General features: G+C 46.9%; 47 protein-coding genes and 1 pseudogene. 27 read left to right on the top strand and 21 right to left on the bottom strand.

Features of this window, described 5'->3' with window-relative positions:
• Window positions 1-189 precede the first annotated feature (189 nt).
• A pseudogene (locus tag COW20_10295) lies at window positions 190-1,710 on the top strand (leucyl aminopeptidase).
• A 45-nt stretch (window positions 1,711-1,755) separates the two neighbouring features.
• Here the strand turns inward: COW20_10295 and COW20_10300 are convergent.
• Window positions 1,756-2,307 (bottom strand): hypothetical protein, encoded by a 552-nt coding sequence (locus COW20_10300; GenBank protein PIW48153.1) that lies wholly within the window; start codon window positions 2,305-2,307, stop codon window positions 1,756-1,758.
• A 173-nt stretch (window positions 2,308-2,480) separates the two neighbouring features.
• Between COW20_10300 and COW20_10305 the strand changes: the two genes are divergently transcribed.
• Entirely contained in the window at window positions 2,481-3,293 is an 813-nt protein-coding gene (locus COW20_10305) for a phosphorybosylanthranilate isomerase (protein ID PIW48154.1), read from the top strand.
• 73 nt (window positions 3,294-3,366) lie between these two features.
• Here COW20_10305 and COW20_10310 read toward each other — a convergent pair whose 3' ends face one another.
• Together COW20_10310 and COW20_10315 are read right to left on the bottom strand one after the other, a co-directional pair.
• Entirely contained in the window at window positions 3,367-4,107 is a 741-nt protein-coding gene (locus COW20_10310) for a hypothetical protein (protein ID PIW48155.1), read from the bottom strand.
• A 13-nt stretch (window positions 4,108-4,120) separates the two neighbouring features.
• Window positions 4,121-5,473, bottom strand: a complete 1,353-nt coding sequence (locus COW20_10315) for a hypothetical protein (protein ID PIW48156.1) — start codon at window positions 5,471-5,473, stop codon at window positions 4,121-4,123.
• A 202-nt stretch (window positions 5,474-5,675) separates the two neighbouring features.
• Here COW20_10315 and COW20_10320 point away from each other — a divergent pair, with 202 nt between their 5' ends.
• The gene (locus tag COW20_10320) at window positions 5,676-7,202 is read left to right on the top strand and encodes a hypothetical protein (protein PIW48157.1); all 1,527 of its coding nucleotides are present in this window, start codon (window positions 5,676-5,678) and stop codon (window positions 7,200-7,202) included.
• A gap of 158 nt (window positions 7,203-7,360) precedes the next feature.
• On the opposite strand, the gene COW20_10325 is transcribed toward COW20_10320, so the two are convergent.
• From COW20_10325 to COW20_10355, 7 genes are all read right to left on the bottom strand, one after another.
• Window positions 7,361-7,606 (bottom strand): hypothetical protein, encoded by a 246-nt coding sequence (locus COW20_10325; GenBank protein ID PIW48158.1) that lies wholly within the window; start codon window positions 7,604-7,606, stop codon window positions 7,361-7,363.
• A gap of 85 nt (window positions 7,607-7,691) precedes the next feature.
• Entirely contained in the window at window positions 7,692-9,065 is a 1,374-nt protein-coding gene (locus tag COW20_10330; GenBank protein PIW48159.1) for a hypothetical protein, read from the bottom strand.
• Between the two features lie 6 nt (window positions 9,066-9,071).
• Window positions 9,072-9,338, bottom strand: coding sequence for a hypothetical protein (locus tag COW20_10335; protein PIW48160.1), 267 nt, complete (start codon window positions 9,336-9,338; stop codon window positions 9,072-9,074).
• A gap of 302 nt (window positions 9,339-9,640) precedes the next feature.
• Window positions 9,641-10,651, bottom strand: a complete 1,011-nt coding sequence (gene lpxD, locus COW20_10340) for a UDP-3-O-(3-hydroxymyristoyl)glucosamine N-acyltransferase (protein PIW48161.1) — start codon at window positions 10,649-10,651, stop codon at window positions 9,641-9,643.
• 5 nt (window positions 10,652-10,656) lie between these two features.
• Window positions 10,657-11,163 (bottom strand): hypothetical protein, encoded by a 507-nt coding sequence (locus COW20_10345; GenBank protein PIW48162.1) that lies wholly within the window; start codon window positions 11,161-11,163, stop codon window positions 10,657-10,659.
• Window positions 11,164-11,190: 27 nt separating this feature from the next.
• Entirely contained in the window at window positions 11,191-13,188 is a 1,998-nt protein-coding gene (locus tag COW20_10350; GenBank protein PIW48163.1) for a hypothetical protein, read from the bottom strand.
• A 327-nt stretch (window positions 13,189-13,515) separates the two neighbouring features.
• Window positions 13,516-14,868 (bottom strand): chromosomal replication initiator protein DnaA, encoded by a 1,353-nt coding sequence (locus COW20_10355; protein ID PIW48164.1) that lies wholly within the window; start codon window positions 14,866-14,868, stop codon window positions 13,516-13,518.
• Between the two features lie 460 nt (window positions 14,869-15,328).
• Between COW20_10355 and COW20_10360 the strand changes: the two genes are divergently transcribed.
• The 10 genes from COW20_10360 to COW20_10405 all read left to right on the top strand — a co-directional run bounded on the left by COW20_10360 (window position 15,329) and on the right by COW20_10405 (window position 22,784).
• Window positions 15,329-15,463, top strand: coding sequence for a 50S ribosomal protein L34 (locus tag COW20_10360; protein PIW48165.1), 135 nt, complete (start codon window positions 15,329-15,331; stop codon window positions 15,461-15,463).
• A gap of 20 nt (window positions 15,464-15,483) precedes the next feature.
• A complete protein-coding gene (rnpA, locus tag COW20_10365) occupies window positions 15,484-15,861 on the top strand; it encodes a ribonuclease P protein component (GenBank protein PIW48166.1) in 378 nt (125 codons plus the stop codon).
• On the top strand, window positions 15,830-16,069 hold the full coding sequence (locus COW20_10370; protein ID PIW48167.1) for a membrane protein insertion efficiency factor YidD: 240 nt from the start codon (window positions 15,830-15,832) through the stop codon (window positions 16,067-16,069). Before rnpA ends, COW20_10370 begins: the two co-directional genes overlap by 32 nt.
• A gap of 18 nt (window positions 16,070-16,087) precedes the next feature.
• The gene (locus COW20_10375) at window positions 16,088-16,954 is read left to right on the top strand and encodes a hypothetical protein (GenBank protein PIW48168.1); all 867 of its coding nucleotides are present in this window, start codon (window positions 16,088-16,090) and stop codon (window positions 16,952-16,954) included.
• A gap of 24 nt (window positions 16,955-16,978) precedes the next feature.
• Window positions 16,979-17,689: a protein jag gene (locus COW20_10380; GenBank protein PIW48169.1), complete on the top strand. Its 711-nt coding sequence runs from the start codon at window positions 16,979-16,981 to the stop codon at window positions 17,687-17,689.
• A 6-nt stretch (window positions 17,690-17,695) separates the two neighbouring features.
• Window positions 17,696-19,042 carry a tRNA uridine-5-carboxymethylaminomethyl(34) synthesis GTPase MnmE gene (locus tag COW20_10385; GenBank protein PIW48170.1) on the top strand — a complete coding sequence of 449 codons (1,347 nt, stop codon included), beginning with the start codon at window positions 17,696-17,698 and terminating at the stop codon, window positions 19,040-19,042.
• Window positions 19,043-19,133: 91 nt separating this feature from the next.
• Window positions 19,134-19,502: a hypothetical protein gene (locus COW20_10390; protein ID PIW48171.1), complete on the top strand. Its 369-nt coding sequence runs from the start codon at window positions 19,134-19,136 to the stop codon at window positions 19,500-19,502.
• A 41-nt stretch (window positions 19,503-19,543) separates the two neighbouring features.
• Window positions 19,544-20,494, top strand: a complete 951-nt coding sequence (locus COW20_10395; GenBank protein ID PIW48172.1) for a hypothetical protein — start codon at window positions 19,544-19,546, stop codon at window positions 20,492-20,494.
• A 79-nt stretch (window positions 20,495-20,573) separates the two neighbouring features.
• Entirely contained in the window at window positions 20,574-21,446 is an 873-nt protein-coding gene (locus tag COW20_10400; protein PIW48173.1) for a hypothetical protein, read from the top strand.
• Window positions 21,447-21,554: 108 nt separating this feature from the next.
• Window positions 21,555-22,784, top strand: a complete 1,230-nt coding sequence (locus COW20_10405; GenBank protein ID PIW48174.1) for a hypothetical protein — start codon at window positions 21,555-21,557, stop codon at window positions 22,782-22,784.
• A 48-nt stretch (window positions 22,785-22,832) separates the two neighbouring features.
• Here COW20_10405 and COW20_10410 read toward each other — a convergent pair whose 3' ends face one another.
• Together COW20_10410 and COW20_10415 are read right to left on the bottom strand one after the other, a co-directional pair.
• Window positions 22,833-23,585, bottom strand: coding sequence for a hypothetical protein (locus COW20_10410; GenBank protein ID PIW48175.1), 753 nt, complete (start codon window positions 23,583-23,585; stop codon window positions 22,833-22,835).
• Window positions 23,586-23,686: 101 nt separating this feature from the next.
• Entirely contained in the window at window positions 23,687-24,289 is a 603-nt protein-coding gene (locus tag COW20_10415; GenBank protein ID PIW48176.1) for a hypothetical protein, read from the bottom strand.
• Between the two features lie 173 nt (window positions 24,290-24,462).
• Here COW20_10415 and COW20_10420 point away from each other — a divergent pair, with 173 nt between their 5' ends.
• A complete protein-coding gene (locus COW20_10420) occupies window positions 24,463-24,981 on the top strand; it encodes a hypothetical protein (protein ID PIW48177.1) in 519 nt (172 codons plus the stop codon).
• Window positions 24,982-25,015: 34 nt separating this feature from the next.
• Here the strand turns inward: COW20_10420 and COW20_10425 are convergent, their stop codons facing one another.
• Complete coding sequence (locus tag COW20_10425) at window positions 25,016-25,798, bottom strand: hypothetical protein (protein PIW48178.1); 783 nt, start codon at window positions 25,796-25,798, stop codon at window positions 25,016-25,018.
• A gap of 141 nt (window positions 25,799-25,939) precedes the next feature.
• On the opposite strand from COW20_10425, the gene COW20_10430 reads away from it, so the two are divergent.
• The 4 genes from COW20_10430 to COW20_10445 all read left to right on the top strand — a co-directional run bounded on the left by COW20_10430 (window position 25,940) and on the right by COW20_10445 (window position 31,251).
• Complete coding sequence (locus tag COW20_10430) at window positions 25,940-27,415, top strand: hypothetical protein (protein ID PIW48179.1); 1,476 nt, start codon at window positions 25,940-25,942, stop codon at window positions 27,413-27,415.
• Window positions 27,416-27,466: 51 nt separating this feature from the next.
• A complete protein-coding gene (locus tag COW20_10435) occupies window positions 27,467-28,711 on the top strand; it encodes a phosphopantothenoylcysteine decarboxylase (protein PIW48180.1) in 1,245 nt (414 codons plus the stop codon).
• 195 nt (window positions 28,712-28,906) lie between these two features.
• The gene (locus COW20_10440) at window positions 28,907-29,938 is read left to right on the top strand and encodes a hypothetical protein (GenBank protein ID PIW48181.1); all 1,032 of its coding nucleotides are present in this window, start codon (window positions 28,907-28,909) and stop codon (window positions 29,936-29,938) included.
• Complete coding sequence (locus tag COW20_10445; protein ID PIW48182.1) at window positions 29,935-31,251, top strand: hypothetical protein; 1,317 nt, start codon at window positions 29,935-29,937, stop codon at window positions 31,249-31,251. The genes COW20_10440 and COW20_10445 overlap by 4 nt, the downstream gene beginning before the upstream one ends.
• Here the strand turns inward: COW20_10445 and COW20_10450 are convergent.
• The 3 genes from COW20_10450 to allB form a co-directional block, all read right to left on the bottom strand.
• Complete coding sequence (locus COW20_10450; GenBank protein ID PIW48183.1) at window positions 31,234-32,439, bottom strand: hypothetical protein; 1,206 nt, start codon at window positions 32,437-32,439, stop codon at window positions 31,234-31,236. The genes COW20_10445 and COW20_10450 overlap by 18 nt on opposite strands.
• Window positions 32,436-33,902: a hypothetical protein gene (locus COW20_10455; protein PIW48184.1), complete on the bottom strand. Its 1,467-nt coding sequence runs from the start codon at window positions 33,900-33,902 to the stop codon at window positions 32,436-32,438. The genes COW20_10450 and COW20_10455 overlap by 4 nt, the downstream gene beginning before the upstream one ends.
• Window positions 33,903-34,077: 175 nt before the next feature.
• A complete protein-coding gene (gene allB / locus COW20_10460; protein PIW48185.1) occupies window positions 34,078-35,409 on the bottom strand; it encodes an allantoinase AllB in 1,332 nt (443 codons plus the stop codon).
• 241 nt (window positions 35,410-35,650) lie between these two features.
• Here allB and COW20_10465 point away from each other — a divergent pair, with 241 nt between their 5' ends.
• Window positions 35,651-36,190, top strand: a complete 540-nt coding sequence (locus tag COW20_10465; GenBank protein ID PIW48186.1) for a hypothetical protein — start codon at window positions 35,651-35,653, stop codon at window positions 36,188-36,190.
• A gap of 7 nt (window positions 36,191-36,197) precedes the next feature.
• Here the strand turns inward: COW20_10465 and COW20_10470 are convergent, their stop codons facing one another.
• Window positions 36,198-36,818, bottom strand: a complete 621-nt coding sequence (locus COW20_10470; protein PIW48187.1) for a hypothetical protein — start codon at window positions 36,816-36,818, stop codon at window positions 36,198-36,200.
• 190 nt (window positions 36,819-37,008) lie between these two features.
• Between COW20_10470 and COW20_10475 the strand changes: the two genes are divergently transcribed.
• The 4 genes from COW20_10475 to lpdA all read left to right on the top strand — a co-directional run bounded on the left by COW20_10475 (window position 37,009) and on the right by lpdA (window position 43,805).
• Window positions 37,009-37,929, top strand: coding sequence for a hypothetical protein (locus COW20_10475; protein PIW48188.1), 921 nt, complete (start codon window positions 37,009-37,011; stop codon window positions 37,927-37,929).
• A 146-nt stretch (window positions 37,930-38,075) separates the two neighbouring features.
• Window positions 38,076-40,748 (top strand): pyruvate dehydrogenase (acetyl-transferring), homodimeric type, encoded by a 2,673-nt coding sequence (gene aceE / locus COW20_10480; protein PIW48189.1) that lies wholly within the window; start codon window positions 38,076-38,078, stop codon window positions 40,746-40,748.
• A gap of 10 nt (window positions 40,749-40,758) precedes the next feature.
• A complete protein-coding gene (locus COW20_10485; GenBank protein PIW48190.1) occupies window positions 40,759-42,378 on the top strand; it encodes a branched-chain alpha-keto acid dehydrogenase subunit E2 in 1,620 nt (539 codons plus the stop codon).
• Between the two features lie 5 nt (window positions 42,379-42,383).
• Window positions 42,384-43,805 (top strand): dihydrolipoyl dehydrogenase, encoded by a 1,422-nt coding sequence (gene lpdA / locus COW20_10490; protein ID PIW48191.1) that lies wholly within the window; start codon window positions 42,384-42,386, stop codon window positions 43,803-43,805.
• A 165-nt stretch (window positions 43,806-43,970) separates the two neighbouring features.
• Here the strand turns inward: lpdA and COW20_10495 are convergent, their stop codons facing one another.
• Window positions 43,971-45,182 (bottom strand): hypothetical protein, encoded by a 1,212-nt coding sequence (locus COW20_10495; GenBank protein PIW48192.1) that lies wholly within the window; start codon window positions 45,180-45,182, stop codon window positions 43,971-43,973.
• 89 nt (window positions 45,183-45,271) lie between these two features.
• Window positions 45,272-46,375, bottom strand: coding sequence for a 6-phosphofructokinase (locus COW20_10500; protein ID PIW48193.1), 1,104 nt, complete (start codon window positions 46,373-46,375; stop codon window positions 45,272-45,274).
• A 283-nt stretch (window positions 46,376-46,658) separates the two neighbouring features.
• Here COW20_10500 and COW20_10505 point away from each other — a divergent pair, with 283 nt between their 5' ends.
• The 4 genes from COW20_10505 to COW20_10520 all read left to right on the top strand — a co-directional run bounded on the left by COW20_10505 (window position 46,659) and on the right by COW20_10520 (window position 51,724).
• Complete coding sequence (locus COW20_10505; GenBank protein PIW48194.1) at window positions 46,659-47,042, top strand: hypothetical protein; 384 nt, start codon at window positions 46,659-46,661, stop codon at window positions 47,040-47,042.
• Window positions 47,039-47,443, top strand: a complete 405-nt coding sequence (locus COW20_10510) for a response regulator (GenBank protein ID PIW48195.1) — start codon at window positions 47,039-47,041, stop codon at window positions 47,441-47,443. The genes COW20_10505 and COW20_10510 overlap by 4 nt, the downstream gene beginning before the upstream one ends.
• Before the next feature lie 38 nt (window positions 47,444-47,481).
• Window positions 47,482-51,342 (top strand): hypothetical protein, encoded by a 3,861-nt coding sequence (locus tag COW20_10515; GenBank protein PIW48196.1) that lies wholly within the window; start codon window positions 47,482-47,484, stop codon window positions 51,340-51,342.
• An 88-nt stretch (window positions 51,343-51,430) separates the two neighbouring features.
• Entirely contained in the window at window positions 51,431-51,724 is a 294-nt protein-coding gene (locus tag COW20_10520; GenBank protein ID PIW48197.1) for an antibiotic biosynthesis monooxygenase, read from the top strand.
• A gap of 77 nt (window positions 51,725-51,801) precedes the next feature.
• Here the strand turns inward: COW20_10520 and COW20_10525 are convergent, their stop codons facing one another.
• Complete coding sequence (locus COW20_10525) at window positions 51,802-53,388, bottom strand: hypothetical protein (GenBank protein PIW48198.1); 1,587 nt, start codon at window positions 53,386-53,388, stop codon at window positions 51,802-51,804.
• Window positions 53,342-53,962, bottom strand: a complete 621-nt coding sequence (locus COW20_10530; GenBank protein PIW48199.1) for a hypothetical protein — start codon at window positions 53,960-53,962, stop codon at window positions 53,342-53,344. The genes COW20_10525 and COW20_10530 overlap by 47 nt, the downstream gene beginning before the upstream one ends.
• Window positions 53,963-54,162: the final 200 nt, after the last annotated feature.

Below are 54,162 nucleotides of genomic sequence, written 5' to 3' on the forward strand. Positions count from 1 at the left end.
CAACCTCATGTCGATTCTATTGTCAAGGAACAAAGCTTAGGCAAAGCCCAAGCAGTGCCAGCACTGAAGCCTTGCACCATTAATATTTTAACAAGAAAGGAGGCGCAAGGGGTTATTTTTACGACCGGCTCACGCCAGTACGACTATTCCTCTGCCAGCTAAAGTAGGCAGTCCCCTTGTCGTTATTTTATGGAATTACAGGTGGTCGCCAGACCTCTCCAGGAACTGGAAACGGAAATGCTTGTCCTGACCGTATTTGAGGATGAGCTGAACAATCACGATTATTTTCACGCTTTAGACGAGAAATTGGGTGGTAAAATCGCCCGTATTATTGAATCTGGTGAAATTCAAGGAAAATTCCGTGAATTCACAATTATGCACGTTGAGGGCATTGGCCCCAAACGTATTCTGATGATGGGCCTGGGCAAACGCAAGGATTTTTCGTTGGATCGGATCCGTTCTATTGCTGCCAATAGCTCACGTTATGCCCGCCGTATTCATATTAAAGAAATGGCCATTCATGATTTTTCTGCCACGGGTGTGGACGCTTCTGACAGCGCCGAGTCGATCATGGAAGGCGTGCTCTTGGGCATGTACCGTTTTGATAAATACAAAAGCAAAAAGAAAAGCCCCAGCAAACTTTTGGAATCGGTGACGATTGTCGCGGGTTCTGATGCCTCGGTTTCTGCGCTTCAGACGGGGGCTATGAAGGGATCAAACTTGGCTGAGTCCGCTAATTTTGTGCGTGACCTGGTCAATGAGCCCGCTTGTTTTATGACCCCTGCAATTTTTGCGCAGCGTGCTGAAGAAGTCGCCCAAAAGACAGGGGTTGCGATTCAAGTGCTTGATCAGGCAGCGATTGAAGCTGAAGGGATGGGTGCGTTTTTGGCTGTGGCCAAGGGTTCTGATGAACCCCCCAAAATGGTGGTCATGGAATATACCGGCAAACCAGGCGCCAAAAAGATTGGCATTGTCGGCAAAGGCGTCACCTTTGACAGCGGCGGCTATGATATTAAACCTTCAGCTGGCATGCTGCGCATGTATGGCGATATGGCGGGCGCGGCTGCAACCTTGGGCACGATTCAGGCCATTGCGCAACAAAAATTGCCGATCAATGTGGTTGCCGTTATGCCCCTGGCCGAAAATCTGGTCAATGGCAAAGCCTTCAAACCCTCAGATATTTTGACCTCTATGTCAGGAAAAACGATTGAAGTGCTCAATACCGATGCTGAAGGTCGTCTTTTACTCTGTGATGCCCTGACCTATATTCAAAAACACCACCAGCCCGATGTGGTGGTCGATATTGCGACTTTGACCGGTGCGGCGATTATTGCTTTGGGTCGGACGGTTTCAGCTGTTTTGACCAATGAAGACGCCCTGTATCAACGTCTTTTCAAAGCAGGTGAATATTGTGGCGAACGCGTCTGGCAATTGCCCCTGTACGAAGAATTCCGTTCACAGCTGGTCAGTGATGTGGCGGATATTGAAAGCGTCGGCGGACGTTCTGCAGGCACCATTACAGCGGCTGTTTTCTTGAAAGAATTCATCAATGAAGGCCAGCCCTGGATGCATATCGATATTGCAGGCACTTCGATGATGGAAGAAGAAATCGCCCGGTATGTGAAGAACCCTTATTTGCCCAAAGAGGGTGGAACGGGCACCGGCACACGCTTGCTTTATCATTTTGTTGAATCGTTTGTAGAAAGCTGAATTTAAGCTTGTTTTGAAGCGGTCGGCCATTCGGCAGACCGCTTTTTAATTGCCAAAAAGTGAAGGACGGGGCTTGCGGGGTTCGCCAGGCCCCCGAAATACAGCGTGTGTTGCCCATTTGAGCAAGAGAAAAACAGCCGTTCCCACAGCCAGCAATTGCACCACGCTGCCCCCAAAGAAGATCCCAATAAAGACCTTGTTGATAAACAGCAGAATCAGGAAGGTACCCCCGATCAGAATCATCAAACCAGAGAGACGGTCAAAACCTGGCAGATCATTAAAACTGACCTGCTTGCCAATCAGGGCCAGGGTAATGCCCATGATCACCGGAGGGGCAAAATAGACAAGGGCATTGGCATCCAAGAGGTTCTCACGCACGAAAAACAGGCTGTAACCAATCAGAACAGCCGAGAACATGCCGGGGATACAGACCAGATAGGTCAGTAGCGAGTAGATGTATTTCCAGGGGGAAAGGCTGCCGAAACCTTTGCGGTGAAAAATCGGCAAGAACAGGGTAAGCAAGGGTAAAATGGCGAGTGAAGCCCCTACCCAAGTTGGGTTTTGCCCCAGCCATTGAATCAAATCGCGTAAACTCATGGCATGACCTCCAGACTTAGCTTTATCATAACAAATTTAGCTTGAGAATTTTTTTAGATCTGACATTAAATGTGAAAATTACATTAAATAGCTATCGGTTTGGGAGACGCTCTGATTTTTCAGACTTCAATCTGATCTAAAATGGAAAAAGATTTATTTTCAATGAGGTGGCCATGACTGGAATTTTGTCTTTGTTTTCGCGTCCCAAGCCGGTAATTGCCTGTATTCATTTGCAGCCTTTGCCTGGGGCTCCAGCTTATAGGGGCGATATGAAAGCGGTTTATGAAACGGCTTTGCAAGAGGTTGAAATTTTCAAACAGCAGGGCGTGGATGGTCTGATTGTTGAGAATTTTCGGGATGCCCCTTTTTATCCTGAACAATTGCCTGCTGAAACAGTGGCTGCTTTGGCAGCGGTTAGCCGTGAAATTGTCAAAGCCAGTGGTTTGCCTGTGGGGGTCAATGCTTTGCGCAATGACGCGCCTGCGGCTGTTGCGATTGCGACTGCGGCAGAAGCTCATTTTATCCGTGTGAATGTGCATTTGGGGGCTGTTATTGCAGATCAGGGCTTGATTCAGGGCAATGCCCATCTGAGTTTGCGTTTGCGTGCCCAATTGCATTCTCGGGTCATGATTGTCGCCGATGTGGGTGTCAAACATGCTGCTCCCCTGGCTCCCCGTGGCTTGGCGGCTGAGGCCCATGAATTGGCAGAACGGGGCAAGGTCGATGGGCTGATTGTCTCCGGTGCCTTTACAGGGGCTGAAACGGCTCTTTCTGATCTGGCCGTGGTGAAGCAAAATGCGGCTTTGCCGGTTTGGGTTGGCAGTGGTGCCACCCCTGAAAATCTGACTGCTCTTTACCCGCACTGCGATGGCTTGATTGTGGGCAGCACTTTTAAACAGGCAGGGCATGCTGAGAATCCTGTCGACCCTGCGCGAGTAAGCCAGTTTATGCAGCAAATGCAAAGCTTGCGGACTGAGTTCAGCTAAACAGAAAAAAGCAGAGGCGCAAGCTTCTGCTTTTTTTCTTTTAAGTTTCCGAGGCTATTCACGGAGCTTTATTTTAAAGTGCGATCAAGGGTTTGGGATCGGGTTCTTCGAGCAAGCTGTTGCCACGGATATGGGTGATCAGCCAGATCGGCATGACCGCTTTCATACTGCCCGTAGGATTGACAATCTCAATCACTTTTTCAAAGATATTCCAAACCGGCATGGTCAAGGCGCGGCTGCCTTGCTGGCGCATATAATCTTCAAAATTGCTGATTTCCCAGGCACAGGTATGTACCTTGACGGTATCTTCAATTTGCACCAGAGAATTGCCCATGGCCCGGCATTTGGCGGGGCGTACCGGATAAATCCCGCATTTGTCCATAACCAAAAAGGGGCAGGTGGCGTGTTTCAGAGATTGTGCCAGGGTTTGGTAGGTTTCCCGAACCTCTTCTGCGGGAATTTTGCCTTCAATCAGATTTTGCTGCAGGATCAGCGAATCTCGGTACTCGGCGGCGTAAAAACGCGCTCTGCGAATAATTTCATCTTTGATAATCTGGGGAAACTCGTTGATATAGTAGAGAATCAGCTCCCATTCAATCACACTGATATAAGGGGGATGTAAACCTTTGCAGCACATGGCGCAATCGACTTTGCAGCGAATATTGTTATATTTGGCCTTGGTTTCATCCATCAGGAAGTCCATGATTTCATAGACATCTTCCAGACAGGTGATTTGTTTCAGTGTCTGGTAGCCTTCCGTAATGGTGGCTGCCAGGCCTTCCATGCCTTCGGCGGGTGCGATTGGGTTTGCCATGAGATTCCTCCTGCTAGATGCTACGGGCGATAAATTGGCCCGCGCCTTGTTCTCCGGTAAATTTACCATTGTCACAGACAATGCGGCCACGGGACAGGGTCATTTCAGGATACCCCTGAAGTTCCTGCCCTTCATAAAGACAAAAATCACTTTCACTGTGAAGATTGGAACTACTCAGTGTCTTTTTTAAGAGGGGGTTGAAAATGACAAGATCCGCATCTTTGCCCACAGCAATGGAGCCCTTGTGAGACAAGCCAAAAATGCGGGCAGGGTTGGTGGATAAAACAGCGACCAATTGCATCAGGTCGATATGTCGGCTACGCACCCCCTGGTGGTAGAGCATCGGCAAAAGCAATTCCAGATTGGCAAAGCCTGCTGGAATCGAGGCTAAATCTTCGCCTAATTTTTTCTGCTCACGGGTAAAAGGCCAGTGATTGCTGGAGAGGGTCTGAATGGTGCCAGCCTGAATGCCTTTCCAGAGACAGGTTTGATCTGCTTGGCTGCGCAAGGGGGGCAAGACAGTGTAATTCCGTGCGTCTGGTTGCTTATACACATTCTCATTGTGGGTCAGATAATGCAGGTCGGTTCCCGTGTAAATCCGGCTTTGCAGGGGGTGGTGCTGTAGGGCTTGGGTCAGCGATTCACGGGTGCTGAGATGGTTGAGATGCAGGGTACAGGGGGTGCTGTGGGCCAGCATCATCAGTCGATAAACAGCCTCTGCTTCAGATTGGGGAGTACAGAGCTGGGGATAGTGGGTCATCGCCAGCGGATCTTCAAGTGGGTAGCGTTGGCTGGCCTGTTGGAGCAGCGCTTGATTGCCACAATGCACCATCAGCAGGCCACCGGCTTTGCTGATGGTTTCCATCAGTTCGAGCAGGGAGCTGTCCTGATGCACCAGTTCCGCAGCGTGAGAGCATAAAAAAGCTTCAAAAGAGGGGAGTCCTTCATTCAAAACTTGGGGAATTTCGCTCAGGAAATTTTCCTGGGCTTCAGGTAAGCAAAGATGCAGGCTGTAGTCGATGGCGGCTTGTGCATCCAGTAGCTGTCTGCGGTTTTTAATCGCTTCCAGCAGACTTTCATCGGATTTGGGGATGACGGTATCGAAGATTGTGGTCACCCCTCCGCAGGCTGCTGTCTGGGTGCCTTTGAAAAAATTGTCAATGCTGCGGGTATTGCCAAAGGCGGCTTCAAAATGACTTTGGATTTCAATTACGCCTGGCAGGATATATTTGCCTGAAGCATCAATATTTTCCATGCCCGTAATATCGTGGCCAATACTCGCAATTTTACCGTTGCGGATACCGATATCAGCCCTGAACATATCGTTGGCTGTGACTATCGTTCCGTCTTTTATGCTGATATCCATGCGTGGAATTTATGCCTATTGGTTATTGCTTGATTGTAACAGTGTAACAGTCTGTGTTTAAAGCGCAAACATGAAGAGATACAAAAATTAACTATTAATTAAATAAGGGTTAATTTATGGTTAATATTCAGAGCCCAAGGCACCAGTTTTTGGCAGAATAGTCTACATAAAGAGTAAGCCATGATAAAGGGAGTACTATTTTGTGAACGCGCTGACAGAAAAAATCCGGTCCGGTCTCTGCCGTTTTGTCGGTGAGATCCTTCTGGAAGCCGGCCTGGTTTCTGCGCAGGATCTGGCTCAGGCAGTAGAAATTCAAAAAGAAACCCATGAACTCATTGGGCAAATTCTCGTGCGCAATGGGTGTTTGAGTCAGCAGGAACTGGTTGATGTTTTGGAATTGCAACTGAATAACCGTTTGGATCGTTCCCGCCGCCTGCATAAACATTTGGGTGAAATTTTGCTTGAGAATCAAGCCATTAGCCGCTGGCAGTTGGCAAAGGCCCTGCATGAACAGGGCGTACGTGAGGCTAAAATTGGTCAGGTCTTGGTCAATTTAGGCTATACCTCTCGTGGCAAAGTAGAGCAGGCCCTCAGTGATCAGGCCATTGGTGCGATTGCTCAACGCAGTGCCCGACGTGTTTCAATGGGTGAACTTTTGCTGAAAACAGATCGTCTGACTCCCGAGCAATTGCATCTGGCTCTGGAAGAACAGCGTGAAACCCACGATTATTTGGGCAATGTGCTCGTACGCCAGAAGGTGCTGACAGAAGATGAACTCGAAGACGTTTTAACCACGCAACTGTGGATGCAATATGCATCAGGGGGCAGTGGCCACCAAGGCCAGGCCGCTCCTCAACCCGTTCGTAAAAAATTAGGTGAAATTCTGGTGGATACCCACCAGCTCAGCCGTGAACAGTTGGAAACAGCCGTCGAAGAACAACACCGCAGTGGCCTGCGCCGTTTGGGCGATATTCTTGTTGAAAAAGGACTTTTGCCTTTTCAGGAACTGATGCGTGCCCTGCGTCTGCAGAAACGTCTGGCCAATTTGGCGATGAGTTCGGTGCTGGGGGCTACTTTACTTGCCGCCTGCGGCACGCCGACCGTTCCCCTGCAACCCATGATGTATGGGGACGTTACCCCCACCATGATGACCCAATCTGTTTCGACGGCCCAGGTTTTATCCGGCCCGTTCAAGGTTTTACAGGTGGGAGAAGGTCAGCGTATCAAGATTTACCAGAATGGCAGCAAGGTACTTGAAAATGTGCCTTTTTTCCGCCAAGGCAATGACAATACCTGTGGCCAGGCTGTTTTGACCTCGCTCTTGAACTATTGGGGCCTTCAGATGACCTACCAGCAGGTGGTGGATCAGGCCAACCCGAATAATTTGCCCACAACCGATGATGCCATCACCAATTATCTGCGCAAGAAAGGGCTCAAAGCCCAGGATTATCGCAGTGGTCAGTTAGATCATCTGATCTCCCAGATCAATAAAGGGCGCCCCACCCCGGTTTTGCTGGATTTTGGGGGGCTCTCCCAGGAGCACTATGTGCTGGTGGTGGGCTATAACCAGAAAAAAGGCACCTTGGTCATGCACGACAGCCTGGAAGGGCCCTACGTGGAAATGGATATGAATCTTTTTCAGAAGATGTGGGATAACAGCTCAATCCGCCGCGTGCATATCTTTGCCGGTGATAACTACAAACGCCTCTATTTTGACGTTTTTCGTTAAACTTTAAGTTCCTACAGGAACTTTTTACCCCCCCCAACCGCCTTCAGAACAAAGAGGCAGGATGGGGGGAGTTTTTTTTGATAAATGGCAGGTTGCTATTTTTTCAAGCAAAGGTCAATGTGACTTTTCGCTTTGAGTTGGATCATGGACAACTCCCATCAGGTAAATGATTTGGTTACGTTGTCCGATAAAGAAGAAGGGACGGTTGACCTCGATCTTGTAAACATGGTCAGCCAAAAGAGGCGGTAATCATACCTGCTATAGCCCAGTTCAGCCTCTAACTCCGCTTCCAGCATGGTTTCAAATGTTTCTTTGTAGATGTCTTTAACCAGACTGTTAATATCTTCTATTGATTTGATTGCGCCGGATTGAACCAAATCTTTTAATAACTCTTTTCTTTGCATCTTTTTCCTCCGGGGTTCTTTTAATTTTAGCTTCTCTGGAGGTTTTTACGCTACTTATGTTACACTCTCATCAGGGAAAAAAGGCTCAACCCTGGCTGGGATCATTGACAATGCCCATATAGAGAATGGTATTATAATTGCCGTAAATAATATATAAATAAGGCTTGTTGAGAATAAAATTTATTTTGGGACGATTATCCCCAAAATCCTGTCCCGTTGATTTTTCTTTTTCTTTGTTTATCCCATTTTCATTAAAAGAAACTTTGTTTGCATGTAAAATATGAACGGGTGTTTTCGCTAAATTTTTTATCCCTAATTGCTCAATCATTGGTATAAGATCATGGCTTTGTTTTTGATTCCAAATGGGAAGAACTACCTGATTAATATCTTTGAGTTCTTGCGTTTCAATTAACTTTTCCCATTGCTCAACTGAAAAGGTTTGCGCCCAATCTAAAGCTTTTTCTTCTTTGGGTAAAATCGTCATCATGATGCAAGATCTTGTGGCTTGCGTCAAAGTTTGCGTATTGTAAAGTTCAGAATATAAAACTTCTTTTCTGTCATCAATCGAAAGATTATTCGACAAAGAAGGATCGATGCGCATGAATCGCTGTTGTTTTTTTTCTTTTAAGGCCGTTTCAAACAGATCTGTTTTAGATTGACCTGTGTAAAAAGTATAAAGCCAATGAGAACTTAAATAGAATGAATTAAAAAATAGATTTTGTAAATCCAATGTTTGAGGGGGTATTGAAATTAGGTCAATGTTTTGGTTTTGGGTGAGACTCTTGACCCAATCATTGATTTCCTTGAGAGGATTTGAACTGTTTCTCCTGAATTCAGTGGCATATTTTCTTGCAAAAGCTGGAGTGATGCTGGCGTTATTTTCTTGAGAGAAGAAAAGGTTGATAAGTTTTAACTGGTTCCAATCAGTGGGTATGTCCAACGTGAACTCAGACAAATCCAAAGTTAAGGATTGAGAGTGATTTTCTTCATTGCTCATAGCTCTTAAAAATAATGAAAATTCGTATTCTATTTGAAAATCGCTCATGCCTTCAATGTGTAGAGCTTTACCGAGAGATACTTTTGACTCTCCTTCTGCATTTTGATAGAACAGCGTGAGCATGGCTCCTATTGCAAATGGAGAAAAAAGAAGATTCTTATTTGGCTGCATGTCTTTGCTCAAGATATGCAATAAATCAAAGGCCAGCAGGCGATAACCCCGCAGTAACTTGCTTTGATTCAATTCAGTCTGTTCTTGCAAACTCAAAGGAGACAAACTGGGCATTGCTGTGGGGGTGGGCTGAGGGCTTGCACTGGGTGCTCTTTGCACAGAAGTCTGAACAGGAGAAGGTTCAGTCTGTGCTTGTGGCCATTGGCAAGCCTGAGCTGTGAGCAGGAGGAGCCCCATGCTCAAGCATTGTCCGAGGTGTTTATAAGCTTGACGTTTTATAGGTTTATTCATTTTCCCTCACTCAAACCTGAAGATTTCAGAGTTGCCATGAAAGCCGTCGAGGTCGTGGGTGTTGGCCAGGGCCATGAGATAGGTTTGTTCACCGACCTGCATGAAATTCCAGTCAAAGGCTCCTCCTGTGGTATCGATGATCTCACGCAACTGAAACTTAACGCCATCCCAGTGATAAAGACGAGAGGTATTGTCTCCATTGGCCACAATCAGATAATCTTCACCCTTGACTTCAAAATGCTTCCAATGGCGGGCTGAGGCCCAAAAGGACACTCAACCCTATCAACGAAAAGGTTGCAAAAAATAGACATGCGAAAAAACGCCCCTCAAGTGCTGGCCTTTAATGGCTCATGGCAGTGATCCTGTGCTGAGAATAGAATAACACTTCAAAAAAACCTGTCAATATCTGGTTTTTGTCATATTTTTGTCTAAATGTCATAAAAGCTGTTTTTTCAGATTGAATCGAAGGCTCAAAAGAGGGGGCAAAAGCAGATGGGCTATGTGACAAAACAATTAATAAAATTTTACATAAAGATGACGAAAAAGTTTGAAAAATTTTTGAAACGGGGGGTATTTTATTGAGCGTTCAGATTCCGTAATCGCTTGAAGAGTTCGGGTAACCGGCGCAGCAGCGCCTGCTGTTTGAGTTCCTGACGGTGCTCCTGGGCTGGAAAACCTGATATTTTAAGTCCTGCGGGAATATCTTGGGTAATGCCACTCTTGCCTGCGGCAATCACGCCTGAGCCGATTTCAAGATGCCCGGCCACGCCTGTCTGCCCTGCCAGGGTCACAAAATCACCCAGCACGGTCGAGCCGGAGATCCCGACCTGGGCCACCAGCAGGCAATGCCTGCCAATTTGCACATTGTGACCGATCTGAACCAGATTGTCGATTTTGGTGCCTGTGCCAATTCGGGTCTGGCCCACGGTGCCACGGTCGATGCTGACCTGGGCCCCAATTTCGACCCGGTCGCCAATTTCAACCCCGCCGGTTTGGGGAATTTTATGGTGCTGCCCGTCCTTAAAATAAAAGCCATAGCCGTCGGAGCCAATCACGCTGCCACTGTGAATGATGACCTGATCCCCCAGACTGACCTGATCATAGAGCGTGACCTGGGGGTAAAGTCGGCACTGTGCGCCGATACGTACCTGTGAACCCAGGCTGACATGGGCAGAAAGAACCGTGTTTTCACCAATTTCAACGCTATCGCCCAGTACACAATAGGGGCCAATCTGGGCGCTGGGCGCAATTTTACACGCCTTGCCCAGGATGGCTGTGGGATGAATCCCTGGCTGTGGGGGGGCTGGGGCATGAAAAAAGGCCAGCAGACTGGCCAAGGCTTCGCGTACCTCGGGTACGATCAGGCAATATTTATCTTTTAAATCTTCGGTTTTGAGTTCAGGGCTCAAGAGCACCGTTTGTGCGGCAGAAGCCTGTACGGCTTCTGCCCAGCGGGCATCCAGTAAAAAAACCAGATCCTCCCGCAGGGCTTCTTCAGGGGTGCTGATTCGGGCGATTTCCCAGCTGGGATCGCCTGCCAGATCTGCACCTGTTAAACGGGCCAGAACATCAAGACGATGCGGCATGGCGCCTATTTTTTCTTTTTCAGCTCTTCAACCACTTCGTTGGTGATATCCACGCCCCCAAAGAGTACCAATTGCTTGTTGATTACGATTTCGAGCTTGCGTTTTTGAGCCACAGCTTTGACGATATCCTGCACGTCTTTTTCGAGCTGGATTTTCATTTTTTGAATTTCAGCTTTGCGTTTTTCCAGACGGGTTTCTTCTGATTTGACCTGCTCCAGCAATTGGCGTTCGAGTTCCTGTTTTTTGCGCAGAAATTCATCTTCTTTCATGTTTGCACGTGCAGTTTCAAGCTCTTTAAGCTTTTGGTTGCGGGATTCATAGAGCTTTTGTTCTGCGCTTTTGAGATCGGCTTCAGCAGAACGCAGTACTTGCAGAAGAGAACTTTGGCTGAGAATCTGTTGGGTATCAACCACGCCGACCCGTGCGTCTTCAGCACGTACAGCCGGGGTGGCGATCCAGGTGCTGGCAGCGATCAGCAGAGCGGTTGCGAGAATTTTGATTTGCTTCTTCATTTGGAATTATTCCTTGTATTTTTCTTTTTAGAATTTTTGTCCGATGCTAAAGTGTAACTGCCCGGCATCAAACAGGGTACCAAAATTGATTCGTGAAAAATCACGAACCCCATAATCCAGACGCAAGGGACCCATCGGAGTGTTCAATCGAATGCCCAAACCGACCCCATATTTAAACGGGAGTCCTTGATTTGCAGCAATGCGATCTTCAGGAACAGGTAAAAAGTCGCCAAGATCTGTAAAGATCACCCCAGAAACAGGGTTAAAAATTGGAAAACGCAACTCGGCGCTGCCAATAATGAAATGTTTGCCAAAAAGATAACCATTTTCAGGCCAACCGCGAATCACGTTAAAACCGTTTGAATAAAACTGTTCATAAGGTGGGTTTTGCCCCAGATAGGTCCCCCCGCGAACGCCAAGGGCCAGGGTCAGCCAATCGGTGATGCCGATATACGTGCTCAGGTTGCCTGCCAGTTTCAAATAGGCTGAATCCCCCCAGACAGGTTCAAAGGAGAAAAGACCATACCAACCACTTTTGGGGTCGATAATAATATCGCGGGTATCATAGGAGAGGGAGCCCCCCACGCTGAAAAAGACGTCGGTGGCACTGAAGCGGTTGCTGATCGACAAATCCCGGCGGGGATTGCCACTGAGGTCGGTAACGCCGACCTGTTCAGCCCGTACTGAGAGCGAACCGCGCCAGGGAGAGGTCAGATCGCCAAACAAGGGGCGGCCAAAACTCAGGCTGGAGCCGACTCTGCGTTGGATAATGCCGTTGCCGAGATTGAGATTGAACAGCGTTTGCTGGGCGCCAGAGCCAAAGAACAAAGGCACACGTTCTGAGAAAATGCTGGCACCAAAGGAGGTGCGGCCGGGAAACATCCAGGGGTCAAAGAAATCTATCCGGCCCAAAAGGGTACGTTGGGCCTGACCAAAGGTTGCGCCCGTAAAAATACTGAAAACATTGACCCCAAATTGCAGGTCAACGCCCAGACGGCGGCCTTCTCCCATCAGGTTGTCTTTGTTAATGCTGAAAGTACCAATCAAGCCGTCGCGGTTATTGTAACCTGCCCCCAGGTTCACAGAACCTGTTGGTTTTTCTTTGACTTCAACGACCAAAATCCAGTGATTGGGATCTTTTTCGCCTGGTTTGGGCAGCAAGTTCATGCTCTCGAAAAAATTGGTATTAAAAACGCGGCGCAAATCGCCCTGCATGCGGTTGCTGTCAAAAAGCTCACCGGGTTTAAGCGTAATTTCACGCAGAACGACATAGTCTTTGGTTTCTTGGGTGCCTGAAACCTGAATATCTTCAATTACGCCTTCGTTCATGCGCAATTCAAGTACCCCATCGCTCGAAATCAAACCACTGCGATCTTCGACCTTGGCCTGCAGAATTTGCAGACTGGCCAGGGCATAGCCTCTCTGGCGGTAGGCGGCTTCAATCTTTTCTTTGGTTTCGCGGATATCGTTAAAGTTGGCGGTCTTGCCGACTTGATCCTTAAAAACATCCAGGATTTGCTCTTTGCTGAAGACTTGAAGATCATCATTGATGATTTTTATTTCTTTGAGTGTGGGGTTTTCCTGCACCATGACTACCAGTCGGTAGCCGCCTTCCATGGGTTGGCGGGTGGCCGTGACATCGAGAAAATAACCCAGGCCATAGACACGGCGTAAGTCGTTGCGAATCTGTTCGGCACTGACCTCATCGCCCGGCTTGGTAAACATGGAAAGCAGCACGGCATCTTTATAGTCTGTACCCTCAACGGTGACTTCAACAATTTTCATGGTATCGGCTTGAATCGTGGGCTCTTCAACGGCGGGTTGATCGAGAAGTCCGCTGCCTGGGGTTGCTGGCGAATCCAAAATACCACTGCTGCTCGGGGCCGGTGAGGACGACTCACTGGTCGGAGAAGGGCTGGCCTGGGGGTCGCTGGTAGGCGCTTCTGAGGAGGTTTGTGCCAGAGCCTGTGGCATAGCAACCAGCAGAGCTGTCAGTAGTGGGATAAGGAGCCTGAAATCTTGCATAGTAGTTTTGACCTTTGGTGTCTGTCTTCGTTTTTCCGATTCGGAGGATATTTCGTGCTGGAAAGATAAGGAGCTTGTCAGTAGCGCAGTATAGCAAAATTTATCCTGTTTTTAAACGCAAAACAGAGATAATTTAACCAGTGAAAGCGAAAATGGTCTGACAAAATAGATCCTCAGGCCCAGCGGATTGCCGTTTATCCACATCTTATCCACAAGCCCGAAGAAGAATCAAAGGGGGGGTAAATTTTGTTTGAAACCTGATTTGGCGGTCTTTACAAGACTTTTGAAGTCTGACAGAAGATCTCGCTCATGCACAGTTATCCACAGTTATTTAAAGCGATCCATCAGAATTTGTAATTCCTGTTGCAGTTTCTGATCTTCTTTGAGCAGATTTTTGATTTTGTCGCGGCCATGCAGAATGGTGGTGTGGTCGCGGTTGCCAAAAAGTTCACCGATTCGGGGGGTGGAAAGTTCTGTCAGTTCGCAACAGAGGTAAATGGCAACCTGACGGGCTGTATTAATGGCTTTGGAGCGTCCAGGTCCACGCATTTCGGTCAAGGTTACGCGGTAGAATTCGGCAACCACTTCCTGAATTCGTTCGGGGCTGAGTTCCCGTTCGGGGGCTTGGCCCAGTACCGATTGGGCGACAGCGATGGTCGGCAGGGTGTTGGTAAGAGAGGTATAGGCCATGATGCGAAGCAGGGCTCCTTCCAGTTCGCGCACGTTGTTAATATAGACGCGCGCGATATAGTGCAGCACTTCATCGGGTACATCCATGCCATCCATCTCGGCTTTTTTCTTGAGAATGGCGATACGTGTTTCCAGTTCGGGGGGCTGAATATCTGAGATCAGGCCCATTTCAAAACGTGAGCGCAGGCGATCCTCAAGGGTTGAAATCTCACGGGGAGGCCGATCCGAGGTGATTACGATCTGTTTGCCTGCTTCGTAGAGATCATTGAAGGTATGAAAGAACTCTTCCTGGGTACTTTCTTTGTTGCCAATAAACTGAATATCGTCGATCAAGAGCAGATCCGTGGTGCGGTAGCGGTTTTTGAAGGCCATTTGGCTGCCATCTTTGATGGCGTTGATCAATTCGTTGGTAAAACGTTCAGAAGAGATATACATTACGCGCATGTTTTCATGCTTTGCGAGTAAATGATGGCCGATGGCCTGCATCAGATGGGTTTTTCCCAAGCCAACGCCTCCGTGAATAAACAGTGGATTAAAGGCTTTGCCAGGAGCTTCTGCCACGCGCCAGGCTGTGGCGTGGGCAAATTTATTATGCGAACCCACCACGAAGTTATCAAAGGTATAGCGTTCATTGAGATTGCTCTGCTGAAGCTGGCGGTCTTTGGCTGCAAATCTGTTCTCAAGGGTGCCTGAGGGGCGGGAGTGATTGGCGGGAGGAGCTGGCAAATCTGTAGCCATGCTGTCGTTGACCTCAAAAACTACCTCCATTTCCTGGCCGCTGATTTCTTCCAGGATCTCTTTAAACAGCGTGCTGTATTTGCGGCTGAGAAAATTGAGTGTAAAGCCATTGGGCGTTTCGATCACCAACTGATTGTTTTTCAGGTGGGCCGCTCGACTTTGGCGAACAAAGGATTCGTAGGTGGGTTCTGAAATGCGCTCTTTGAGGATGGCAAGTGTTTGCTGCCAGAGTGCATCAAGGTCGTAGGACATGCGTCTTCCTCATTCAAACTAGGGGTTTATTCAGTTGGGTTGCGGTGCGTTAATGTTAGCGGGATCACAGTTGAGAGGGATCATTATAGCACAGGGATCTGGCCAGGATCGGGATCTGAGCCGGTCTTTCTCTTGAATCTATAAAAGTGAATCTATTGTTCGTTTTTAGGCTGAAAGAGGAAGGCTTTGGCTGCAAATTTTTCGAAAAAAACGGGAAGTTATATTGATCAGCACGCAAATATGCTAGACTGATACCCGTATGCTCGAAATCTGGTATCCTCAGGTTTTCACCCAGGCAGCGATTTGGCGCTTTTCTTGTGAATCCATTATTCCGATGAACAGACCCATCGACCGCCTTAAATATTACACGTTTTCGGGCATTTGACACTGGCTGCCCCTTTCTGATTTCAGCCAGTTTATAGTAAAAGCTTAAAGATTTTTTCGGAAGGACAATTGAACTGTGAAGCGTACATTTCAGCCCAATAAACGCAAAAGAAAAAAGACCCATGGTTTCCGCCTCAGAATGAGTAGCGTCGGGGGTCGTCGCGTGCTGAGTGCCCGTCGTCGTAAGGGCAGAAAGCGGCTCTCCGCCTAGTCTGTTCTGGAAGGAACTCTGTGCTTCCACGTGAAGAGCGCCTGTGCCGGCGTGACGATTTTTTACGCCTTCAAAAAAAAGGCAAAATGTTTCGTTCCCGGCTTCTCCGTTTGGTTGTCGCACCGGCACCAGATGAGCAGCGTTTGGCAGGCTTTACTGTCAGCAAGCGGATCAGCAAAAAAGCCACTGAGCGCAATCGGATTAAACGCCGTTTGCGCGCGGCTTATCGCTGTTTTTATCCCCAAGTTGCCAAAGGCGTTTTTTTATTGTTTATCGCACAGGATGCCATCCGTGACGCGGGATTTGAAGAGATCCAGCGCCAGATAGATCGACTTCTGCGTGAGGCAGGATTAACCACGGGGGCCTATGCTGGTACGTCTGTTCGTACGTCTGATTAGAATTTACCAGTGGACAGCTCCCTGGAGACTTCCTGTCTGTCGCTTTTATCCCACCTGCTCCCAATATGCTGTTGAGGCACTTCATTGCCATGGCGCGCTCAAGGGAAGTTGGTTGGCATTAAAACGACTGGGGCGCTGTCATCCTTTCCATCCTGGCGGCTATGACCCGGTCCAGGGTCCTTGTAAAACCTGCCAGTCTGAGATTTAGACGATTTAGGAATATTGAATGAATCCAATTGATTTTCTTGTTGCCAAATTAATGCTGCCGATTGTAGAGATTTGCTACAACGTAACGGGCAGTTATGGCTGGGCAATTGTTCTGCTGACCGTGATTATCAAAATGGTCCTGATGCCTTTAACGGTACAGTCTTACTATTCCATGAAGGCCATGCAGAAAATTCAGCCCAAGCTGAAAAAGATTCAAGAGCGCTACCGCAATAAGCCGGAAGAGCTCAATAAGCAAATGATGCAATTGTACCGTGAGCATAAGGTCAATCCCTTGGGCGGATGTTTGCCCATGTTGATTCAAATGCCTTTTTTGATTGCGCTCTATGCCACTTTGATTGGGCCTAAGTTCAAAGAACTCTTAGGCCATAGTTCCCATACTTCTTTTCTGTTCATGGACAACCTGGCAAAAATCGGGGTTCTGGATAAGGCGACCAATACGCCTTATTTCGACAATCTGTTTATGGTGGCGATGTTCGGTCTGACCACCTGGTTGCAGCAGAAATATATGTCTCCAACGGCCCCTTCAGACGATCCCCAACAGGCCGCGATGCAACGTTCAATGGCAGCTATGCCACTCATTATTACCGCGATGTTCCTGTTTTTCCCGGTTCCATCGGGAGTTTTTGTTTATCTGGTGATTTCCAACCTGATTACGATTGCGCAATATTCCTTCTTAAACCGTCAAAGTGCGGCGCTTGAAGCCAAACTTGTGATGGCCGGTAGCGCGCAGGTACTTCAGGAAAACGAGGCAGATCAGGATGAAGAATCTGATGAAGAGTCTGATGATTCTGAAGTTGCACTTTCTGGTGCCGGTGGAAAATACAAGGTCAAAAAGACCTCTAAGAAAAAGAAAAAACGTAAATAATTTTAATCTATTGAGGTAGATCAGATGCAGTTGGATGCGATTGAAAAAGAGGGTGAAACGGTTGATGAAGCTTTGCAGTATGCACTGGAAGAGCTCGAAACTGATCTTGAATCCGTAGAGTATGAAGTTCTGGATGAGGGTGAGCCAGGTGATGAAGACATGGATCCCAAGCCTGCGGTGGTACGTGTCTGGCTGAAAAATCCTGATGAGGTGGGTTTGGCGCGTGAGTCTCTGCTCAAAATTTTGGCCGCACTCGATCTTGAAGCCCAGCTTGAAGTGGAATACAGCCGTGAAGATCGTTCGATCTTTATCAATATCATCAGCGACGATGCCGGTATTTTAATTGGTCGTCAGGGCTTGACCCTTGATTCTCTCCAGTATCTTTTACAATTGGTTGTAAATTCCAAAGATCTCAATATCATCTTGGATGTGGCCAATTACCGTGAGCGCCATAAGGATTATCTCGTCAAAGTGGCTGAGCAATTGGCCGAACGCGTCTTGCGCCATCGCCGCCGTGTGACCCTGAAACCCATGGATGCCCGTGACCGCAAGATTATTCATGAAGCGGTAAAGCCTTTTCCTGAGCTTTCCTCCTCAAGTGTGGGGGTGGAGCCTAACCGTCGCGTCGTGATTTCATTGAAGCGCGCCGATTACGCTGAGCGGCCTTCCCGTGGGGGCGGCGGCGGGAACCGTTACCGCTATAACCGCCACAGCCGCTATTATCACAATAACTAAGCCTTCATGTTGAACGATACGATTGCGGCGATCTCGACCCCTGTAGGGGTGGGCGCAATTGGGATTGTTCGTCTCAGTGGTGTTGCTGCCCTGGATACTGCCCGTAAAATTTTTGCGGGCGCAGAACCCGTCAGCCACCGCGCCAGTTTGGGCCTGATTCGGGACCCCCAGAGTGGGGAGACCCTCGATCAGGCCCTGTTTTTGTATATGCAGGGGCCCCGTAGCTTTACGGGTGAAGATGTGGTGGAATTGCACTGCCATGGCGGTCTGCATCTTTTGCGTTCAGTTTTGAACCTTTGTCTGGCGGCTGGCGCACGTCCTGCGTCGCCAGGTGAGTTTTCGCAACGGGCTTTTCTCAATGGCAAGCTCGATTTGACCCAGGCTGAAGCGATTATGGACCTGATTCACAGCCGCAGTGACCCAGCTTTGTTTCAGGCCACGCATCAGTTAGAGGGGCAACTTTCGGCCCCTATTCGTGCCTTGCGTGAACAATTGCTGGATATTTTGGCGGCGATTGAAGCCAATATCGATTTTCCGGATGAAGTGGATCCTGTTCCTGAGGCTGAGATCGCAAGCATTGTGACGTTGGCTTTAACGCAGGCAGAAAAATTGTTGGCCACTCATCAGGCAGGCCGAATCTGGAAAGAAGGACTACGTTTGGCTTTGATTGGTCAGCCCAATGTCGGCAAATCGACGCTGCTCAACCGTTTATTGCGCTATGAGCGCGCGATTGTCAGTGAGATTCCTGGCACCACACGGGATACGGTTGAAGACGACTGTTTTCTGGGTGGAATCCCCGTGCGTCTTGTGGATACTGCAGGTTTGCGACAGACCACGGATACCGTTGAAAAAATTGGGATTGAGCGCAGTCTTCAGGCCTTTGAGGAAGCCGATTTGGTTTTATTGGTTTTGGATTCAGCCCGTGGTTTGACCGATTATGAGCAGGAACTGATGCCGCGCCTGGCAGCCAAACAAGGCGTGGTGGTTTGGAATAAAATCGATCAAGTAGAGCAACGGCCTGAACTTGAGAGTGTTTTGGATTGGCCCCAGGCGTGGGTGGCTGCGCTTGAAAACCAGGGAATGGAAAGCTTGGAAGCGCTTTTGCAGGCTGAAATTCTCAAACATCAACCCTTGGAGTTCAGTGTGACAATCAATGAGCGCCATCGGCTGTGCTTGCTGCGTTCGCAGGAGGCCTTGATCAAAGCGCAGGAAACATTGACTGCAGGTTTGCCTTCAGATTTTCTTGCGATTGATCTCAAGGAGGCGACTGTCGCCTTTGGTGAAATGATTGGCGCCTCTGTCAGTGACGAAGTTATTGACAGGGTCTTTCATCGATTTTGTGTAGGAAAATAATCATTTTCCCAGCATTTATGTCTCTGGATGTTGATGCTGACAGACTCTTCAGTTAATATTAATTAAGACTTAAACCGGGTGAGGCGATCAAATGTTACAGGCCATTACCAAAATTTTGAATAACCTGAGATCTGTAGATGGCGTTCAGGCTTGCGTGGTCGTGGATCGCGACGGTCTCTTGATCGCCAAGGAAGAATCTACAGAAATGAATAATGCAGAGGAGTTGGCTTCTCTGTTTGCTCGAGCGATTCACTCCTTTGAACGCAGTACCAAAACGGGCTTGAAAGGAGAGAATATTCAACAGCTGATCATTGAGCGTCAAGGCGATGAGAAGTTGATTATGTCTGTTTCTTCTCTTTTTATTCTGGCTGTTATGGCGCGCAGTAATATTAATTTGGGCTTGTTGCGGATTGAAATGAAAGAGACAATCCGTTTGCTGACCCCCCTGTTGGAATCCTGATCCCTCATTCGCAATCCTCAAGAGCTGGAGATAGATCTCGCATGTCAAAACTCACCAAGGCTGACAAGGAACGCCTCTATAGTATTGGTTCGAAACTGCATCTGACCACAGACTGGAAGCGTAACGCAAAGCAGATTTCAGAACTTTTTTCTGAAAACGTGCCTGAAATTGAGATGGCTACCTACTGGACCCAAACCAATGATGCTCTTTACCTGACCCCTGGAGCTGAAACGGTTTTTTCAGAGTATGTCCAATCTCTGAAGCGTGGAGACGTGGTGCAGAGTGAATCTTTGCAACCGATTACCAGTCTCGAGAATTGTTACAGCATGTCTGTGAAATTGGATTCGCAGATGTTGGGACTGATGTTGGTTCAACTGAAGGATGAAGCTTCGATGCAGATGGCTGAGCAATATATCAATGTGCTTTTGCCTCAGTTTGCCCTGGCCCGCTTTGCCACGGAAATGCAGGAAGAAGTAGAAAAACGCACCAGCACGGATAAAATGACAGGCCTTTGGAAACGCTCCTATTTCAATGAGCGCTTTCGTGAAGAAAGTGAACGTCTCAGCCGCTCGAAAGAAATTGGCGTTGTGGCTGTGATGGGCATGGATGATCTGGCCGCGATGGTGCGGATGCTGCCGATTGAAGAACAGAACCACCTGCTTTCGATGGCAGGTAAAACCCTGCGCAATTTACTCCGTCAAACGGACTGGGTGGTACGTTGGGATAATTATGAAGTACTTTTCTATTTCCCCAATACGCCCCCTGAGGCTGCCGTAGATGTCTTTGGACGTTGCGTGAAGGCTTTGGTACGTATCAACCCGCTTCTGCAGGTTGTCGTGGGCATGTGCAGCACCTCAGAGACCACCTCTGCCCGTGGCTTGATTCAATTGGCGGATAAACGTCTGAATTTGGCACGTAAGGATGGCCGCCACCAACTGATCTGTTTTGCCAGCAAGGCAGCAGGTCTGAAGTTCTGGCAATATAATTCCTAAAATAGGATATTTGATGAAACGGGTTGCCATGAACCGATGGTAACCCGTTTTGTTTTGAAAGGCTGTGTGCTCCTCTCTCATGTCTGATTCTTTGGCTTTTATGCAGTTGACTTCAACCCAGCCCTTAGCTGTGGCTTTTTTTAAGCAGGTTTTGCGTTCGGGCCGTCTGTCACATGCCTATCTTTTAAAGGGACAACCTCTTTTGGCTTCTCCTTTGGTGATGGCTTTGGCGCAGACACTTTTTTGTCCGCAAGGGGGGTGTACTCAGTGTCATACCTGTTTGGCGGTGACCCAGGAAACCTGGCCTGATTTGCATTGGATTCGTACATCTGCGGATGCCAAATCGCCGATTTTGAAATTGGCGCAGATCAAAAAATTAATTGAACAGGTCAATTTGCCACCGGTTCAGTCAGCGGTGCAGATCTTCGTGATTGAGCATGCTGAAAATATGAATACGGAGAGTGGCAATGCGCTGCTCAAAACGCTGGAGGAACCCGCCTCCAATTCGTTGATTCTTTTGGTTTCTCCCTATCCTGCGCGGGTTTTGCCGACTTTGCGTTCCCGCAGTCAGCAGGTGATTTTGCAATTGCCAGAAAGCCAGGTTCTGAAACCTGAAGATGAGGCGTTCTGGAGTTGGGAGCAATTGGAACAAACCACTTCGGTGGAGGCACAATTGGCGCTGTATAAATACCTTGAGTCTTTGAATCGTCAAAGCTTGATTTTACAGCTCCAATTTTTTCAGAAAGAGTGCTGGGAGCGTTTGCGCAGCCATTTAAAACACAAGCCTTCGCTTGCGCTTTTGCGCCGCTCACAAGCCTATCTTTCACTTTTTGAACGCACATTGGAGACGGTTGCTGCCTACGGCAATACCAAATTGGCTTTGGAGTTTTTCTGTCAGGATTTTGTCAGGCTGCGCCGTCAGCAAAGCGTCCGCAGTCGGCAGACAGCTTAAAGCTCTTGTTTCTGGATGCTGAGAGCGGTATGGTAAGACGGTACCTGTTTGAGCCGGTGGAACCTCTGCCTGTTCGGGGCGTCTATAGAGAAAGAATGAGGTGCTGTTATGAAACGTATTTTAGTTGCTTTGAGTTTGTGCCTGGTGGCGGGATTGCCGGCCTGTACTGAACGCCAGTTGCCTGGAGCGATAGGAACCAATCAACAAAGCGCGCAAACGGCGAGTTTGAAAATCGTCTTTCTTTTTCAAGATCCCCAAAGTACTTCAGAAACCCCCGGCGCATTTTTGAGCACATTGCACACCCTGCGCTTTGAAATCCGTCAAAACAACAGCAGTCTGAAGAGTGATGAATTGAGCCTTTCAGACAGTGATAAGCAGGCTGCTGAATTGAGTCGCAAGCTTGAAAAAATTCCTGTGGGTCAGATTGAATTGAAGCTGAGTTTTCTGGATAAGGAGGGCAAAGAACTTCAGCCCACTCTGGTTCAGACTCTCAAAACCCTTTCCAATGCAGAGAGCAGTCTCAAAATTGCACTCTACGGAACCGCTCCCCAGGTGCTTGAAACGGTCGATCCGAGCCCGGTTGTCGCTTTGAGTTCACTTTGGAAAGAGCAATTGAGCCTTCAGACAGAGCTTCAGGGTTTGTATCAACAACAAAGCACGCTTTTGCTGCAGGCCCGAACTCTGCTCAAGTCTCAGGCGCCTGAAGATCGTATTCAGCTTGAGCAGGTGCGCAATGAACTCAATACGCTGACCCAGCAAATAGAGCCTAAAGAAACGCGGATTTCTGCAATTGAGAGCGAACTGAAAGGGCTTGAAGCTCAGAGTACGGCCAAAGACATGGTGCAGCTGCTTTTGCTTTTGCAGCAGGCCACCACCCTGCGCAAGGATATCGACATTCTCTTGCAGCGGCGGGCAACGCTTTTCAGCCAATCAAAGGTCTATCTGGGGCAAGGCAACTCAGCCCAGGAATTGCTGAGCCAGGCCCAAACTGAATTACAGACCGTGAATGATTCTCTCAATGTCAAACAGCGTGAACTTGAAACGGTAGTTGCCAATTTAGAGAAACTTCAGGTTCAGGTTGTGGCCTCCAGTGCCTCTTCGCTTTCCAAAGAGCAGCTCCAGTCTGAGTTGGAGCTGCTTGCTCCCGCCATTCAACAATTGGAGACCCATGAACAGGAACTGAAGCAGCAAATTGCGGGCTTGATTGAAAAAACAGATTTGCGCAATACCCAGCGCCGGGAAGGCTATGAGGCTGAATTGAAAGAGCTTCAGGCCCGTCTGGCCGACTTACGCAGTCAGCGCGATGCCCTGCAAAAGCGTTTGGATGCCCTGAAATAATAACCAAAAAACCCCCTCTGAAACAAAGGGGGTTTTTGCTGAGTTTTGTTATTTAATAACAGGTCGGCTGGTCACACGGGTGGGTTGTCCTTTGGCTAAGGGGGCTCGTTTTTGAGGGGCCGTGGCTTGTTTGCGCACGGCTGTAGAAACCAGTTTCATTTCAACATGCCAGCCCGGAATGGTATAGCGGGCATAGACAATACCCAGGCCTGGTGTGATCCAATAATCACCTACATTGGTATAATATTGCTGAAAAGTGCCAATGACATCGACACGGGTCGCATTAAACTGTCCCGCAGGCATCGTAATGCTTTCGGGGCCAATGACCTTTGCCAGCCAATTTTCTTCTTCCCAGCGTGCGCCAGTGGCCAGCGGCATATGCATGAAATCCACCTGCAGTCCTTCAATATAATCAGCTCCTGCACCCAGGTAGGTGGCTCCTTGTACCAAAGCACCTTGCGGGGTTAAACGCAGGGCTGGAAAAGTATACCCATTTGAAAAAGGATCATCAAAACGCAGTTCCAGAATGGTTTCTCCATTGGTTTGAATCACTTTTTCGGTACGCAAAACAACTTGCATTTTCTTTTCATCATAAGGGTCCATAACCGGGGCGGCTGTTACTTCATAGACCCATTCGAAGCCCTCTTGAACTTTAAAGAGATGATTGGGGGCTGTTTGAGGTGTCCGGCGGGATTGGGCTTGAATTTGTGCCGGATTCAGCGTGTTGAGAGGGGAGACCTGGGGAGCACAGGCTGTGGCAAAGCCCAAGAGCAGAGCGAAAGAAGCAAGGCGTTTGAACATCTGGAATGACCTCGGAAAATTCTGAGAAGTTTATTAAATTATTTTAACATAAATTTAATCTTTTGATCCAGCACAATTTGGGGGAATCCCCATGGATGCTTTTAGGAGGAGGGAGGCAACCAAGCCGCGATCTTCAGACTAAAATAGTTTGCACGTGCGGGATCCAATTGACTCTGCCTTGAGAACCAGCGCTGGTTCAGAGCCTGAAAATTCGCTTTGTTGATAGCATCAGAAGCTTGATTTTTCAAGTACTGCTGGCTGGCGGATCTGAGGATTTCGACCTGTTGGTCTAATCCAAAAGCACGGTAACCCTGTAAGGCCTCCAATACCAACAAGCCTCGGGTACGGCGAAAATAGCCCTCGAAGCCGTCGATTTTTAGTTCACGCTCGAGATAACAGGTGGCATAGCTCCAGCTTAAATCAAGTGGAAGTTTTTTCAATTGACGCAGAAAAAAACGGTTGGAAAAATCCTGGCTGCGGATCAACTGATCCTGAAGATAGTCATCTACTTTGCTACAGATATAGCGGCTCTGTTGTTTTGCTGAGCGTAACTGTTGAAAAGAGGTTTGTTTGATGCGGGGATATTCTGCCAAGCTTTTAAGTGTTTTGGCTTGGGTTTCTATTCGGCTGCGCAAGGGGGCTTTTGCAGGCAGAAAAGAGCAGGCATTTAAACTGAACAGAAGCAGCAGGGTGAACTTTTTCATGGGAAACCTCTTTGGTGTGTCTATAAAGAATGAAACGTCATGCTGCAAAAAAGGTTACAAGTTATGCAACATTCTGCTGCATTTTCAAGAATTACACCTTGGACTAATATTTTATTAACGAGAACTAAACGTTCATAAAATCAATAGATAAAGGTTAAATTAGGTAATTCAAAATGACACATATTTCAGGGCATCCCACTTTGGATCGCATGATGCATGCTGCAGGCAGTATTTTTACTCCCAATCATCAACATGGCACCTCTGCTCCAGCTCAAACGACTGAAACACCCGCTTTTCTGGGGCCCCAAGATCAGCTTGTTGTTAAAGGAGCAAATGGGATTCCAGCTACCCAGGAAGCGTGGGTGCCCTTCAAGAGTTCAAAAACTGGGGCTGCTGTTGGTGCGATGACGGGTGTGATCGTAGGGACGGTGGCAGGCTTTGCCTCGGCTGCTGCGATTGGCGTATTGGCAAAGGATCCGAAAATGGCTTTGTCTGTGGGAGCCAGTGTTTATCTTACCAGTATCGGAGCCGGTGCTGTTGCGGGTGCAGTGGGCTATAAAACCCGCTCAATGAATATTGACACCACAGAACCCCCCATGGGCTCACTCTTTGATACACCCGAACAGGCCCGGATCAATATGGAAAAATCGAAGCAAATCTGGGAAAAAGCAGGTTTTGTCGGCGTAAAATAGTTCAACCCCTTCGTCTTTGTGTAGCCCGGAATTTTCAAAATTCCGGGCTTTGTTCTGTTCTTGGGTTTAAATAAAAAGCAAATTGTTGGTCTTGAAACCCCGTTTCGAGATAACTGCGTTCTTGGATTTCAATCTCTCCTGCTGCGTGCCAACGCAGCAGGGTGGTGGAACGTGTGCCATAGTGGGGCTGTTGAATGAAAATGGGTGAAAGTTGCCGTTCAAGGGGCAGGCCTACGCCTGTTTCTGGCAAGTCAGGATCTGGCCAGGTATCCTCTGAGCGCATCAGCGCAAAGCCTTTTTCGGCACTGAAGTTTGACGATTTTTCGACTAAGGCAGAAAATTCTGTACGGGCTTTGACCAGTTTGGGCCAGGGAGTATCGAGTAAATGGTTACTCAATCCATAAATCCCGGCTTGAAGAGCCTGTGCGGCTGTTTTGCTTCGGTTTGAAAACCAATAGGCTTGATCTTGTGTGCCGAGCAAAAGATTGAAGCCTCCGTAATCATTCGGATTTAATGCGTTGAGAAAGTGCTCGGGTGAGTGCTTGCTGAGGAGATAATCCCGTATTAACCAGCCTCTGCTCAAGGGAGCCGTTTCTGCTTTCGCTTCGCGGTAATTGGTAACGGCTGCCCAACGCCCATTTTCGGTAATGCCCAGCCAGGTTCCGCCTTGTACCAGGTCTTTCCCCCCATAGATAAGGGGTTGTGTAGGCCAGGCATGCAGGGCAGCTGTAGCGCGTTGCTTAAACTCATCACGGTTGGCCAAAAGAATCAATGGGGTTTCCGGTCGGATTTTCCAGGCCCAGACGATTAAACACATGCTGTTTTCTCCTTTGATTGAACCCATGATCTAGAAGTAAAGCTATTTTAAGCATAACTTAAGCTTATCTAAACTGTATTGACTTCAGAGCAGGCCATTTATTAGGCATAAATAGCTTAACCCTACCCGAAAGGAAAGCCTATGCCAACGATCGCTGCCCAGCCTCTGCTGAGCATTGAACCGCTTCGCGTGACTCCCACGCTTCAGCCTGCTCAGGCATTGGATAAGCCGTTACTTTCTGTTTTGCCCGATGATCGTTTGCAAGTTTCATCTGTTTCCCAACAAAAAGGGATGGCTGCTTTGAGCTTAGCGCTTGAGCAACCTTCCCGTGCTTCGGGCTTTGTGAAAAATACAGGCGGACACTTTACAATGGATGGCAAGCCTTTTCGCTATGTGGGAACCAATATGTACAGCCTGGCCAAAGAAAAGCCTGAAACCCAGGAAAAAATGCTGAAAGACGCAGCAGAACATGGTTTTACCGTGGTGCGTTTTTGGGCCTATGAAAACTATGGGGCCACCCCCGAAGTGATGCAACGTCTCTGTGATTTGGCTGCAAAATACAAACTTAAACTGATTCCTTGCCTGGCAGACCGTTGGGTGATGAGTGAAGCCGATCGTAAAAATGACCATTTTTATAAAGAAGGTTTTCAGCGTGATTATCTGCCACGGGTCAAAGACCTGGTCTCTCAGTTGAAAGATCGCCCTGAAATCATGATTTGGGAGTTGATCAATGAGCCTGAAACCGAGGCCTTTGAGTCGATGTATTCGTTCAGTAAAACCGTTTCCGAAGCGCTTAAAAAAGAGGACCCCAATCATTTGATTTCGCTGGGAACGATTGGGGGTATTGGGGATAAATTTGGCTCTCAGCTCAGCCGTTTTTCGACAGATAATTTTCGCAAACTCTATGCGATTCCCAGTTTGGATGCTGCCTCCATCCACAATTATTCGTATGATGCAACGGTTTTAGAACGTTTGGATATTCTCTACCGTTTTTCAGGAGAGAAAGAAAAAGGGGAAGCCTTTGGCAAAGCTGATCAGGTGGTTTCCTGGGCTTCACGTCAGCTGGACCAATGGGCTTTGGATGCCTTTGGGGTTCAATTGCAGCGTCCTGCGACCCTGCGTGGGGTTTGGGATCAAATGAATATGACCGATATTCAAATTGCCAAGGATTTGGGCAAACCGCTCTATGTGGGCGAAGTGGGTTTTAAACAGGCCCATGGTGAAGATCGACAAAAACTATTGCGTTTGGATCTCTCACGCTATACACAAGCCGGCGCACAAGGTTATATGCTCTGGTCTTATCAGGCCCAGGGCAAGTCGGTGGATGGCCATGATTATGGTTTTGCGGATCAGGATCAATTGGCTCCGGTAGTCAAAGAATGGAACCTCTATTTTGCTCAAACCGCTGCACATTCTGAACAGACAGCAAAAATAACTCCTCCCCCTGGAGATAATTTTTCAGATTTGCATCAGCTGGGACAAGGCCTGCAAGCGGCAGGACAAAGCGTGCTCAAGCAGGTTTCAACACAAACCCGCAGTGTGGGGCAAGGGATTGAAACTCTCGATCGCCGTTTGGGGGATGTGGTGCCTGATTTTCTCTATCGCTGGATGAAATAAGGTTTGTGCTTTTGCTATGATGGGGAAAACGCACCCATTGGAGAATAGCCTATGTCTGCCCGCTGGAACCCGCTTCCCCCTGAACCCTCTGACTTGGATGACCATGCTGTGCGTTTGCAAGGGGATGCTTTGCAGGGCAAACGAATTGCACTTTTGGTCTGTGGCGGAATAGCGGCAATCAAAGCCCCTCTCTTGGTGCGTGAGTTGCGTCGCCAGGGCGCAGAAATCACGGTCTTTGTCTCCGAAGAAGCTTTGCGCTATACCACAGAAGAAGCTTTGGCCTGGAGTTCAGACCGACCGGTGATCAGCCGATTAAGCTCCCGTTCGGAGCATCTCAGTGGTCAAATGGCTTTTGATGCCTGTCTGGTGGCCCCCGCCACCTACAATACCCTCAATAAATTCAGAAATGGCATTGCTGATACCCTGTTAACAACCTTTCTGGCTTCGGCTCTGGGCAGATTGGAGCGTGGGCAAACCCGTATCTTGGTGGCTCCTACTTTGCATGGCAGTATGCACAATGCGATTTTAACTGAAAGTCTGAATGCTTTACAGGAAATGGGCGTAGAAGTGATTCCTCCCAAGCAGGGCGATGGCAAGCATTTGCTGCCTGAGCTGGAAGAGATCGTCATGCGTACTGCCCGTTCTTTAACGGCTTCACCCTTAAGGGGGATTCCTGTCTTGGTGACAGGGGGGCCCACGCCTGTTCATCTGGATCAAATTCGCCGTTTGACCAACCGCTTTACAGGCCAATTGGGAATCGCCATTGCCAAAGAGCTTTGGTTGGCTGGGGCTGAAGCTTATTTGATTCAAGGCGAGAGTGGCTTGATTCCCCCGGTCTGGTTACCCCATCAGATCGTGCCCGATTATGCGACTTATCAGCAGACGGTTTTAAAGGTGCTTGCAGAAAGAGAGATGCCCGTTGGCATCTTTTCTGCTGCGGTTGCTGATTATTCTCCGCGCGAGGTTTACCCAGGCAAACGGCCCAGTGGGGAGACAGAATGGGAATTGAAACTTGTACCGACAGAAAAGGTGATACAGCGGGTACAAACGTCTTTTCCTGAGTTGATGCTGATTTCCTTTAAATTTGAAGCCCAGCTTTCGCATGCTGAATTGATGCAGATTGCCCGTCAGCGCCTGGAATCAGGCCATGCCGCCGTGATCGCCAATCGGGCTGAAGAACAGGGTGCTGAACAGGTGGCATGGTTGGTAACCCCCCATCAGCCTGAGCTGCGAATGGAATCCAAAGCTGGAATTGCCCGTGCTTTGAAGCTTTGGCTTGAGCAAGCCTTGAAGTGAAATAACGGACAGAGAAAAAGTCCGTGGCCTTGCTCTTGCCACGGACCAGAAAAGTACGGAAATTTTTCTTTTGCCCCACTGAGGACCTTGCTGGGACTTTTTTATTCTGTCAGTTTTTTTAAGCTGTGAAAATGCAGCATTTTGTTGCATCAATTTCCTTTGCTGTGGCTTCCAGAGGTTTGATATACTCTAGATATGCAAAAGCAACCCCTGATTTCGGTTATTACTCCGCTTTATAACTATGAAAAATTTATTGGCGGTTGCATTGAAAGCGTTTTGGCACAAACCTATCCCCATGTGGAAATGGTGATTGTAGATGATGAGTCCACAGACCACAGTGCTGAAGTCGTTCGGGAATACGCACAAAAATATCCTCAAATTCATTATATTTATCAATCAGGAAAAAAACTGGGCCCCTGGAAAATGGGGGTTGTTCCTGCCATCAATACTGCGATTCAGGCAGCCCAAGGCGAGTATATTGCCTGGCTAAGTGCTGATGATTTGGCTTGTCCTGAGCGTCTCAGTCATAGTTTGGCTGTCTTTACTGAGCAATTCCCAGACGACGACCGTTTGGCAATGGTTTATGCGGATACCTATCTGGAAGTGCATGAACGGGAATGTTTTGATAAGGTGCCTTTGCCCTTGGCCGATGTAGAAAAGGCATTTGATACCCAAGGCTACGTGCGTTGGCAAAGTCGGGATCAGGATTATGGCGAGGGATTGCTTCTACAAAACTTTAAAAACAATGTTATCAATGGCAGTACCAGTTTGATCCGTAAATGCGTGTTTGATGAGATTGGTTTGTTTGACAGTGCGTATCCATTGGTTCATGACTATGAAATGTGGATGCGCATGTTGCTGAAAGGATACCGGATTCAATTTTTGGCTGAACCTTTGATTATTTCTCGTATTCACACAGTCAATGTGCCTCGCTGGCACGCTTGCCAGCAAGAGGCTAAACAGCTGATACACAAAATTTGGATGGATTATGCACTTGAAGAGCTTTGTCTCAGCCCCTCTGCAGGGTCTGATGAAAGAGCTGATTTTCATTCTGCTTTGGGAGAGACTTTTGCTGAAAAGCGAATGTTTGACTTGGCTATTTCTGAATTTCGGAGATCAATGGAGCTTTCTGGTCGTTCTGATCTATATTTTGATGTATATAAACAAGTTGTCTTGAGCTATTTATTTCCTGTTTACAGATTGCTTCGCTACGGACATCGGTTATGAGTTTTTCGAATGCCCAAGAGTGGGCTCGACATTGGTTCGCTTTTTCTTCGCAAGAGTGGGCTTTTGTTTGGCCTCACGAAAAAGGACATTTTGAATATTTCTTTGGTCAAAAGAATGATAACCGTGAACTTTTAAATCAAGCGTTAAAACGTTTGATGAATGATTCCCACGATTGGGGAGCCCACGTGATCTTATGGATTTTTGGCCGTCATTATCCTATCAGAGAAGTTGGGCCAGGATGGTGGCAAGAGGCTTATCAAAAGGTATTGAGTGCAGGTAAAATGCTCAACATTTTACCTCCTATTCGTGATTTTCGTGTGACTTATTTGGTTCTTACTTATAATCGTCTTCAAAAATTAAAACGTACGATAGAGGCGATTAGAACTCAAACCTGTTCTGATTGGCTTTTGATTATTTGCGATGATGCTTCGCAAGATCAAACCTCAGAATATTGTTCTCATTTGACTGAACTAGATAGCCGTATTACGTATACGCGTAATCCTGTAAATTTAGGAAGTGCTAAAACCTGGAACCGTTTGTGTGAATTAGCTCAGACTGAACTGGTTGCTTCTTGTGCTGATGATGATTGGCTTTATCCAGATCATTTAGCTATTACTCGTCAAGGATTTCTCGATTATCCATGGAGTGCCATGAGTGCGGGTGGTTTTCATATTGTTTCCCCAGAGGGAGTTTTGCTCCGTAAGCATGGCCCTTTTGCACCCTTTGGTGGCCCAATTGATAATCAAAGAGAATTACAGCGTTGTGGTTTGATTTGCCCTGTAGGACCTGGTGTTGTGCATCGAAAAGAACTTTTGCATCATTGGGCGTCTGTAGATCCTCTGTACAGTGGACAAGGTGAACAATATGCGGGATGGGATTATTTGTTGACAGTGAAAACAGTTGGGCAGTTTGAGGCTGTTTTTCATCCTCAAATCTTGAGCTTTATGGAGGGAAATCCTTTATCGACTTATGCGAATCGCGATAACTCTTCTGAACTGATTTTTTTGTTGCGAGAAATAGTGAATGATTATAACGCTCTTTATGGTCCAAAATCTTATCCCTGGATTTTAGCTGAAAAGTTTTTGAAAAACCTTCGCTTTACACAAATCAAACGTCAGACACAAAGTTTGTCGATAAATATGAATTTATTGGATAGTGTAGAAGCTGAGATTGCTTCTCTCTGCTCTCATACAGAGTTGCTCAAACTCAATCCAAATGCTCCTTTCTCTGATCGCTCGCGTTGGCTTGAGGCTTTAGAATATCGTCTTATACGTTGGGGAATACATAAACTTCCTTTACCTCCTCAAACGTAAATATAGGTTCATAAGCTCTTGTGCTATATGAGATGTTGAAAATCTTTGAAGACAATCCTGACGTATCTGTTTTGAAGAATAACTTTTGTATTGATTGATCATTGTAAGCATGGCTTGCGCCAATTGATCTGGTTGGCCGATATCTACCAAAACTCCATTTGTTTTGGTTACTATATCTTCTGGCCCTCCACAACGTGTTGCAATGATGGGCTTGCCACAAGCTAATGCTTCAATATAGCTGATCCCGAAGGTCTCTGAGTAACTGGGTAAAACAAATGCATCTGTGGATTGGTAAAAAGAAATTGTTTCAGAATGTGGTAAGGGGCCTATAAAGTTTATAAAACGATCTATTTTTAAGCTTTCTGCTTTGTGTTTATATTGGTTAATCATTCCTCCTCCAATAAGTTGAAGGCGAACGTGGGGGGCTTGAGTAATTACTTTAGCCAAGGCGATAAGTAAATCATCAATTCCTTTGCTGGGACTAAGATGAGCGACGCAAAGAAATTGAAACTGATCAGAAGGTTGTTTTTCTTTGGGGATAAACAAGGTTTCATCAACAATATTAGGAATAACTTCAACTCTTTTTATCCCGAGAGCCCGTATGCGTTTTGCTAAGCTTTCACTTACTGCAACTACACTATTCGCTTGATTTAAAGGCTTTTCCAATAAAGGAGTAAGTTGACCTTTGTTCGTAATAAAAGCTTTATTTGGAAATGGAAATGGCCCCATATGTTCTGTAATAATAAAAGGGATTTCAAGTAATTGAGCCAAATACCAACCAATGTGTCCTGCTGGCCAAGTGACATGGGCATGTATTAAATCTATTGTGCCAAATTTTTGTTGAATATAGTTCAGGTTTTTAAGATGTGCTTTGCGTATTCCATTTAAATTTCCATATAGGAAATGCTCACTCCATGTCAGTGAAGGGGTTGATATTTCTACAAAATTATTTTGTTTTTCTGTAATGATGGGTGAGGTTTTTTTTTGACTATAAAATACATTTAATTTGTGTATTGCATTCAATATATTTCTGGGGCTTATTAAGAATTCATAAGGGCAATGTGAACTTATAATAAAACGATCATTGGGAAAATTTTTAGCTAAAGCGCTTGCCTGTTGTTGAACAAAAATACCGCTATAAGGAAATTGAGGATAAGGATACCAGCTTGGGATAATTAAGATATTCATTTTTTCAGCATTAATAATTTTTTTGAATAACTAATAATAAAAAATTTTTCTTTTTTTCCTAAAAGTATTTTCCAAATATAAATGATATATATTATGAATAATATATTGTTAAGTAAAATGCTTTGTAAATTAAGTTTTTCTGAGTCAAAAATTGTTAAAATAATGATTGTTGTGTAAAATAATGAAAATTTAATTAAAAATCCTAATTCATATTGGATATTGATGTAGTTTTTTGATTTTTTATTATTCCATTTAATTAATAAAAAGCACATAAATACTTGTCCGAAAATTTGTGCGGTAAGTGCTCCAACGCCTTTAAGATAGGGGGTTATTAATACTGATAAACTAATAAAAATAATTACCGTAATTCCTTGAAAGATGATACTATAGCTGATCTCTTTTGCAATATAAGATTCTACACTTAAAATAAGCAAAATTCCTGTGAATAGTTGAACTGTGGAGCTAAGTCCTATCAAGCGATAGGCTGGATAAAAATTCGGTTGAGTAAAAATTACAATAATGGGTTTTGCGAATAAATAAAGTGCAATACTGATTGTCCCTACGGATAGCAGGTAATAGGACATGATTTTTCCGAAGACAATTTTGGCTTCGTCTGGTTTTTCTTTAAAAGACCAGACGAAGGGGGTCCAGGCGGTTATAAATGCATTAATGACGAGTGAAAGTGCTGTGCCAAAGGTGGTTCCAATTGAGTAAATACCTATTTCTTCAAGACTGGCATATACTTTTAAAATATAAATATTTCCCTGTTGCATGAGAAAGTAGAAAAGAAAACCTGGCAGAGAAATCATTCCGAGTTTAACCAATTCACGTACGACAGAAAAATTTTGGAATAAACGAACACCTGCGTAATTCCAGAGGAGTAATACCATACATAAGGTGCCGATAGCATTGCCTAAAAAACGTCCAAAATTACCCCAATGAAGGACTGCAACAAAAAAAGTAGAGAGAGAAAGATTGATAAAATTAACACTTGTATAAATAGCTACTGTGGTCAGGCTTTTGTTTTCATATTGTAATTTTAAGGCTAGAGGTACAGTTGCAATAGTTAAAGCACTGGTTAGAAGCATCAGGCAGACCAGATCCTGATGCTCAGGTGTTGAGAAAATCCATTGGCTGATATGGGCACTGCCAACCCATGCAATCAGAAGTAAACAAAATATGCCAGGAAATAAGAGCATCTGTGCATTAAATATGACTTGTTTTCGATAATCAGGATCCTCATGTGCATGATAAACCAAACCTATGGCTGTACCCATTCCTAGGGATAAAAAACCAATGATAAAGGCACTGACTAAACCTAAAACAGAATTTACACCATAATCCGCTGGTGTGAGGAAAGAAGTAAAAAGAGGCAGGATTAAAAGTGATAAGGCTTGGTAGGTTGCAGTTCCCAATCCATAAATAAGTGATTGCTGAATCAGGCGTTTTAGATGTTCTAACATGATAGAGATATAAAGATTTTGAATGGAGAGACGGTTCTAATTTTCACAATGCCTTTATACCTTACTTATCTGGGATCTTTGAAATCTTAGCATGAACACTTGATTCTTACGAGTTTTGGTCTGATGTATTTCCTCTATTAAGATGTTTAGCTCAGGAAGTTTTTTCTTGGGCTTTTTACTTGCGTCCCAATAAAAATGCTCCCTGGGGTTTTTCGGCATGCTGCCCCTCAGAAAAAACCAATTGTCCTCGTAAATAGGTGCGTTTTACGACCCCCCTCAGTTCTTGACGTAGATAGGGTGAAACAGGGTGTTTAAAGAAAATCTGTTCAGGGCTTAATTTGAATCGGGCATTTGGGTCCCAGATGACAAGATCGGCATCTGCTCCAAGAGCGATGCGTCCTTTTTGGGGTTGACCGATAAAATCAGCAGGGGCAGTTGACATCAGCTTTGCCAATTCTTCAAGGCTGAAACCGCGCTCTTGGGCACGTGTCCAGACACTGGGCAATCCCAATTGCAAAGAGGCAATGCCGCCCCAGGCATGCAGAACATCTCCCGCTTCGAAACATTTTAAACCTGGGATGCAGGGAGAGTGATCGGTCACAATGCAATCGAGAAGCCCCTCTTTGAGGGCCTGCCAAAGGGCTTCCTGGTTGTTTTGTTCTCGAATGGGGGGCATGCATTTGTATTCAGGATGCCCATCTGGAATGGTTTCTGCGGCAAAGTAAAGATAATGCGGGCAGGTTTCTACACTGAAGGGCAGGCCTTCTGCTTTGGCTGCACGAATATCCGGGAGTGCAGAGGCCGACGAAAGATGCACGATATGGGTTGGGCAGCCGGTCTCGCGACACAGTTTAACCATGTGTTGGATTGCGCGATCTTCCCAGTCGCGTGGGCGAGACTGAAGAAAGGCTTGGTAGCTTTGTGCCTGGCTTTCAGCATGAACAGGTGCCTTTCCTTCCAATTCAGCATGTACCAGCAGAGGAACCCCGGCCTGTTTGAGGATCGGCATGGCAATTTTTAAATCTTGAGTTTGTGCTTGGGGGAAGTCATCGATCCCTGAATGGATCAGAAAACATTTAAAACCCAGGACGCCGTCGTTAATCATGGCCACCAATTCATTTTGATTGTTGGGAACGACCCCTCCCCAAAAACCGATATCGATCCAGGCCTGGTTTTGGGCTACCTGGCGCTTGAGCGCAAAAGCCTCAACGCTGGTGGTTACTGGGTCTGAATTCAAAGGCATATCGACCAAGGTGGTGACTCCCCCAGCGGCTGCTGCACGGGTGGCTGTCCAAAATCCTTCCCATTCAGTGCGACCAGGTTCATTGACATGGACATGCGGGTCTACCAGCCCAGGCATCATCACAGCCGAGCCCAGGTTTTCTGCTGTTGGGGTGCAGGTACCCAATTCAATGCCTGAAATTTTTCCGTCTGCGATATGCAGGGTGGCTGCCTGTTCGCCTGTGGGCAAAATCACGCGCTCGCTGTAGAGACTCAATGCCGTCATAGTTGCTTTCCCTTCAGGGGTAATTTGAACTAATTTTAGCTTGTTTTGAGAAGCTTGCCCATTTCTTTGACCTGCGGAAAAAGGATGGGACAAATGGTTTTCGAATCTTGTTTAAATTTTTTGATTTTCTAAGAAATCAATTGTTTTGCCTTTTCAATTTTTGGGAATAGTCATTGCATCCTCGGATTCGGTTTCCTTACCGAATGGCCGCTAAGCAAGTAAGAGTTGATGGGTAAAATATATGTTTTCAAAGCTTTATTTTCAACGTAAAGCTCAAAAAGGATTTACCTTGATTGAGCTGATGGTCGTGATTGTGATTATTGGGATCCTGGTCGCCATTGCCTTGCCCAATTTTATTGGCGCTCAGGATCGTGCCAAAATCTCCAGTGTGAAGGCCAATATGCATGCTTTTCAAACCATGGTTGAAACCTATGGTGTAGATTGGGGGGGAGCTTACCCGACATCCTATGCTTCGCTTCAAACCGAAGCTGTTGTGGGCAATTACGCAAAGTCTTATACCAATCCTTTTTCTTCTGTTACCGTTTCTCTGAGTGTGGATACGGATTGTAAGCGTTTGGCAGAGGTGATCACGGGTTCAAATGCGCCTTCAAGTTATACCACTACTGCCACATATACAGGGCCCGGAGCAACCCAATGTTTTGGGCAAGTGATCTACCGTCGAGCCGTTTCTGGTGCGACTTTATATGCGGTTTATGGGCTTGATAAACAGGCGCGGTTTATTCAAGACAAAGGGCGTATTTTGGATTTGAGTAATTCCTGAGCGGGTTTTAGTTTGCGTTTTGTTGTGTGTTGGGAGTGGGAATATTCAACCAACGTTCACCCAGCCAACCCTTGCGTGTTTCGAGCTTGACATTGGCTCCCCCCTGAAAATGACTCCAGAGGCTGGCATTCACCTTGAAAATAGGGGGCGGTGCCTGGAGGTTTTGGCAGCTTATATAGAGTAGATAAGGGGTATTTCCTGCTGTTTTGGGATCGAAGTCAGAAGGACGAATATGGCAGTTGTACTGGTGTATTTCGCTTCCTTCACTTAAAAAATTGAGGGGCAGTACCAAGCTGCAGAGAGCGCCCAGAATCAAAATAAAAGTAACAAAGGGGCGGTATTGATGCATGGCCCGAAGGAGAATCAGGGGAGTATGTTCTTTGCGGCTCATTTGTCCCATGTGAAAGCGGATACGCAATAGAATCAGGGCCAGGAGCAGGAGTAAAATATTGGGAATCAATAAAAGCGTGGGGGATTGAAAAAAGTGATTGGCGGCCAAGAGCGTATAGAGAGAAAAGGTTGAACTCAAAAGCAGGATCCAGGCTGCGGCGAATAAGCCCTGAAACCAACTGGTGCTGCGAAGCTCTTCAAATTCTTCATGCAGTTGAGCGGTGCCTTTGATGGCCATGAATCTCTCCTGAGCGTAGGGTTGTCTCCTTAAGAATAGCTTGAGAACGCCAGAAGATCTACTGCCTGATTCGTTCTTTTCTTGCGGTTGTTTTCTGAAGTTTGCAGCTTGGGGGAAGCAATCGAGCGATGCAGAAAATCATCAAAAGAATGTTAAAGTGAGATCATCTTTTCTTTGGAGTCTGGTGTTCATGTTCAAAGCGATCCAAAATTTACGCTGTTTGGGGCTGTTTTTACTTGTCTTTTCATTTTTGACTATCTTGGCTCCGCATGCTTGGGCGCAGACCAAAGAAGCTGTGGCGGTTCTTGAGTTAAGGGCCCAGGGAAACCTGGATCAGGCTGAAGCCAGTCTTTTAACCGATCGGGTGCGCAGTCTGGTGGTACAAAACCCTGGCTTTAAAGTTCTTGAGCGTGAAGGAATGGATCGTATTTTGCGGGAGCAGGGTTTTCAAGCGACGCAAAACTGTGAAAATGAAGCCTGTTCGGTCAAGTTGGGCCGGTTGCTGGCCGTCCGAAAAATCATTACAGGCAGTGTGAGCAAGCTTGGCTCAATTTATACCTTGAGTTTGCGTGTGGTGGATGTGGAACAGGGTACGATTTTGGCTGAGCGTTTTGTGGATTGCAATTGTTCTCTACAATCCCTTCTGTTTGAACAGGTTTCACCCCTGCTTCAGCAATTGCTGGGCCAGGCTCCAACTGTTTTGCCTGATGCCGTCAAGCCCTCTGAACCTTCCATCCGAAAACGCAAACCCTTTCAGTTGGGGCTGGAAGGAGGGTTTTCCGATTATTGGGGGGTAACCCTGGGATACAACTTCAATGAATATTTGGCCTTGCGCTTGGGCGCTACCTATCATCAAATGCAATTCAATGCTAATTTTAGTACTTCAGACGGGATTGGCGGGGTCGCTGGCTTACGGGCTTATTTCAATCCGCATGATTGGGCGGGTTTTGTAGAGGTGGCGGCAACGACTGAGCTTTGGTTTATTCCCCGCTTGGGTTTAGAATATCGCAATGATTGGGGACTCAATCTGTGGTTGGCGGGGGGCTGGCGTTATCGCTATGTCAATGGTGGTCAATTCGATGCCGTTGGGGGAGTGGGTTACGCGTTTTAAGCGCTGTGGCAAGAGCCTAAGGCTTTTCCTGTCTATCTAAGTCTGTGCTGTCTGCCTTGAAATTCTACCCCCGTGTATAATGAGTGGGTATGCGATCGGGCCCCTGCCCCGGTGCGTGAATAACCCTCCTTAGGAAGGACATGGCAATGACCGAAGCACACGAAGATGCCCATGCCATCGAAGAAATTGAAACCCGTGAATGGCTTGAATCTCTTGATTACGTGATTCAAGACGGTGGCTCTGAACGAACCCGCCGCTTGTTTGTACGTTTACAGAACCGCGCTGCCAAATTTGGCGTGGATTTACCTTATTCAACCACGACCCCCTATGTGAATACGATTCCCCGCCACCAGCAACCCCCCTATCCAGGTCGTTACGAGATTGAACGCCGGATCAAGAGCATTATGCGTTGGAATGCCATGGCCATGGTGGTGCGTGCCAACCGCGATGAAGACGGGATTGGCGGCCATCTTTCTTCCTTTGCCTCCAGCGCAACGCTCTATGAGGTAGGTTTTAACCATTTCTTTCAGGGTAAGCATGGCGAAAAGGCTGCCGATCAGATTTACTTTCAAGGCCATGCCGCACCCGGGATTTATGCCCGCGCTTTTCTTGAGGGGCGTTTAAGTGAAGAACAGCTCAGCAATTACCGGCGTGAACTGCAAACCGGAGGCGGGCTTTCTTCTTATCCCCATCCCTGGTTGATGCCTGATTTTTGGGAGTTCCCCACTGTTTCCATGGGCTTGGGTCCTTTGATGTCCATTTACCAGGCCCGATTCAATAAATACCTTGAAAACCGGGGTTTAAAAAAACAAACGGGTAAGGTCTGGGCCTTTTTGGGCGATGGCGAAATGGATGAGCCTGAATCCTTGGGGGCGATTAGCCTGGCGGGTCGTGAGCAGTTGGACAATCTGGTCTTTGTGATCAATTGCAATCTCCAGCGCCTGGATGGCCCGGTGCGTGGCAATGGTAAGATTGTCCAGGAACTGGAAGGCGTTTTCCGCGGTGCAGGTTGGAATGTGCTCAAAGTGCTTTGGGGCAGCGATTGGGATACCCTGCTTGAAAAAGACAAGACCGGTCTGTTGGTTCAACGCATGAATGAAACCCTCGACGGTGAATACCAGAAGATTAAAGCCAGCGGTTCCGGGGCCTATGTGCGCGAACATTTCTTTGGTAAATATCCCGAATTGTTGGAACTGGTCGAAGACTATACCGATGACCAGCTCTGGAATCTGCACCGGGGGGGCCATGACTCTCTCAAGGTCTATGCTGCTTACCATCAGGCAGTACATACCCAGGGCATGCCCACGGTGATTCTGGCCAAAACAATCAAGGGCTATGGTTTGGGCGATTCTGGTCAAGGCAAGAATGTCGCCCACCAACAGAAAAAACTGACCGAGGACGAAATCCGTGAGTTCCGCTCGCGCTTTGGTATTCCGATTGCCGATGAAGATTTACTGAGTGTGCCCTTTTACAAACCCAGCCCCGACAGTGATGAAATGCAGTATTTGCACGAACATCGCCAGAAATTGGGCGGGCCTGTTCCTCAGCGTCGTGTGCAATTGGCCCCACTGGCCCCTCCGCCGGATAAACTTTTTTCAGAATTCGATGGCGGCAGCGAGGGACGCGAGCTTTCAACGACCATGGCCTATGTGCGCATGCTTTCCCGTTTTCTCAAAGATAAAAACCTTGGGCCCCTGATTGTGCCGATTATCCCAGATGAAGCCCGTACCTTTGGCATGGAGGGCCTGTTTAATCTCTATGGGATTTACTCCCATGCGGGTCAAAAATATGATCCCGTGGACAGCGATTCATTGATGCGCTACCGCGAAGCCCAAAATGGGCAGATTCTTGAAGAGGGGATTACGGAAGCGGGTTCGCTTTCCTCTTTTATTGCCGCAGGTACAGCCTATGCCAGTCATGGCGTAAATACCATTCCCTTTTTCACTTTTTATTCGATGTTTGGTTTGCAACGTGTGGGGGATTTGGTTTGGGCGGCCGGAGATATGCGCTGCAAGGGCTTTTTAATGGGGGCTACTGCCGGGCGTACCACCCTGGCAGGCGAAGGTTTGCAGCATCAGGATGGAAACAGCCATGTGCTGGCGCTTCCCCACCCGACCTTAAAGGCCTATGACCCCGCCTTTGCCTATGAGATCGGCGTTTTGCTCCAAGAGGGTATTCGTCGGATGTATGTTGAACAAAAAGATGAATTTTACTATATCACCATTGGCAATGAGGCCTATGCACAGCCCCCCATGCCAGAGGGAGTGCGTGAAGGCATTCTCAAAGGGCTTTACCGCTTCAAACGTTCGGAGTTGGTGCAGCCCAAGGCCCGTGTGCAGCTTTGGGGCAGTGGGGCGTTAATGCCGGGTGTGCTCAAGGCCGCTGAAATGCTTGAACGCTACGGTGTTGCTGCAGACGTTTGGAGTGTGACCAGTTACAAGGAACTTTACCAGGATGCTTTGGATGCCGAGCGTTGGAATTTGCTGCATCCGGAACAGCCCGAACGTCAGAGTTGGTTACAAGCCGCTCTGGCTGAGACCGAAGGCCCGGTAATTGCGATTTCTGACTATTGCAAAGTGCTTGCACTTTCTTTGGCCAAATGGGTTCCCCAAGGTTTGATTGCATTGGGTACCGATGGCTTTGGCCGCAGCGAAGGCCGTACTGATTTGCGTCGCTTTTTTGAGGTTGATGCTGAACATACCACTTGGACTGCTTTAAGCCATTTGGTTCGCGCTGGAAAACTGGATGCAAGCCTGCTTAAAGAGGCGCGATCTGCCTTGCGGATTGATCCAGAAAAACCCAATCCAATGAGCGTTTAAGGAGGCTGCCATGAAACGTGAAATTTTTGTGCCCAAATTGGGCGATAATGTAGCTGCAGCCGAAATTACCCAGGTTTTGGTGGCTGTGGGTGATCGCATTGCGGTGGATCAGCCTTTGATTGAATTGGAGTCTGACAAGGCTTCGGTTGAGATTCCTTCTCCTGCGGCTGGGGTGGTGCAGTCTTTGGCTGTCAAAGAAGGTGACAGTCTGCAAGAGGGCAGTTTGATTCTCGTGCTTGAGGAAACAGGCGCATCAGAGCCTGTTGAGGTACCTGTGGAAAAGCCTGTGGAAAAACAGTCTGAAAAGGTTCCTGATCCGGTTGTGGCTGTCGCCCCAGCTTCAGGTGCTTTTGAAATGCGCATCCCCAAGCTGGGAGACAATGTGGCTGCAGCTGAAATCACCCAATTGCTGGTGGCTGTTGGCGATATGCTTGAAAAGGATCAAGCGGTTTTGGAGTTGGAGTCTGACAAGGCTTCGGTTGAAATTCCTGCTCCTGTGGCTGGGGTAGTGAAATCCTTGGCTGTCAAACCAGGGGATAGCGTGAAAGAAGGCGATTTGGTCTTGGTTCTGGAGAGCTCTGCAGGGGCCACGGTTCCGCAGCCTGTTGCCCAAGCAGCTCCTGCTCAGGCTCCTGCTTCTGTGCCCGCTGCTCCTGTGGTCCCCGTGGCCGGGGTTGCCAAACCAGTGCCTGAACCCTTGGCCCCTTCTGAGAATCCGATTCCGGCAGCTCCTTCTGTGCGCCTTTTTGCACGTGAATTGGGGGTTGATCTTCGCCAGGTTAAGGGCAGTGGTCCACGGGGTCGGATTTCGAAAGAGGATGTCAAACTGTGGGTGAAAGCTGCGCTCAAAACAGGGCCTGCTGCACCACTTGGCAGCGCTGTCAGTTTGAGTGTGCCTGATTTGCCCGACTTCAGCCAATGGGGTGGGGTGCACACCGAAAAACTTACGCCTGTGCGCCGTGCGACAGCGGCGCAAATGCACCGGGCCTGGAGCCAGATTCCCCATGTCACGCAGTTTGATCAGGCCGATATCACCGAAGTTGAAACCTTCCGCAAGGCCCGTGCCAAGCAGGTTGAAGCCGCCGGTGGCAAACTGACGGTGACGGCCATTCTGCTCAAGCTTTGTGGTCTGGCGCTGAAGCGGTTCCCCAAATTTAATGCCAGTCTGGATCTGAAAAATGATCAGCTGATTTACAAAGAATATGTCAATATTGGCGTGGCAGTGGATACGCCCCGTGGCTTGCTCGTTCCCGTGATCCGCGCTGTGGATCGCAAGGGGGTAACCGGTCTTTCGGTGGAATTGGGTGAGATTGCCAAAAAAGCCCGCGATCGCAAATTGGGCAGTGAAGATTTGCAGGGAGCGGGTTTCAGTATTTCCAATCTGGGTGGGGTGGGAACCACCTATTTCACCCCGATTGTAAATTGGCCTGAGGTGGCGATTTTGGGTGTGGGCCGGGCGCAAACCCAGCCTGTCTGGCGTGATGGACAATTTGTACCCCGTCAGATCATGCCGCTTTCGTTGTCCTATGACCACCGTGTCATTGATGGTGCTGAGGCAGCGCGCTTTCTGCGCTTTTTGGCTGAAGCGCTTGAATCCCCGCTGATGCTCTTGATGGAAGGAGATCTTTAAAACGTATGAATCATGAATCGTATCAGGTGATTGTTCTGGGCGGTGGCCCAGGTGGTTATGCAGCAGCCTTTATGGCTGCTGATCTGGGCTTGAAAGTGGCCCTGGTTGAAAAACGGGTCAATCCCGGTGGGGTTTGCCTGTTTGAAGGCTGTATCCCTTCCAAAGCCTTTCTACATGCTGCCGAATTGATCAATGAAAGCAAGCATGCTGCCAGTTTTGGTTTGGAATTTGCGCCCCCCAAAATCGATATCGACAAACTGCGGGCCTGGAAAGATACCAAGGTGGTAAAAGGGCTGACTGGCGGCTTGGGCCAATTGGCCAAGGCCCGCAAGGTGCAGTTTATCCAGGGCACGGGCACGATTCAGGATACCCATCATCTGCAGGTAGAAACAGCCAATGGCCAGCAAACTTTGCATTTTGAACATCTGATTGTGGCGACGGGTTCCAGCCCGATTGTCTTGCCCTTTTTGCCCAAATCTCCACGGGTGATGGATTCGACAGCTGCGCTTGAATTGCCCGATATTCCTGAGCGCCTGCTGGTACTGGGTGGCGGCTATATTGGGCTCGAAATGGCGACTGTTTATGCGGCCTTGGGTTCAAAAGTAACCGTGGTTGAAATGCTGGATTCTCTCTTGGCAGGAGCCGACCCTGATCTGGTCAAACCTTTGCACAAACGGATTGAAAAACAATTGGCTGCCATTTTGCTGAAAACCAAAGTCACAGGCGCCAAAGAACAGGGTGAAGAACTGGTGGTCAGCTTTGAAGGGCCTGATGGCAAAGCCTTTGAACAGACCTTTGATCGGATTTTGGTTTCCGTGGGCCGCCGTCCCAATGGCAAAGGCATTGGGCTTGAGAATACCAAAATTGAACTCGATCAGCAGGGCTTTATTCCTGTTAATCCCCAGCGCCAGACTGTAGAGCCTTCGATCTATGCGATTGGTGACGTTGCTGGGCAACCTATGCTGGCCCACAAGGCCTCTCATGAGGGCCGTGTCGCGGTAGAGGCGATTGCTGGGCACAAGGTGGCCTTTGAACCCTATGCGATTCCGGCCGTGGTCTTTACCGATCCTGAGGTCGCTTGGTGTGGTCTGACTGAACGTGAAGCCGAGGCCCAGGGCCGTAAGGTAGAAGTAGCCAAGTTTCCATGGGCAGCTTCTGGCCGTGCTTTGACCCTGGATCGTACCGAAGGTTTGACCAAATTGATCATTGATCCTGAAACCGAGCGTGTTTTGGGGGTGGGTATTGTCGGCAAAGGGGCGGGTGAACTGATCGCGGAAGCCACGCTGGCGGTTGAAATGGCTGCTTTGGCGACGGATCTCAAACTCACGATCCATGCGCATCCCACGCTTTCTGAAACCGTGATGGAAGCCGCCGAAATGTTCTTTGGCCAGAGCACACATATTTACAAGCCCAAACGCAGTAAATAGTTTGGTTTTTACAAGCAGCCACAAAGCCCTCTCCAATGAAGGGCTTTGTGGCTGCTTCTTCTTTGGAGTTGTTCAAACGAAGGGTTGATTTGTTGTTTGAACTATTGCTGCGTTCACTTACCTAGAGATTCATAAATATAACAAAAAAATTCAGTAGTATTGAATTTAAAGAAAAGTAATTTGATCTTTAAACTTTAAATACATCAGTTTATGCGAAGAAATAATTCTTCTTAATGTCCAAAGCATTTTTTTGTATTTTTTTTTCTGAATACATTTGATTAATGCGCTGAATTCACATTTGAAGGGTTTTAGAACTAAAAGAAACGCAAATATATTATTTTTAGGAATGAGATTTAAGTATCCCCAGGTCTTTAATTCTTTAGCTAAAAGTAAATACAATAGTTTTTGATCCTGGAGACTAAATTCACTTTGCCAAGAATCAGAAAGTGGGTGTTGGATTTGGAATCCTTGAACCTTCTGATAGGCTGAGCGATCTCCCCAGTACTGAAGTCCATTAAAAGTACTCTCCAATAAACATGAATCCCATTGAATTTTTAGCCATTGGCTCAACTCTTTCATGGTTTCTTCTGGTTGTGCATGAAGTGTTTCAAGTTGTACGGATTTGATTTCAAGTTTGGGGTTGTATTTGGGTAAATCGTTCCAACCCATCAGCAGATGACGAAGCAGATAATAAAATTGCTCAGAGATTATAGCCTCTCCCATATCATAATCAGGTTGTGCAGGTCGATAACGTCCAATACGTGACTCCTGAATATGCATGCGTAAATGGGAAAAAAAACCACGGATGGGATCTCTGACGGTTCCAAGTATCTTTGCATTGGGAAAGTCTTCCAATGCACTCTTCATCACTTGATTCATATCCGGAACATGTTTGGGAAAAATAATCAGATGTTTTTTTGTAATATCATGTCCTTGGGCCAGTTCATAAGCCATATGAACGAGAATAAATACTTGACGACGGCTAATAGAGAGGGGCTGCTTCTGTTGTCTTAACAAATATTTAAATTGTTGTTGAAACTCTGTTTTGGAGACTTCAATTTTTTGATCTTGATTTTTTCCCAAGTGTTCTAAATTACACCAAGTGGGATCTGGGATACTCCAAAAAAGATGGGGATACTTGTTACAGAAGGCATCCAAAACTTGGTTCCAACTTTTTTCATCCTGTTTTCCCGTATAGGTTTCTCCCCATTCTTCCCAATCTAAATGATAGGAGGATAGAGTTGTTGCCGGTGTGCTGAATACTTCAGGGTGGTTATCTAAAAGACTTTGTAAAAAAACACTGCCACTGCGCCCCCAATAGATGATAAAAACAATATCTGGGTTGAATAGGTCTGGTTTATTTTCTTTCAATGACATGTCTAAGTTTCCGTTGCATCAACTTGATTTGAAAAAATTATCACTTACCAATGTCAGAAGAACGTTTTAATCTGAATTTTAATTTTTTATTACTCATCGCCCAAACAAATTCCAATATCCCGTGCTGAGATAATCGAGTCACAATCCAAGGGCACCTGTTTCATGCGAGAGAGCGCGTCTTCAAGGTGTACATATTTGACCGTGGGGGGATCGAGGGCGATCATATGGCCAAATTTTTCCTCTTCAACAGCCCGTACAGCTGCGGCCCCAAAACGGGTAGCCACCAGGCGGTCAAAGGTTGTGGGCGAGCCACCCCGTTGAAGATGTCCCAGAACCACATAGCGGGTATCAACGCCTGTGCGTTCTTTGATCTGACGGGCGACTTGTTCGCCCAGCCCCCCGAGCAGAACTTCCTGTCGGCCTTCTATAGCTGCCCCTTTCACGCTTAATCCACCACCTTTGGGAGCTGCGCCTTCTGCGACCACCACAATGCCATAGTCTTTTTTCTGCAGGCGGCCTTCCATCAGGTGGCGACAGACAATCTCCATATCATAGGGAATTTCTGGGATCAGAATGGCATCTGCTGCACCGCTGATACCAGCATTGAGAGCGATCCAGCCGGCATAGCGGCCCATCAGTTCAACCACCATCACGCGGTCATGGGCTTTGGCGGTGGTGTGCAGTTTATCAATCGCTTCGGTGGCTGTTGTGACAGCTGTATCAAAACCAAAGGTCACGACGGTGGATGACAGGTCATTGTCAATGGTTTTGGGTACACCAATGACGGGGAGACCTTTTTGGAAAAGTTTATAGGCAATCGCCAGACTGCCATCTCCCCCGACTGTGATCAGGGCATTGAAGTTGAGACGTTTGAAATTATCCACGATTCGATCGCTGATATCGCGCATTTCGGTCTCACCGGCGGCATTGGTGACGGGCATTTCAAAGGGGTTGCCTTTATTGGTGGTGCCGATGATGGTTCCACCCAGGGGTAAAATATCGCGCACCAAGGCAGGTGTTAAATGCGTGATTTCTTCGGTATCAATCAAGCCGCGATAGCCATCGTGTATGCCGTAAACTTCCCAGCCCCGGTTATAGGCGCTGAGCACTACAGCCCGAATCACGCCATTCAAGCCAGGAGCATCTCCTCCACCGGTATTGATGGCAAGGCGTTTGGTTTGTCTGTAAGCCATGGTTATTACCCCCTTTTAGGCAGTGTTTGACAGAGCATAGCAGATTTTTGGGTCTGTGGCATTGAAACAGATCAGATTTGTGATTCAGCACAGAAAAGGTGACACTCCCAATACCCATTCGGGCACAATGTCCCCTAAAGGGGATGATAATTACAGAACCTTGTTTAAATGTTATTTTGTTGTCGTATATTTGATTTATTATCATAAATTCGACATGTTATGATGTGAGCGACGAAGGCAAGTTTTAGGATTTCTTTTTAAATTGAATGAAAATCAAGATTAAATGGGTATGAACCCCGTGAAAGAAAAACAGAAGCAATTACTAGATGAATCTTCTTTGACCCGTTTGTTAGAGTTGGGTGGAAAACCTCTTTTGATGCGAATGATTGCTGTTTTTCTCGAAAAAAGCCCAGAGAATGCTGAAAAAATTCACCAGTGTGCTCAGCGTCAAGATTTTGAGTGCATTAAAGCAGCTGCTCATATTTTAAAAACCCAAGCCGTCTATTTAGGCGCGATGGAATTGCACCGGCTATCGAGTCAATTGGAGATTTTGGCAAAGCAGCATCAATTGGATGAAATAGAAAAACTGATAGAAGAATGGAACAGCACTTATCAAGCTGTTTATGCAGCCTTGGAAGCACGTCAGAAAGTATTGGGTTGCGTATGAAAAAAATTGCTATTGTTGAGGACAATCTCGATAACCGTTTAATTTTAAATGCAATGATTGGCCATTTATACGCATTGAGTGAGTATGAAAATGGTCCAGATGTTTTAGCGGCCCTGCCAGAATTGAAGCCCGATCTGGTTTTGTTGGATATTTCGCTGCCCGGTATGGATGGCACAGAGGTTTTAACGCAGATTAAAAATCAACCTCAATTTCAAAGGCTTCCCGTGATCGCTTTAACTGCACATGCCATGTCAGGTGATAGGGAGCGTTTTCTCGCTTTGGGGTTTGATGCCTATTTCTCGAAACCTATTTTAGATGAGCATGATTTAATTCAGCTTATTGATTCACTGTTGGCAATGACCTGCAAAGAACATTCTTCTACAAATGTTTCGGGAGAATGATTTGATTGAAGCAAGACTTTTAGGTTATTTCTGAGTCTATGAACGATGTCCTGACTTCAAATGGTGAGAAAAAAGACGATCTCCAGTTTTTATTGACGCTAGATTCAGGCTTTAAAATTTTGGCCTGTCAGGGAAGTGAAGATTTAAAACCCGCTTTTCAAGACAACTGTTCCGGACACTCACTTTTAGATTTTATTGAACCTGAGGATCGCGCCCAGCTCTCTACTTTTTTGAATACTTCTCCCAAAATTTTGCAAAAATCATCTGTCTTGCGTTTGTCCCACCCCCCCTGTTCTTATCTTCATGAGAGGGATTTTTTTCCTGTGCTTGATCAGCGACAGAAGGCCTCTTTTACCTGTTTGAGTGAAGCGCAGGGTGAACAGATGCTTCTGATGCAGTACCAAAGTTTTGGCACAGAGCAATTCTTAACCCTCGCGCAGAATCTTGCAGACTTTGGGATTTGGTTCTGGAATATAAAAACCCAGGAAGTGAGCTGCTCGCCTCATATTCATCGGATTTTGGGGCGTTCTCCTGAAGAACAGATTGACTATACCACCTATATGCAGTCTATTTACCCCGAAGATTTTTTCTGGGTTCAGCAGGCAATTGAAAGAGCAAAACAAACGGGTAAATTAGAGATGAGACACCGGATTGTTTGTCCTTCTGGTGAAATACGTTATCTTCATTGCCAGGCTGAAGTGGAGTTCTTAGCGGGGGAGCCGCAATGTTTATTTGGGGTTGTACATGATTTAACTGCAGATCATTATCGAGAAGAAGCTTATATCAGTCTGGCTGAACGTCTGAAGACTATTTTTCAATACAGTACGGTAGGTATTGTTTATGGGGATAAACAGGGCAATATTTTGGAGTGTAACCCTTATTTTGAAGATTTAATGGGGTATTCTAAAGCTGAGTTGATGCAGATGAATTTTGCTGATTTTACCTATCCTGAAGATTTAGCTCAGGAATTGATTTATTTCCAGGAAATTTTGGCTGGCAAACGCGATAGCTATCATCTGGAGAAACGCTACCGAATTGCCAGTGGAGACTTGGTTTGGGTCGCCCTTTCGGTGAGCACAGTCCGGGATCGCCTGGGGCAAATTGAAAACTTAATTGGCATTGTGCAGGATATTCAAGCCCGTAAGATGGCTGAAAATGAATTGCAGAGAAGCCTGGAAAAGAATCAATTGGTTATCGATGGCAGTTCTGCAGGTATTTGGGAGTGGGAACAGCATGATTCCGGCGGAGTCGAGTGGTGGTCTGATCTCTATTACCAGATGCTGGGGTACGCGCCTCAGTCTTTTGAGGTTTCAACCGATCAATTTCAGAAATTATTGCATCCTGAAGATCGTGAGCGGGTCAATGCATTGGTCTTCAAACACCTGACAGAACGTACTCCCTATAAAACGAAAATCAGGATGCAAACCCAGTCTGGAAAGTATAAATGGCTTTTGGTTTCTGGGCAGGCCCAGTGGAATGCAGACGGGCAACCGACCATGATGGTGGGATCCGTGATTGATATCGATGAATTGATTCAAAAAGAAACCCTTTTATACGAGCGGGAAGAGCAGTTTAACAGGCTTTTTCAATTGGCTCCTGTTGCAACTGCGATTCTGTCTCCCGAAGCTCGGCCATTGATGGTGAATCCTGCTTTTACCGAGATGTTGGGGTATGGAGATCAGGAGATTCAATGCCTGAGTTTTCATGAGATGGTATTGCCTGAATCTCGGCTTGAACTTCAGGATTTACTCGAAAAAATGTGTTTGCAGGAATTTTCTGTAACCAGTACGGAGTTTGGCTTCTCACATCAAATGGGGGACGTGATCTGGGGGTTGTTGAAAATAGGTTTGGTCAAGAATCAGCAGGGAACCCCCAGTTATTTTATTGTTCAAATTCAAAATATCAGCGAACGCAAGGCCATGGAGGATCGTCTGAAGGCCAGTGAAGAGCGTTTACATCTGGCGCTTCAGGGCTCGGAAGATGGCCTCTGGGATTGGGATTTAACCACCAATCAAGTTTATTATTCACCTCGTTGGCTGAGTATGCTGGGATATGAAGAAGAGGAATTGCCTGCAACCTTAGATACTTGGGCAGGTTTGGTCAAACCTCAGGATCGTGAAAGAACTTTGGCGGAAGTGAACAAGATTATTCGCTACGAAAAAGATATCCTTGAAATGGAATTTGAAATGCGCCACAAACAGGGACATTGGGTGCCGATTCTTTCGCGCGGCATGATGGTAGGGCGAGATGATCAGAACCATGCTTACCGTATGGTGGGCACGCATGTCAATCTTACGGGGATGAAACAAAAAGAGCGGGAACTTCAGGAAAGTAGGCATCAACTTGAAGCGATTTTAACCTCCTTGGATGATATTCTTTTTCTTTTTGATCTGGAAGGACATTTTCTCAATTGCTGGGTGAGAGATGAAGCGATGCTGTTTCTGCCGCGCGAAGAATTTATGGGCAAACGCATGGAGGATGTTCTTCCTCCAGAATTTGTGAATCATTTTTTTCCCCTGTTGAAAAAAGCTTTTGAAACGGGGGAGAGTCAATATCTGGAGTATCCTTCATTGGTCAACCAGGATTGGTATTCGGTGACTTTTCATGCGCTTTCAGAGGCTGGGCAGGTAACTGCTTTGATTCAGAATATTACAGAGCGCAAACAGGTCAAATTGGAATTAGAGCGTCAGACCCAGGTTTTGGAAGCTCTGCATGAAATTGCAACGCATAAATCGTTTGTTTTATCTGAACGTGTGCAGGCTTTGTTGGAATTGGGAATGGACTTCTTTGGTATGGATCTGGCCTTGGTAACGGAGGTACATGGAAAAGACTGCCATGTGGTTTACAGTGCGAGTTTACCCAGTGAAAAACCGATTCCGCCGGGTACGGTGATTCAATTGAAAGAGACGCTCTGTCATCGGGTTTTCAGTCAGGAGCAAGTACTCTTTTTTTCTGAAATGAGCAAGACGGATTTGCATTTGCACCCCAGTCATGTTTATTTTGGTTTGGAAGCATATATTGGCGCGCCATTGAAAGTTGGCAGCAAATATTATGGCACGTTGAGTTTTTCCAGCCGTACAACCTCGCCTGATCTTCGGCCCAAGGATATCCATTTGATCAGCTTGTTTTCGCGTTGGTTGGAGCATGAATTGACCCAGGCCAAAACGCTTTTGGCTTTAGACAATGCCAAAGCGTTGGCAGAAAAGGCCAATCAGACCAAAAGCCAGTTTTTGGCGAATATGAGCCATGAGCTTAGAACGCCTTTAAATGCCATGATTGGTTTCAGCCGTCTTTTGCTTAAAAATCAAAGTACTCGGTTTTCAGAACAAGAAGTGCTTTTTCTGAGCCGGATTCACGAGAACAGCTTACATTTATTGGAATTGATCAATGATATTCTCGATTTGTCTAAAGTAGAAGCTGGAAAAATGGAGGTTTACCTGGAGTCTGTTGCTGTTTTGCAACTTGTGTATGACTTGATTGCTCAATTTGAGCCCGAGTGTTCACAAAAAGGAATTGTTTTGGCTGCAGAAATGCCGAGTTATGTCGCTCCTTTAAGAACAGATCTTTTGAAGCTCAAGCAAATTCTGATTAATTTGCTCAGCAATGCGATTAAATTTACGCTTCAAGGGAGCGTGACACTGCGTTTGCATACGAATGAGTGGGGTGAAGCCTGTTGGCTTGAAGTGAAAGATACAGGCATTGGCATTACGCAGGAAAACCAGGACAAAATCTTTGAAGCCTTTACCCAGATCAGTGAGTCCTATGCACGGGGTTATGAAGGAACAGGTCTGGGTTTGGCGATTATACAGTCTTTCTGTCAATTGCTGGGGTACCAGATTTCAGTGCAGAGTCAGCCTCAGCAGGGCAGTGTTTTCAAGCTGCATTTTAAGCCTGATTAAATCAGCGAGGCCATTTCTTGTCTAATCTGCTTGGTTTGATGTCGGAATCCGTTAGAATGGTATAGCCTGAATTTTTGAGGAGTATAAGATGATTACCTTTGGATTAAACTATGATGTAAAAGCCGAACACGTGGATGAATTTGTTGGCATTGCGAAAAAGGCTTTGGAGCTGATCAATACCCTAGAAGGGCATGTGAAGACGGTGCTGTATAGCAATGTTGAAAAGCCCAATTCTTTTATGATTTATTCTGAATGGGAAAGTGATGAGCCTTTCCGTAATTTTATGCGTTCAGATGCTTTCAAACAGGTTCAGACCATGTCGGTGGATATGCTTGAGAACCGCCCCAAACACTCACTTTATGAATCCCGTAAGATGTCCTAACTGATTTGGCTGGGCCCGTTTGGCCTGGGCATGGATTGAGGCTTTGAATGTCTGCATTTTGAAGCGTTTGAAACGGATTAATCGAGCCAAACCTTTAAGTTGCTTTTTTTGTCTTCGATCTCGAAAAGAGTGCCCGGGCAGAACCCTCCTTGAATCGCTTGGGCTTGCAGAGCTGAGAGATCGATCTTTTTTTCGTCAAGCAGGGGTTTGATTTCGTCGGGCACCAATTCAACCAGTTCTGAGGCCATGCAGGCTTGAAATTTCATCAAGACCTTGGTTTCCCCGCCCCGCTTGAGGCGGATGCATAGATTTTGGGCTGCCCCGTCTTTTGTCAGGGTTTCTGTTTTAACGGTTTTCATTTCAGGGCTTTGCGTCATTCGTTTCGGAACCGTTTGTTCAAAGAATGCCTGCCATGAAATTTCAATATCTAAGGCCTTCAGATATTGCAGGAGACCCTGGTAGCTTCTGATAAAAAAGAGCAAGCTGGCAGGGCCTGCAAAACGAAAATTCCAGCGATCGTCGCCTAAAATTTCAGTAACACCTTCGCCCAGTTTCCAGGCTCTCAGATCAAAGGGTTTTGCAGTTAGAAAGGGCGCGAATAAGTGTTTACAAAGCGGTTCTAGCTTAAGACGCATGGGGCCGAGAAAGTCTTCTTTAAAGCCCATTGCGAGAAAATGCTCGAAGATTTGGGACGGATGTGTTGAGCCTTGAATAAACTCCCAGATCAAGATTTGGAAATGTTGAACAAACAGTGGATTCAGTTTTTTTACACAACCAAAATCCAATAGGCCCAGTACGGGTTGCTGATTTTCGAGCCGAAAGCGGTAATTGCCGGGATGTGGGTCACTGTGCAGGCGATGCCATTGAAAGCAGCTGTTTAAAAAGAAGTTGAGAATCTGTTCTGCCAATTGTTTCCGTTGAAGCCCAGACCAGTTTTTGACGTGCTCAAAAGGGTTTCCCTCCAACCAACTCATGGTAAGTATTTGTTGATTGGACAAAGAGGGGATTGAAACAGGCAGTTCATATTCGGGCCGATTTTGGAGCGCTTGATAAAATTCCTGTTGCATTTCAGCTTCGTGAAGATAATCCAGTTCGAGCATGAGCATGTCATGCATTTCCTTTTGATAGGCTTCCAGATCAAACCCTTTTTTCATGCCTCCCACAGGTGCGCTGAGCCATCCCAATGCTTTTAAGTCAGTTTCGAGTATTGTGTGCATACCAGGATATTGCACTTTGACAGCCACTTTCCGGCCATTGTGTAATCTGGCCGCATGTACTTGTCCCAGGGAGGCTGAAATACCAGTAGGATCCAGCCAGGCGAAGAGTTCCTCTGGCTCTTTACCAAAATGAGATTTGATTTCGGCTTTGATTTCTTCGAGCGGGAGTGTCGTGGGGTATTCAGTCAAAGGGGTAAAAGCCTGTTCGGTGGAGGTCAACTCATTCAATGAAAGAATTTGAGCCATTTTTTGAGGCAATCCGTGCAAATGCCCCAAGCGTTCGATCAGATGCTCTCTCATTTTTGCTTCATGCATGCCGTGGCGGCGGGCTTGTAAAAGGACCATATCTTTGGCCAGACCCGTCAATTGCAGAGAGCGTTTCAGGCCTGAAAGATCCATCTTAGCCCTGCTCCTTAGTGTGTAAGTCATATTGAAAATAATGACCATAACAGCCTGCACAGTAAGTGTGTGAGGTTTTTTCAGGCGTTTGGCGAACCCAGTCGCTGACCCAGTCCCAGCGCTCGGTGGCCTGCTGGTTTCGAACCCGTCTGCAGACGGCACATTGGTGCAGAAGGCCGTTCGGATCCCGATACGCCTGGTGCAGGGGGCGATGAGCCTTGTCTTTATGTTTTTGTGATAAATGACTTGAATGGATGAGCAAAAGCCCTTCCCTTTTTCCCAAAGGATAAACAAATTGAATCAATTCTCGGCAGATTTCAGGGCTAGAGCATTCGTAGCTGTGCTGCCAGAGGGTTCCTGATTCAAGGCAGGTCTGATAGTGACTTTGATAAAAGATCTTCAATTCTTTTGGTATGGCCTCAAAAATTGAACGACCCAGCCCCCAGGTTTCAGAAATCTGAGGTTCACCCTTGTTTTCTGCGGCAAATCTGAACCAACCGGGGTTCAGATAGGCCAAGCTGAAATCTGGCCACAGGCCATAGATCGTATTTTCGGTTGTGTTTAAACTCTGTTTCGGATGGAAGCGCAAGAGTCTGGCAAAGTGAGGGTCTAACTTTTCCATGATCGAACCTGAAAAACAAACTTGAATTTTATTGTATCAAAAGGGAAGGTGTAAAAGATACCTCGGATTTTTTATAAAAAATCCGATTGAATCTCTTGCTGTTTTCTTAAACTTAATTTAATATGAATATTACGAACTCCGAGTGAGCTTAAACAAAGCGTCACGCAGGGCCGGGTGTAAGTCCCGGTCGGAAGTCCAAG

This window comes from bacterium (Candidatus Blackallbacteria) CG13_big_fil_rev_8_21_14_2_50_49_14, assembly GCA_002783405.1.
Taxonomy (GTDB): Bacteria; Cyanobacteriota; Sericytochromatia; order UBA7694; family UBA7694.

Excerpts from the sequence above, each read along its gene's own strand:
- COW20_10300 (PIW48153.1), bottom strand. The coding sequence starts at position 2,307 with ATGAGTTTACGCGATTTGATTCAATGGCTGGGGCAAAACCCAACTTGG.
- COW20_10305 (PIW48154.1), top strand. The coding sequence starts at position 2,481 with ATGACTGGAATTTTGTCTTTGTTTTCGCGTCCCAAGCCGGTAATTGCC.
- COW20_10310 (PIW48155.1), bottom strand. The coding sequence starts at position 4,107 with ATGGCAAACCCAATCGCACCCGCCGAAGGCATGGAAGGCCTGGCAGCC.
- COW20_10315 (PIW48156.1), bottom strand. The coding sequence starts at position 5,473 with ATGGATATCAGCATAAAAGACGGAACGATAGTCACAGCCAACGATATG.
- COW20_10325 (PIW48158.1), bottom strand. The coding sequence starts at position 7,606 with ATGCAAAGAAAAGAGTTATTAAAAGATTTGGTTCAATCCGGCGCAATC.
- COW20_10330 (PIW48159.1), bottom strand. The coding sequence starts at position 9,065 with ATGAATAAACCTATAAAACGTCAAGCTTATAAACACCTCGGACAATGC.
- lpxD (PIW48161.1), bottom strand. The coding sequence starts at position 10,651 with ATGCCGCATCGTCTTGATGTTCTGGCCCGTTTAACAGGTGCAGATCTG.
- COW20_10345 (PIW48162.1), bottom strand. The coding sequence starts at position 11,163 with ATGAAGAAGCAAATCAAAATTCTCGCAACCGCTCTGCTGATCGCTGCC.
- COW20_10350 (PIW48163.1), bottom strand. The coding sequence starts at position 13,188 with ATGCAAGATTTCAGGCTCCTTATCCCACTACTGACAGCTCTGCTGGTT.
- COW20_10355 (PIW48164.1), bottom strand. The coding sequence starts at position 14,868 with ATGTCCTACGACCTTGATGCACTCTGGCAGCAAACACTTGCCATCCTC.
- COW20_10370 (PIW48167.1), top strand. The coding sequence starts at position 15,830 with ATGCTGGTACGTCTGTTCGTACGTCTGATTAGAATTTACCAGTGGACA.
- COW20_10375 (PIW48168.1), top strand. The coding sequence starts at position 16,088 with ATGAATCCAATTGATTTTCTTGTTGCCAAATTAATGCTGCCGATTGTA.
- COW20_10380 (PIW48169.1), top strand. The coding sequence starts at position 16,979 with ATGCAGTTGGATGCGATTGAAAAAGAGGGTGAAACGGTTGATGAAGCT.
- COW20_10385 (PIW48170.1), top strand. The coding sequence starts at position 17,696 with ATGTTGAACGATACGATTGCGGCGATCTCGACCCCTGTAGGGGTGGGC.
- COW20_10390 (PIW48171.1), top strand. The coding sequence starts at position 19,134 with ATGTTACAGGCCATTACCAAAATTTTGAATAACCTGAGATCTGTAGAT.
- COW20_10395 (PIW48172.1), top strand. The coding sequence starts at position 19,544 with ATGTCAAAACTCACCAAGGCTGACAAGGAACGCCTCTATAGTATTGGT.
- COW20_10400 (PIW48173.1), top strand. The coding sequence starts at position 20,574 with ATGTCTGATTCTTTGGCTTTTATGCAGTTGACTTCAACCCAGCCCTTA.
- COW20_10405 (PIW48174.1), top strand. The coding sequence starts at position 21,555 with ATGAAACGTATTTTAGTTGCTTTGAGTTTGTGCCTGGTGGCGGGATTG.
- COW20_10410 (PIW48175.1), bottom strand. The coding sequence starts at position 23,585 with ATGTTCAAACGCCTTGCTTCTTTCGCTCTGCTCTTGGGCTTTGCCACA.
- COW20_10415 (PIW48176.1), bottom strand. The coding sequence starts at position 24,289 with ATGAAAAAGTTCACCCTGCTGCTTCTGTTCAGTTTAAATGCCTGCTCT.
- COW20_10420 (PIW48177.1), top strand. The coding sequence starts at position 24,463 with ATGACACATATTTCAGGGCATCCCACTTTGGATCGCATGATGCATGCT.
- COW20_10425 (PIW48178.1), bottom strand. The coding sequence starts at position 25,798 with ATGTGTTTAATCGTCTGGGCCTGGAAAATCCGACCGGAAACCCCATTG.
- COW20_10430 (PIW48179.1), top strand. The coding sequence starts at position 25,940 with ATGCCAACGATCGCTGCCCAGCCTCTGCTGAGCATTGAACCGCTTCGC.
- COW20_10435 (PIW48180.1), top strand. The coding sequence starts at position 27,467 with ATGTCTGCCCGCTGGAACCCGCTTCCCCCTGAACCCTCTGACTTGGAT.
- COW20_10440 (PIW48181.1), top strand. The coding sequence starts at position 28,907 with ATGCAAAAGCAACCCCTGATTTCGGTTATTACTCCGCTTTATAACTAT.
- COW20_10445 (PIW48182.1), top strand. The coding sequence starts at position 29,935 with ATGAGTTTTTCGAATGCCCAAGAGTGGGCTCGACATTGGTTCGCTTTT.
- COW20_10450 (PIW48183.1), bottom strand. The coding sequence starts at position 32,439 with ATGAATATCTTAATTATCCCAAGCTGGTATCCTTATCCTCAATTTCCT.
- COW20_10455 (PIW48184.1), bottom strand. The coding sequence starts at position 33,902 with ATGTTAGAACATCTAAAACGCCTGATTCAGCAATCACTTATTTATGGA.
- allB (PIW48185.1), bottom strand. The coding sequence starts at position 35,409 with ATGACGGCATTGAGTCTCTACAGCGAGCGCGTGATTTTGCCCACAGGC.
- COW20_10465 (PIW48186.1), top strand. The coding sequence starts at position 35,651 with ATGTTTTCAAAGCTTTATTTTCAACGTAAAGCTCAAAAAGGATTTACC.
- COW20_10470 (PIW48187.1), bottom strand. The coding sequence starts at position 36,818 with ATGGCCATCAAAGGCACCGCTCAACTGCATGAAGAATTTGAAGAGCTT.
- COW20_10475 (PIW48188.1), top strand. The coding sequence starts at position 37,009 with ATGTTCAAAGCGATCCAAAATTTACGCTGTTTGGGGCTGTTTTTACTT.
- aceE (PIW48189.1), top strand. The coding sequence starts at position 38,076 with ATGACCGAAGCACACGAAGATGCCCATGCCATCGAAGAAATTGAAACC.
- COW20_10485 (PIW48190.1), top strand. The coding sequence starts at position 40,759 with ATGAAACGTGAAATTTTTGTGCCCAAATTGGGCGATAATGTAGCTGCA.
- lpdA (PIW48191.1), top strand. The coding sequence starts at position 42,384 with ATGAATCATGAATCGTATCAGGTGATTGTTCTGGGCGGTGGCCCAGGT.
- COW20_10495 (PIW48192.1), bottom strand. The coding sequence starts at position 45,182 with ATGTCATTGAAAGAAAATAAACCAGACCTATTCAACCCAGATATTGTT.
- COW20_10500 (PIW48193.1), bottom strand. The coding sequence starts at position 46,375 with ATGGCTTACAGACAAACCAAACGCCTTGCCATCAATACCGGTGGAGGA.
- COW20_10505 (PIW48194.1), top strand. The coding sequence starts at position 46,659 with ATGGGTATGAACCCCGTGAAAGAAAAACAGAAGCAATTACTAGATGAA.
- COW20_10510 (PIW48195.1), top strand. The coding sequence starts at position 47,039 with ATGAAAAAAATTGCTATTGTTGAGGACAATCTCGATAACCGTTTAATT.
- COW20_10515 (PIW48196.1), top strand. The coding sequence starts at position 47,482 with ATGAACGATGTCCTGACTTCAAATGGTGAGAAAAAAGACGATCTCCAG.
- COW20_10520 (PIW48197.1), top strand. The coding sequence starts at position 51,431 with ATGATTACCTTTGGATTAAACTATGATGTAAAAGCCGAACACGTGGAT.
- COW20_10525 (PIW48198.1), bottom strand. The coding sequence starts at position 53,388 with ATGGTCATTATTTTCAATATGACTTACACACTAAGGAGCAGGGCTAAG.
- COW20_10530 (PIW48199.1), bottom strand. The coding sequence starts at position 53,962 with ATGGAAAAGTTAGACCCTCACTTTGCCAGACTCTTGCGCTTCCATCCG.